The organism is Arthrobacter sp. G.S.26 (assembly GCF_050847375.1).
Classification (GTDB): Bacteria; Actinomycetota; Actinomycetes; order Actinomycetales; family Micrococcaceae; genus Arthrobacter.
Genome location: NZ_CP193752.1, coordinates 2,045,554 through 2,101,523, shown reverse-complemented (window position 1 = coordinate 2,101,523; position 55,970 = coordinate 2,045,554). Strand labels below are relative to the sequence as shown.

General features: G+C 67.2%; 53 protein-coding genes and 1 tRNA gene (2 of these 54 only partly in view). 25 read left to right on the top strand and 29 right to left on the bottom strand.

The window, feature by feature from the left end; translation table 11 throughout:
• Nucleotides 1-1,141, bottom strand: partial view of a M20/M25/M40 family metallo-hydrolase gene (locus tag ACRB8A_RS09490; protein WP_432244559.1) — the 5' portion only. 164 nt of this gene lie to the left of the window's left edge; only the first 1,141 of its 1,305 coding nucleotides appear in the window; its start codon is at nt 1,139-1,141; its stop codon lies off the left edge, out of view.
• Between the two features lie 179 nt (nt 1,142-1,320).
• Between ACRB8A_RS09490 and ACRB8A_RS09485 the strand changes: the two genes are divergently transcribed.
• Nucleotides 1,321-1,403, top strand: a tRNA-Leu gene (locus tag ACRB8A_RS09485).
• A gap of 158 nt (nt 1,404-1,561) precedes the next feature.
• Here the strand turns inward: ACRB8A_RS09485 and ACRB8A_RS09480 are convergent.
• From ACRB8A_RS09480 to ACRB8A_RS09470, 3 genes are all read right to left on the bottom strand, one after another.
• The gene (locus ACRB8A_RS09480; protein WP_432244558.1) at nt 1,562-2,056 is read right to left on the bottom strand and encodes a DUF805 domain-containing protein; all 495 of its coding nucleotides are present in this window, start codon (nt 2,054-2,056) and stop codon (nt 1,562-1,564) included.
• Between the two features lie 111 nt (nt 2,057-2,167).
• Nucleotides 2,168-3,133: a glycosyltransferase family 9 protein gene (locus tag ACRB8A_RS09475; RefSeq protein WP_432244557.1), complete on the bottom strand. Its 966-nt coding sequence runs from the start codon at nt 3,131-3,133 to the stop codon at nt 2,168-2,170.
• Nucleotides 3,130-4,275 carry a glycosyltransferase family 9 protein gene (locus ACRB8A_RS09470; RefSeq protein WP_432244556.1) on the bottom strand — a complete coding sequence of 382 codons (1,146 nt, stop codon included), beginning with the start codon at nt 4,273-4,275 and terminating at the stop codon, nt 3,130-3,132. The genes ACRB8A_RS09475 and ACRB8A_RS09470 overlap by 4 nt, the downstream gene beginning before the upstream one ends.
• A gap of 209 nt (nt 4,276-4,484) precedes the next feature.
• On the opposite strand from ACRB8A_RS09470, the gene ACRB8A_RS09465 reads away from it, so the two are divergent.
• The 5 genes from ACRB8A_RS09465 (at nt 4,485) to ACRB8A_RS09445 (ending at nt 9,054) form a co-directional block, all read left to right on the top strand.
• Entirely contained in the window at nt 4,485-4,787 is a 303-nt protein-coding gene (locus ACRB8A_RS09465; protein WP_050687344.1) for a DUF4193 domain-containing protein, read from the top strand.
• A 120-nt stretch (nt 4,788-4,907) separates the two neighbouring features.
• Nucleotides 4,908-5,648, top strand: coding sequence for a M50 family metallopeptidase (locus ACRB8A_RS09460; RefSeq protein ID WP_432244555.1), 741 nt, complete (start codon nt 4,908-4,910; stop codon nt 5,646-5,648).
• A gap of 9 nt (nt 5,649-5,657) precedes the next feature.
• Entirely contained in the window at nt 5,658-6,764 is a 1,107-nt protein-coding gene (locus ACRB8A_RS09455; RefSeq protein ID WP_432244554.1) for a glutathione S-transferase family protein, read from the top strand.
• 13 nt (nt 6,765-6,777) lie between these two features.
• Nucleotides 6,778-7,893 (top strand): serine hydrolase domain-containing protein, encoded by a 1,116-nt coding sequence (locus ACRB8A_RS09450; RefSeq protein ID WP_050687349.1) that lies wholly within the window; start codon nt 6,778-6,780, stop codon nt 7,891-7,893.
• A 27-nt stretch (nt 7,894-7,920) separates the two neighbouring features.
• Entirely contained in the window at nt 7,921-9,054 is a 1,134-nt protein-coding gene (locus tag ACRB8A_RS09445; RefSeq protein WP_231686115.1) for an FUSC family protein, read from the top strand.
• Here the strand turns inward: ACRB8A_RS09445 and ACRB8A_RS09440 are convergent.
• The 3 genes from ACRB8A_RS09440 to ACRB8A_RS09430 are packed head-to-tail and all read right to left on the bottom strand — an operon-like array spanning nt 9,051 to nt 12,663.
• Entirely contained in the window at nt 9,051-9,962 is a 912-nt protein-coding gene (locus ACRB8A_RS09440; RefSeq protein ID WP_056600364.1) for a MaoC family dehydratase, read from the bottom strand. The two genes, ACRB8A_RS09445 and ACRB8A_RS09440, sit on opposite strands and share 4 nt — an antisense overlap.
• Entirely contained in the window at nt 9,959-11,299 is a 1,341-nt protein-coding gene (locus tag ACRB8A_RS09435) for a 3-oxoacyl-ACP reductase (protein ID WP_056600367.1), read from the bottom strand. Before ACRB8A_RS09435 ends, ACRB8A_RS09440 begins: the two co-directional genes overlap by 4 nt.
• 8 nt (nt 11,300-11,307) lie before the next feature.
• Nucleotides 11,308-12,663, bottom strand: coding sequence for an acetyl-CoA C-acetyltransferase (locus ACRB8A_RS09430; RefSeq protein ID WP_050687355.1), 1,356 nt, complete (start codon nt 12,661-12,663; stop codon nt 11,308-11,310).
• Between the two features lie 61 nt (nt 12,664-12,724).
• Here ACRB8A_RS09430 and ACRB8A_RS09425 point away from each other — a divergent pair, with 61 nt between their 5' ends.
• Together ACRB8A_RS09425 and ACRB8A_RS09420 are read left to right on the top strand one after the other, a co-directional pair.
• The gene (locus ACRB8A_RS09425) at nt 12,725-13,444 is read left to right on the top strand and encodes a TetR/AcrR family transcriptional regulator (protein ID WP_231686116.1); all 720 of its coding nucleotides are present in this window, start codon (nt 12,725-12,727) and stop codon (nt 13,442-13,444) included.
• Nucleotide 13,445: 1 nt separating this feature from the next.
• A complete protein-coding gene (locus ACRB8A_RS09420) occupies nt 13,446-15,548 on the top strand; it encodes an acyl-CoA dehydrogenase (protein WP_056600370.1) in 2,103 nt (700 codons plus the stop codon).
• Between the two features lie 83 nt (nt 15,549-15,631).
• On the opposite strand, the gene glgA is transcribed toward ACRB8A_RS09420, so the two are convergent.
• A complete protein-coding gene (gene glgA / locus ACRB8A_RS09415) occupies nt 15,632-16,840 on the bottom strand; it encodes a glycogen synthase (protein ID WP_050687359.1) in 1,209 nt (402 codons plus the stop codon).
• A gap of 101 nt (nt 16,841-16,941) precedes the next feature.
• Between glgA and glgC the strand changes: the two genes are divergently transcribed.
• Both glgC and ACRB8A_RS09405 read left to right on the top strand, forming a co-directional pair.
• Entirely contained in the window at nt 16,942-18,339 is a 1,398-nt protein-coding gene (gene glgC, locus ACRB8A_RS09410) for a glucose-1-phosphate adenylyltransferase (protein ID WP_050687360.1), read from the top strand.
• Between the two features lie 84 nt (nt 18,340-18,423).
• On the top strand, nt 18,424-19,875 hold the full coding sequence (locus ACRB8A_RS09405; protein WP_050687363.1) for an SDR family NAD(P)-dependent oxidoreductase: 1,452 nt from the start codon (nt 18,424-18,426) through the stop codon (nt 19,873-19,875).
• A 45-nt stretch (nt 19,876-19,920) separates the two neighbouring features.
• Here the strand turns inward: ACRB8A_RS09405 and ACRB8A_RS09400 are convergent, their stop codons facing one another.
• Genes ACRB8A_RS09400 through ACRB8A_RS09390 form a run of 3 tightly spaced genes read right to left on the bottom strand, consistent with a single transcriptional unit; the run spans nt 19,921 to nt 23,312 of the window.
• Nucleotides 19,921-20,772, bottom strand: a complete 852-nt coding sequence (locus ACRB8A_RS09400) for a transglutaminase family protein (protein WP_050687365.1) — start codon at nt 20,770-20,772, stop codon at nt 19,921-19,923.
• Complete coding sequence (locus tag ACRB8A_RS09395; protein WP_018761308.1) at nt 20,769-21,695, bottom strand: alpha-E domain-containing protein; 927 nt, start codon at nt 21,693-21,695, stop codon at nt 20,769-20,771. The genes ACRB8A_RS09400 and ACRB8A_RS09395 overlap by 4 nt, the downstream gene beginning before the upstream one ends.
• Before the next feature lie 60 nt (nt 21,696-21,755).
• Nucleotides 21,756-23,312 (bottom strand): circularly permuted type 2 ATP-grasp protein, encoded by a 1,557-nt coding sequence (locus ACRB8A_RS09390; protein WP_050687367.1) that lies wholly within the window; start codon nt 23,310-23,312, stop codon nt 21,756-21,758.
• 113 nt (nt 23,313-23,425) lie between these two features.
• Between ACRB8A_RS09390 and ACRB8A_RS09385 the strand changes: the two genes are divergently transcribed.
• Together ACRB8A_RS09385 and pepN are read left to right on the top strand one after the other, a co-directional pair.
• Nucleotides 23,426-24,478 carry a YeiH family protein gene (locus ACRB8A_RS09385; protein ID WP_432246002.1) on the top strand — a complete coding sequence of 351 codons (1,053 nt, stop codon included), beginning with the start codon at nt 23,426-23,428 and terminating at the stop codon, nt 24,476-24,478.
• Between the two features lie 33 nt (nt 24,479-24,511).
• Nucleotides 24,512-27,112, top strand: a complete 2,601-nt coding sequence (gene pepN / locus ACRB8A_RS09380) for an aminopeptidase N (RefSeq protein WP_432246001.1) — start codon at nt 24,512-24,514, stop codon at nt 27,110-27,112.
• Nucleotides 27,113-27,187: 75 nt separating this feature from the next.
• Here the strand turns inward: pepN and ACRB8A_RS09375 are convergent, their stop codons facing one another.
• The 5 genes from ACRB8A_RS09375 to ACRB8A_RS09355 form a co-directional block, all read right to left on the bottom strand.
• Nucleotides 27,188-28,285 carry a lipoate--protein ligase family protein gene (locus ACRB8A_RS09375; protein ID WP_432246000.1) on the bottom strand — a complete coding sequence of 366 codons (1,098 nt, stop codon included), beginning with the start codon at nt 28,283-28,285 and terminating at the stop codon, nt 27,188-27,190.
• Between the two features lie 95 nt (nt 28,286-28,380).
• A complete protein-coding gene (locus tag ACRB8A_RS09370) occupies nt 28,381-28,638 on the bottom strand; it encodes a type B 50S ribosomal protein L31 (RefSeq protein ID WP_050687374.1) in 258 nt (85 codons plus the stop codon).
• 153 nt (nt 28,639-28,791) lie between these two features.
• On the bottom strand, nt 28,792-29,601 hold the full coding sequence (locus tag ACRB8A_RS09365; protein ID WP_432245999.1) for a TrmH family RNA methyltransferase: 810 nt from the start codon (nt 29,599-29,601) through the stop codon (nt 28,792-28,794).
• A 7-nt stretch (nt 29,602-29,608) separates the two neighbouring features.
• Nucleotides 29,609-30,394, bottom strand: coding sequence for a sulfite exporter TauE/SafE family protein (locus tag ACRB8A_RS09360; protein WP_050687378.1), 786 nt, complete (start codon nt 30,392-30,394; stop codon nt 29,609-29,611).
• A gap of 16 nt (nt 30,395-30,410) precedes the next feature.
• Complete coding sequence (locus tag ACRB8A_RS09355) at nt 30,411-31,196, bottom strand: ABC transporter ATP-binding protein (protein WP_050687379.1); 786 nt, start codon at nt 31,194-31,196, stop codon at nt 30,411-30,413.
• 89 nt (nt 31,197-31,285) lie between these two features.
• On the opposite strand from ACRB8A_RS09355, the gene serB reads away from it, so the two are divergent.
• Nucleotides 31,286-32,179 carry a phosphoserine phosphatase SerB gene (gene serB / locus ACRB8A_RS09350; RefSeq protein ID WP_050687381.1) on the top strand — a complete coding sequence of 298 codons (894 nt, stop codon included), beginning with the start codon at nt 31,286-31,288 and terminating at the stop codon, nt 32,177-32,179.
• An 84-nt stretch (nt 32,180-32,263) separates the two neighbouring features.
• Here serB and ACRB8A_RS09345 read toward each other — a convergent pair whose 3' ends face one another.
• Both ACRB8A_RS09345 and fabG read right to left on the bottom strand, forming a co-directional pair.
• On the bottom strand, nt 32,264-33,022 hold the full coding sequence (locus tag ACRB8A_RS09345) for an SDR family oxidoreductase (protein ID WP_050687383.1): 759 nt from the start codon (nt 33,020-33,022) through the stop codon (nt 32,264-32,266).
• 119 nt (nt 33,023-33,141) lie between these two features.
• A complete protein-coding gene (gene fabG / locus ACRB8A_RS09340; RefSeq protein WP_056600393.1) occupies nt 33,142-33,867 on the bottom strand; it encodes a 3-oxoacyl-ACP reductase FabG in 726 nt (241 codons plus the stop codon).
• 150 nt (nt 33,868-34,017) lie between these two features.
• Between fabG and ACRB8A_RS09335 the strand changes: the two genes are divergently transcribed.
• Genes ACRB8A_RS09335 through ACRB8A_RS09325 form a run of 3 tightly spaced genes read left to right on the top strand, consistent with a single transcriptional unit; the run spans nt 34,018 to nt 35,612 of the window.
• Nucleotides 34,018-34,449, top strand: coding sequence for a DUF3099 domain-containing protein (locus tag ACRB8A_RS09335; protein ID WP_050687388.1), 432 nt, complete (start codon nt 34,018-34,020; stop codon nt 34,447-34,449).
• Nucleotides 34,446-34,715: a hypothetical protein gene (locus ACRB8A_RS09330; RefSeq protein WP_050687390.1), complete on the top strand. Its 270-nt coding sequence runs from the start codon at nt 34,446-34,448 to the stop codon at nt 34,713-34,715. The genes ACRB8A_RS09335 and ACRB8A_RS09330 overlap by 4 nt, the downstream gene beginning before the upstream one ends.
• The gene (locus tag ACRB8A_RS09325) at nt 34,716-35,612 is read left to right on the top strand and encodes an SURF1 family cytochrome oxidase biogenesis protein (RefSeq protein ID WP_056600396.1); all 897 of its coding nucleotides are present in this window, start codon (nt 34,716-34,718) and stop codon (nt 35,610-35,612) included.
• 58 nt (nt 35,613-35,670) lie between these two features.
• Here ACRB8A_RS09325 and ACRB8A_RS09320 read toward each other — a convergent pair whose 3' ends face one another.
• Nucleotides 35,671-37,269, bottom strand: a complete 1,599-nt coding sequence (locus ACRB8A_RS09320; protein WP_050687394.1) for an ABC-F family ATP-binding cassette domain-containing protein — start codon at nt 37,267-37,269, stop codon at nt 35,671-35,673.
• Between the two features lie 291 nt (nt 37,270-37,560).
• Between ACRB8A_RS09320 and ACRB8A_RS09315 the strand changes: the two genes are divergently transcribed.
• From ACRB8A_RS09315 to ACRB8A_RS09305, 3 genes are read left to right on the top strand one after another with little or no spacing between them, the layout of a single operon-like run.
• Nucleotides 37,561-38,202: a biotin transporter BioY gene (locus ACRB8A_RS09315; protein WP_050687396.1), complete on the top strand. Its 642-nt coding sequence runs from the start codon at nt 37,561-37,563 to the stop codon at nt 38,200-38,202.
• Nucleotides 38,203-38,211: 9 nt separating this feature from the next.
• Nucleotides 38,212-38,943: an energy-coupling factor ABC transporter ATP-binding protein gene (locus ACRB8A_RS09310; protein ID WP_056600398.1), complete on the top strand. Its 732-nt coding sequence runs from the start codon at nt 38,212-38,214 to the stop codon at nt 38,941-38,943.
• Nucleotides 38,940-39,563 (top strand): energy-coupling factor transporter transmembrane component T family protein, encoded by a 624-nt coding sequence (locus tag ACRB8A_RS09305; protein WP_056600399.1) that lies wholly within the window; start codon nt 38,940-38,942, stop codon nt 39,561-39,563. The genes ACRB8A_RS09310 and ACRB8A_RS09305 overlap by 4 nt, the downstream gene beginning before the upstream one ends.
• An 11-nt stretch (nt 39,564-39,574) precedes the next feature.
• Here the strand turns inward: ACRB8A_RS09305 and ACRB8A_RS09300 are convergent, their stop codons facing one another.
• Together ACRB8A_RS09300 and ACRB8A_RS09295 are read right to left on the bottom strand one after the other, a co-directional pair.
• Nucleotides 39,575-40,762 (bottom strand): thiolase family protein, encoded by a 1,188-nt coding sequence (locus tag ACRB8A_RS09300; RefSeq protein ID WP_432245998.1) that lies wholly within the window; start codon nt 40,760-40,762, stop codon nt 39,575-39,577.
• Entirely contained in the window at nt 40,752-42,164 is a 1,413-nt protein-coding gene (locus tag ACRB8A_RS09295) for a class I adenylate-forming enzyme family protein (RefSeq protein WP_056600404.1), read from the bottom strand. The genes ACRB8A_RS09300 and ACRB8A_RS09295 overlap by 11 nt, the downstream gene beginning before the upstream one ends.
• 60 nt (nt 42,165-42,224) lie before the next feature.
• Here ACRB8A_RS09295 and ypfJ point away from each other — a divergent pair, with 60 nt between their 5' ends.
• A complete protein-coding gene (gene ypfJ, locus ACRB8A_RS09290) occupies nt 42,225-43,109 on the top strand; it encodes a KPN_02809 family neutral zinc metallopeptidase (RefSeq protein ID WP_056600407.1) in 885 nt (294 codons plus the stop codon).
• 61 nt (nt 43,110-43,170) lie between these two features.
• Here the strand turns inward: ypfJ and ACRB8A_RS09285 are convergent, their stop codons facing one another.
• From ACRB8A_RS09285 to ACRB8A_RS09260, 6 genes are all read right to left on the bottom strand, one after another.
• The gene (locus ACRB8A_RS09285) at nt 43,171-43,503 is read right to left on the bottom strand and encodes a metal-sulfur cluster assembly factor (RefSeq protein ID WP_050684829.1); all 333 of its coding nucleotides are present in this window, start codon (nt 43,501-43,503) and stop codon (nt 43,171-43,173) included.
• 10 nt (nt 43,504-43,513) lie between these two features.
• The gene (gene sufC, locus ACRB8A_RS09280) at nt 43,514-44,302 is read right to left on the bottom strand and encodes a Fe-S cluster assembly ATPase SufC (protein WP_432245997.1); all 789 of its coding nucleotides are present in this window, start codon (nt 44,300-44,302) and stop codon (nt 43,514-43,516) included.
• 78 nt (nt 44,303-44,380) lie between these two features.
• Complete coding sequence (locus tag ACRB8A_RS09275; protein WP_050684827.1) at nt 44,381-44,740, bottom strand: non-heme iron oxygenase ferredoxin subunit; 360 nt, start codon at nt 44,738-44,740, stop codon at nt 44,381-44,383.
• A gap of 20 nt (nt 44,741-44,760) precedes the next feature.
• Nucleotides 44,761-46,047, bottom strand: a complete 1,287-nt coding sequence (sufD, locus tag ACRB8A_RS09270; RefSeq protein WP_432245996.1) for a Fe-S cluster assembly protein SufD — start codon at nt 46,045-46,047, stop codon at nt 44,761-44,763.
• Nucleotides 46,048-46,049: 2 nt separating this feature from the next.
• The gene (gene sufB, locus ACRB8A_RS09265; protein WP_050684825.1) at nt 46,050-47,513 is read right to left on the bottom strand and encodes a Fe-S cluster assembly protein SufB; all 1,464 of its coding nucleotides are present in this window, start codon (nt 47,511-47,513) and stop codon (nt 46,050-46,052) included.
• A complete protein-coding gene (locus ACRB8A_RS09260) occupies nt 47,513-48,355 on the bottom strand; it encodes a helix-turn-helix domain-containing protein (RefSeq protein ID WP_082178215.1) in 843 nt (280 codons plus the stop codon). Before ACRB8A_RS09260 ends, sufB begins: the two co-directional genes overlap by 1 nt.
• A 107-nt stretch (nt 48,356-48,462) precedes the next feature.
• On the opposite strand from ACRB8A_RS09260, the gene ACRB8A_RS09255 reads away from it, so the two are divergent.
• Genes ACRB8A_RS09255 through ACRB8A_RS09245 form a run of 3 tightly spaced genes read left to right on the top strand, consistent with a single transcriptional unit; the run spans nt 48,463 to nt 51,201 of the window.
• A complete protein-coding gene (locus ACRB8A_RS09255; RefSeq protein WP_432245995.1) occupies nt 48,463-49,431 on the top strand; it encodes an ABC transporter ATP-binding protein in 969 nt (322 codons plus the stop codon).
• Entirely contained in the window at nt 49,428-50,243 is an 816-nt protein-coding gene (locus tag ACRB8A_RS09250) for an ABC transporter permease (RefSeq protein WP_432245994.1), read from the top strand. Before ACRB8A_RS09255 ends, ACRB8A_RS09250 begins: the two co-directional genes overlap by 4 nt.
• Nucleotides 50,244-50,250: 7 nt before the next feature.
• A complete protein-coding gene (locus ACRB8A_RS09245; protein ID WP_050684822.1) occupies nt 50,251-51,201 on the top strand; it encodes a COX15/CtaA family protein in 951 nt (316 codons plus the stop codon).
• A gap of 72 nt (nt 51,202-51,273) precedes the next feature.
• On the opposite strand, the gene ACRB8A_RS09240 is transcribed toward ACRB8A_RS09245, so the two are convergent.
• Nucleotides 51,274-53,622: a SulP family inorganic anion transporter gene (locus ACRB8A_RS09240; protein ID WP_050684821.1), complete on the bottom strand. Its 2,349-nt coding sequence runs from the start codon at nt 53,620-53,622 to the stop codon at nt 51,274-51,276.
• A 142-nt stretch (nt 53,623-53,764) separates the two neighbouring features.
• Here ACRB8A_RS09240 and ACRB8A_RS09235 point away from each other — a divergent pair, with 142 nt between their 5' ends.
• The gene (locus ACRB8A_RS09235; RefSeq protein ID WP_050684820.1) at nt 53,765-54,448 is read left to right on the top strand and encodes an SDR family NAD(P)-dependent oxidoreductase; all 684 of its coding nucleotides are present in this window, start codon (nt 53,765-53,767) and stop codon (nt 54,446-54,448) included.
• Between the two features lie 22 nt (nt 54,449-54,470).
• Here ACRB8A_RS09235 and ACRB8A_RS09230 read toward each other — a convergent pair whose 3' ends face one another.
• Nucleotides 54,471-55,430, bottom strand: a complete 960-nt coding sequence (locus ACRB8A_RS09230; protein ID WP_050684819.1) for a heme o synthase — start codon at nt 55,428-55,430, stop codon at nt 54,471-54,473.
• 510 nt (nt 55,431-55,940) lie between these two features.
• Between ACRB8A_RS09230 and tkt the strand changes: the two genes are divergently transcribed.
• Nucleotides 55,941-55,970 carry the start of a transketolase gene (gene tkt / locus ACRB8A_RS09225; RefSeq protein WP_056600412.1) on the top strand. It continues 2,088 nt past the right edge of the window, so 30 of the gene's 2,118 nt are visible here — the first part of the coding sequence; the start codon lies at nt 55,941-55,943; its stop codon lies beyond the right edge, outside the window.

The window sequence follows — 55,970 nt, the reverse complement described above, 5'->3', positions numbered from 1 at the left end:
TGTTGTCCGTGCCGCCCGAAAGGGTATACGGCAGGACCTTGGCGCCGGGGTCCTCGGAATGGAGCGCATCGATCATGGAGTCAACCAGGTTGCCGGCGAAGGGCACCTCGAGGGAGACGTCCTGGTGGACGTAGCTGACGTCGACGCCGGCCCCGGCGAGGTCGCGGACAATCTCCAGGACGCGGTCCTGCTGGCCGGGCAGCGTGCGGCAGTCGATCAGGGCTTCGGCGGATTCGGGGATGACGTTGTGCTTGTAGCCGCCCTTGAGGAGGGTGGGGTTGGTGGTGTTCTGCAGCGTTGCGCCCACAAAGCGGGCCACGGTGCCCAACTGGTCCAGCAGCAGGTCCGGGTTGTCCGCATCAAATTCGACGCCGGTCAGTTCCGTGACGCCATCCAGGAACTGGCGCGTGGTGGGCGTCAATTCGATGGGCCACTTGTAGTCGCCGATGCGGGTGACGGCGGCGGCGAGCCTGGTGACCGCATTGTCGGTGTTGATCTGCGAGCCGTGGCCGGCCCGGCCGTGCGCCACGAGGCGCAGCCAGGAGATGCCTTTTTCGGCGGTCTGCAGGAGATAGGTGCGCTGCCCGCCGATGGTGGCCGAGAAGCCGCCCACCTCGGAGATCGCTTCGGTGGCGCCTTCGAAGAGTTCGGGGCGTTTATCCACCGCGTAGCGGGCGCCGTACTCGCCACCGGCTTCCTCGTCGGCGAAAAACGCAAAGATGATGTCGCGCTTGGGCTTTTTGCCGGACCGGGCGAAGCCGCGCAGTACGGACAGGATCATGGCGTCCATGTCCTTCATGTCCACCGCGCCGCGGCCCCAGATCAGTCCATCCTTGAGCTCGGCGCCAAACGGGTCCACTGACCACTGCTCGCGCAGGGCGGGGACCACGTCCAGGTGGCCGTGGACCACCAGGGCACTGGCGGCCGGGTCTTCGCCGGCCATCCTGGTGACAACGTTGGCCCGGCCGGGTGCGGACTCGAAGATCTCAGCGGAGAGGCCCACCTCTTCAATCAGGCCTGCCGCGTATTCGGCGGCCGCACGCTCCCCCGGACCCGATCCATCGCCGTAGTTCGAAGTGTCGATCCGGATGAGGTCCTGGCAGATCCGGACAACTTCATCCTCAGGCAGGACGTCAGGCATGGAAAACTCCTCGGGTTTGGTGGCTGGTGGGGTGTTCCCAACTGCTGCCCTCAGCCTACCCACACGCCCCCCACAGGCGCCGATTCCATGTTTCGGGAAAGTTCATGTTAGAGTTTTTCTCGCTGCTTCCGAGAGATGCGAAACGCCGAAAGGCGGGAAACGTCGTCGGGAAACACCCTGCGCGGGTGGCGGAATGGCAGACGCGCTAGCTTGAGGTGCTAGTCCTCGAAAGGGGGTGGGGGTTCAAGTCCCCCTCCGCGCACAAACGAAAAACCCCGGAAAATCAATGATTTTCCGGGGTTTTTCTGCGTTCCCGGTGTTATGCCATCCGGTGACTCCGCGGCGCCCGGGGATCCGTTACCGCTAAGCAAAGCAGGGAGCCCACCGTGAGCGGTGGACTCCCTGCCTATGTTGCGGTGGTTAGTTGCCTGTGGGCTGGTCGTAGACCTGCCCGGCCGGGTTGGCCGGCATGAGTGTCAGGATGAAGACTGCCAGCGCGCCCAGGAACGGAACGAGGTTGAGCAGGATGAGCCAGCCGCTGAAGTTCCCGTCGTGGAGCCTGCGGACAGTCAACGCCAGGGACGGGACAAAAATGGCCAGGCCCCACAGCAGGATCAGGGACCCCACGATGAAGAACCCCGGGCCGGCCATGGGGCTGCCGTTAACGTCGGTGGTGGAGCTGGTGGCAGCGGCGATGCCGGTCACAATGTAAAGGACGGTGATGACGATGGCGTTGGCCAGCGTGAACCACCAGTACTCGCTGCGGCTTGCACGGCCGGAGAACGTGGCGTACTTCTTGAAGAAGCGGCGGACGGCCACCGGCAGCGAAGCGCCATAGTGCGGCGCCCACAGCGGAACCTCGCCTGTCGGAGCAAAAGCTGCCTGCTGTTGGTCTGGATATTGTGGATAGCTCAAGGGAACCCCCCGGTTGTTCGAGTGATGCGACGTGATAATAGTAGGGCCTGGCCAGCCTAAATCTGTTCGTTGGAGTAACTTTTGTTCCGGCTGCAGGGTCACCTGCGGGGTTCACGGCAGGTCCAGGGTCCTGACGGCCGCCAGCACGTCGGCCACCGTTACTCCGAGCAGTGCCGGATCCGGTTGCTGTGCGAACGTGTCTCCCCGGCGCAGCGCGGCCCGGGTGAGGACCACGTGTGGTCCCGGCGGTGGACCCCAGATCTCCGGCGGAGCAGGTCCGAACAGGACAACTGATGGCGTTCCGTAGGCTGAGGCGAGGTGGGCTGCGCCGGTGTCGGCGGAGACCACCAGCCGGGCAGCGGACACAGTGGCCGCGAACTGCGCAAGCGGCAGTTTTCCAGCGAGTACTGATTCCGCTGGCAGGCCTGCCAGGGTGCAGACCTGAAGTGCCCGGTCCCGTTCGGAACTGCTGCCAGTGAACACCACGGCGTGCCCTGCCCGGTCCAGGGCCGATGCCACTGCCGCAAACCGCTCCGCCGGCCACAACCGGCTTCCGTAGGCGGCACCGACATGGAGGACCGTGGCGCCAGGTGCGCTGCTGGGAACCCTGGGTGCCTGCAGCCGGACATCAAGGGGGTCGGCGGCGACGCCATGCCAGGCCAGCAGCCTGACCCAGCGTTCGCGCTCATGCAGGTCCGCGTCCCACGCAGGACCGTCCCGGTGCAGGCCGCGGTGGCCCATGGTGGTCCGTGCCTGCAGGGCATCGATGCGGCCCTGGCTTTCCGGGCCGCTGCCGTGAAGGTTGACTGCCACGTCCACCACGCCAGGCGCCAGTGCCAGGGGTTCATCCAATCCGTGGGTGGGCAGGAGTTCGTAGCCGCCCACCAGGTCCAGTGCTTCCGTCAGCCACCCCTGGGCCGCATACCGCAGGCGGTGGCCCGGGAAGGCACGGCGGAGCCCTTTCAAGGCAGGGACGGCCACCAGTAAATCGCCAAGTTTCAAGGCCCGAAGCACCAGCAGTTCCGGCTTGGCCTCCCGGATGCCGGCTGCTTCCGGGTGCGCCGTTCCGACGATCATCCTTGCCGTCCGGGGCGTGGCGTGGACACCAGGCTGCGCACGTCTTCATACACTCCCTGGACAGGCACTCCCGCCACCACAGAATCATCGTGGCCGCACCGGGGCGCAGTCCAGCCCACCTGGGTCACGTCGATTCCGCACGCCGGACAGACGGTGGTCCAGCCCAGCTGGACGCGGTGCAGGCTGCGGCCCAGGGGGCCGGCGTTGATCATGTTGCCTACCCAGAAGATGCCCACTGTGGGGGTACCCAGTGCCTGGGCCAGGTGCCTCGGTCCGCTGTCGTTCCCCACCACCACATCCGCTGCCGCCAGGACGTCCACCAGCCCGGCCAGGTCCAGTTCGCCCGCCAGGGAAACTACTGGCGCAGGCGCGGCAAGGGCGAGGATCCGTTGGGCCAGTGGGCGGTCGCTTTCATCCCCCACCAGCACCACGGCGCAGCCATCGGCGGCACATGCCGCTGCAAGTTCCGCGAAGTGCGCCACCGGCCAGCGGCGGCTGGGATCTGTGGCTCCCGGGTGGACGACCACCAAAGGCCGGCTGCCGGCGTCGTCCGGAAGGACTGCAGCGGCACCGGCCGAAGGCGCGGCGGCAAGCCGGGCCTCGAGGTCCACCGGGGCTGCCCCCGCCAGTCCTGCCACTTCCAGCGCCCGCAGGGGTTCGTGCTGGTAATACAGATAGGGAACGGTGCGCTCAAGGCCCGCGGCATCGGCCGTCCTGGTCCCCACGGTGTGCCGTGCACCCAACCGCAGCAAAAAAGGATTCGAATAGCGGCCGCCGCCATGCAGTTGGACTGCGAGGTCGAATTGGCGGCGCTGCATATCCGCAAAAAAGGCGTCCACGGCAGCAGGGTCCTCTGTCCCGGGACGGACCCCCTCAGCGAAGGGCAGGATCTGCACCTCATCCACCGCGGACTGCACTGCAGCCAGCAGGCTCCGGTGGACGGGCGTGCCCAGCAAGGTAATGACCGCGCCCGGATATGCGCTCCTGAGGGCAGTGATTGCCGGCAGTGCAAAAATCAGGTCGCCCAGGCCACCGCCGCGAAGCACCGCGATCCGGCGTACGCCGCTGAACCTTTGCAGGACCGGACCGACGGCGGTATCCATCTGTTCGGCGCCGCCGAATTCAGCTGTGAGGTGATCCACCGATCTCCCCTTCCGGTGTGGCGGGTGCCGCCATTGCCGTGGGCAAGCCGCCGTCAGTGCTGCCACAATAGGGCCAAACCGGGCTCTCCGCCAGTCCGTTCCGGCACCGGGGCGGGCGCCGCGCCGGTCACCACCTCTTGGGGAATACCGGGTTGATGCTGTACGTTTCATACGCGACAGGCGAACCAAAGAAAAGAGAAGCACCCAAAGTGGCAACCGATTACGATGAACTGCGTTCCGACGTCAAGGAATCGCAGGACAACTCACTCGAGCAGCTCCAGTCTGCCAATGCTCCCGACGCGCGCAGCGTTGTCCTGGAGCTGGATGAGGCTGACGGGCTGGACGGCGCCGGAGTTCCCGGAGGCGAATTTGTCGCCGAAGAACTTGTGGTGCAGGTCATTCCGCAGGCTGACGACGAGTTTACCTGCTACTCCTGCTTCCTGGTCCGTCACCGGTCCCAGATCGCGAAGCAGAAGGACGGCCACAGCTATTGCACGGAGTGCGAAGGCTAATCCGTCCACCCCGTTCGGGGCGGCGGGATGACCCGCGGCCCCGTTGCCTTGAGGGCACGCCCCGATTCCGGCGTGCCTTTTGGCTTTTAACCCGGACCCTACACGGAGACAACGGTACCCATGGACTTCGCCGGCAACGCCGGGCAGTGGCTTGCTGCCCTTTTCAGCCGGGCAGAGCTGCCTGCCATCACCGCGGTGGAGCTCCTGTTGGCGCTGCTGGCGGCCATTACGCTTTCCATTCCGCAGGCCTCGTGGCGATATTTCGGCCTGCTGACCACTGCAACGCATGAGCTGGGCCACGCGTTCGCGGCGGTGCTGAGCGGCCAGCGGCTCTCGGGAATCACGCTGCGGCTGGACCACTCCGGGACCACCACCAGCTACAGCAGGAGCCGGGCGGCCGCCGCCTGGTCGTGTTTCTGGGGTTATCCTGTACCCGCCCTGGCGGGAGCCGCCTTCGTCTGGTGCGGCTTCAGCGGGTGGGGGCCGGCGGCCCTGGCCACGGGAACCATCATCCTGGCCGTCTCGCTGGTGTTCCTGCGCAACCCGGCAGGCTTCCTCATCACCTTCAGCGCGATCGGCGCTTCGGCTGGCCTGCTGCTGCTGGTCCCCCACGCGTTTGCGGGGCACGTTGCAGTCGTCCTGGGACTGGCCCTCCTGGTGGGGGCGGTCCGGGACATCTTCAAACTCGTCCACCTGCACCTCAAGCGGCGGAACCGGCTGTCGAGCTCGGACGCCTATATCCTCTACCGCGCCACGAGGGTGCCGTCGGGGCTGTGGATCGCCGCGTTTGCCGTGGTGGTTGCAGCCGCCTGGCTGCTGGCCTGGCAGCCGATCGCGCGGATTCCGTTGCCGGGCGCATAGGCTGGAGCGATGAGCCAGGACACGGACAGCAAGCAGAAGGCCTCCGACAGCGGGGCGGACCACAGCACGCGCGGGGCTTACGTTACGGGCGGCGCGGAATTCACCCGGGACACCAACTACATCGAAGACCGGATCACCAGCGACGGCAAACCCGGTGCCAATGGGGAACCCGGCTGGCCGGTGGAAACCGGACGCTACCGGCTCATCGCCGCCCGGGCCTGCCCCTGGGCCAACCGCACGGTGATTGCGCGCCGCCTGCTGGGCCTCGAGGACGCAATCTCCCTGGGCCAACCAGGCCCCACCCACGACTCCCGCTCCTGGACCTTCGACCTGGATCCCGGCGGTGTGGACCCGGTGCTGGGGATTGAGCGGATCCAGGACGCCTACTTCACCCGCTTCCCCGGCTATCCGCGGGGCATCACTGTCCCGGCACTGGTGGACGTGCCATCCGGGGCCGTGGTGACCAATAACTTCCCGCAGATCACCCTGGACTTCTCAACCGAGTGGAAGGCATTCCACCGGTCCGGGGCACCGGATCTCTACCCCGAACACCTGCGCGCCGAAATCGACCACGTCAACAAGCGGGTGTTCACCGAAGTCAACAACGGTGTGTACCGCTGCGGGTTTGCCGGCTCCCAGGACGCCTACAACGCGGCTTACGACCGGCTGTGGACAGCCCTGGACTGGCTGGAGGAGCGGCTTTCCGGCCAGCGGTTCCTGGTGGGTGAGACCATCACGGAGGCGGACGTACGGCTGTTCACCACCCTGGCCCGCTTTGACGCCGTCTACCACGGCCATTTCAAATGTAACCGGCAAAAACTGACAGAGATGCCCGCGCTCTGGGGTTACGCCCGTGACCTGTTCCAGACGCCCGGCTTCGGCGACACCACCGATTTTGTGCAGATCAAGCAGCACTATTACATCGTCCACGAGGACATCAACCCCACCGGAATCGTCCCCGCCGGACCTGACCTTTCCGGGTGGTTGGAAGCCCACGGCCGCGAGGCCCTGGGCGGGCGCCCGTTTGGCGATGGGACTCCCCCGGGACCTGTCCGCGCCGGCGAGGAAGTCCTGCCCGGGCACGGTGCGGCCCCTCGAGTGGAAAGCGCTTTCTGACTAGACTGGCAGGATGCAGATTTCGTCAGGCTTTGCCGCTCCCGGTTATGAAAGCGTCCGGGACCTCTTTGACTCCTTCCTGGCAGCGGACCCGGACTACAGCGCCCAGGTGGCGGCCTACCACCACGGAAAAGTTGTGGTCCGCCTCACCGGCGGCCCGGACATGGCCCCGGACACGGTGACCGGGGCCTATTCCTGCTCCAAGGGGGTTGCCGCCATGGTGATTGCACTCCTGGTGCAGGACGGGCTGCTTAACCTGGATGCCGCCGTCGCGCACTACTGGCCGGAATTTGCAGTGCACGGCAAGGACCGGCTGCTGGTCCGCGAGGCGCTGTCGCACCAGGCCGGGCTGATGGGCTTGGCGGGCGGAATTGCCCTCGAGGATTTCACCACAGCCGCCGGAGCCGCACGGCTGGCCGCCGCCCGTCCCACCTGGCGGCCCGGCAGCCAGTTCGGCTACCACGCCCTTACCATCGGAATCATCATGGAGGAACTGTGCCGGCGCACCGCGGGCCGGTCCCTGCAGGAGCTGTACAACCAGCTGATCCGTACCCCGCACGGTGTGGACTTCTTCCTGGGCCTTCCCGGGGACCACGAACACCGGTACCGCGACGTGCTGTACGCAGCTGCCCCGGAGGACCAGATCTGGCTGGACCCCCTGAGCCTGGAAGGCCTGAACGGCAACGCTCCGGTAAGCACCATCATGGAGTTGCCCAACCTCCGGATTGTCCGTGCGGCAGGCATGTCGGCTGCCGGTGGTGTTGGCTCAGCCGAAGGGCTGGCGCGGCTCTACGCTGCCGCCGCCACGGGGGTGGACGGCGGTGCTGCTTTCCTGCAGCCCGGGACCATCGAGGCGATGGCCCAGGAGCAGGTCTGGGGATTGGACCGGTCCTCCGGACAGGACAACGCCTTCGCGGTTGTTTTTATGAAACCGCACCCCACGCGGAATTTCGGCAGCCACCGTGCGTTTGGTCACGAAGGCGCCAACGCGGCCCTGGGTTTCGCGGACCCCGCCTACGCCCTGTCCTATGGCTACATTCCGCGGCGTGCGGAGGAAGGCCGCACGCCGGGCAAAGCCCACCGGCTGGCCGCGGAGGTCCGCCGGTCAGCTGCCGCCACCTTGTCGTAGGCCGCCCCCGGCCCTACTGTGGGGCTGATGCATAAAGCTCCAGCACGTAACAACGTCAGGTGGGCACGGGGAACCCAGCTTCTGAAACAGGCAGTCACCGGCTTGTCGGCCGCCTTCGCGGCCCAGCGCCTCCAGCTGGCGGCCAAAGCCGCCCTCGCGGCGGGGCTGGCGTTCCTGATAGCGCCCCTGATGCCTGGGGCCGCAGCGCAGTACCCCTACTACGCACCCCTCGGCGCCCTCGTGGCGATGTACCACAACGTGGCCGGCTCGGTGCGGCAGGGACTGCAGGCACTGATCGGCCTGTCGCTTGGCATCGGCCTCGCATTCATCCTGGTCAACGTCACAGACCCCTCCCCGCTGACAGTTGCCGTTTTTATGGGCATCGGGGTCCTGCTCGGCGGGCTGCCGCTGATCGGCTCAGGCAGCGACTGGATTCCGACGGCGGCCCTGCTGGTGTTGCTGGTGGGCGGAAGCAATCCGGACGACTTCTCGTTTGGCTACCTGGTGCAGATGGGCGCCGGCGTGGCGGTGGGCATTGGCGTCAATTTCCTGATCTTTCCACCGCTGCACCTGAACGCCGCCGCCTCGAGCCTGGCCGACCTGCGCCGCGCCCTGGGCCGGCAGCTCACGGACATGGGCTCGGCCCTGAAGGAGCAGTGGCCGCCCGAACACGAGGAGTGGTCCAGCCGTTCGGAGGAGCTTGCGGCGGCTGCGAGGTCCGTGCGGCACCTGGTCAAGGAAGCGGATGCCAGCCGCCGGGCCAATCCGCGGCGGAAGCTGCATCCCCGCGACGTGGAGGGCGACTACCGCGACCTGCGGAACCTGGAACGGGTCACCTTCCACATCCAGGACATGACGGACGTCCTCACCGACGTGATCTGGGACAGCGACGTGCCATACGACGTTCCGGTGCAGGACAGCGGTCCCTTGGCGGACGCGATGACCGCGACGGGCAGCTATCTCACCGCCTCAGCCGACGTAAAAGCCGACGGCAAGGCTGTGGGCTTCGACTCGGAAGGCTTCGATGCAGCGCGGACGGCGGTGGAAGCCTGCATGGCCTCCACCGCCGGCCGTGAGGCGGAACCGGAGATGGTTCCGGCCTCGGAATCAATCCTCCTCAGCCTGCACCGGATCCTCCGGGCCCTGCGGCCCCCCAACTAAAGCGCAGTCACCGACCCCGCGAAATGGCGGCGCCCGGACCTCGGGCTCCAGGCCACAAAGTCGGACCTGCCCGGTTCGGCACCCCCGCCGTGGGTGGACCTGATTTCCAACGCCACCCGGCAGGGCAGGAATACCGGTGCGTCGAAGCTGACGTCCCAGGTGAAGGCATCCCCGCGGGCCGGGCCCACATCCGCAAGTGCCCTTGAGGCCAGGTACATGCCGTGCGCGATGGACCGCCGCATGCCCAGGGCCTTGGCGGACAGCACGCTCAGGTGGATCGGGTTGAAGTCACCGGACACGGCCGCGTAGGCCCGGCCTGTGTCGACTCCCAGCTGCCAGGACGCCGTGGGATCCGGGGCGGTGAAGTCCGGGCGTGCCGGGGCAGTGGATGGCTTGTCGATGCCGGGCAGGAACACACCCTTGGCGAGGTACGTGGAGACGCCCCGCCAGCAGGGAAGCGCACGTCCGGCCTGCCGCACTTCAGTCACCACGTCCACCTGGGTTCCGGCCCGGTGTCCACGCAGGTTTTCCACCCGGGACGTCATATCCAGGGTGTCGGTGAAGACCAGGGGCCGCAGGTTCTCCACGGTGTTGCTGAGGTGGATCATCCCCAGCAACGGGAGCGGGAAGTCGTCCCGGTTCAGCACACTCATGGCCAGCGGAAAGGAGAGTGCGTGGATGAACCCGGCGGGAAGCACGTCACTGGCAGTCTCCCCCACCAGGTGCTGGTAGGCGGTGAGGTTGCCTACATCCACCGCCACACCGCGGACTTCATGGCTGTCCCCGGGAAGGGCGGGAAGGTCGTGCGCACCCAGGATCCTTCGGCGCGCAGCCTGGGCTGCGGCGTTGACATAAAGCTTGGACAACGACGGCATCTCGCCCAGGATCACCGGCTGGCCGGTGCTCATGCTCCCACCAGGTTCTGCCCGCAGACCCGGAGTACCTGGCCATTGATGCCGCCGGCGGCACCGCTGGCCAGGAAAGCGATCGCTTCGGCCACATCGATGGGCTGGCCGCCCTGCTGGAGCGAGTTGGCCCGGCGGCCCAGTTCACGCAGGGCCACCGGAATCCGGGCCGTCATGTCCGTTTCGATGAAGCCCGGTGCCACGGCGTTGATGGTGCCGCCGTAAGCTGCGATGAGCGGCGCGGTGGCACGCACCATGCCCATCACGCCGCCTTTGGATGCCGCGTAATTGGTTTGGCCCCTGTTGCCTGCGATGCCACTGGTCGAGGCCAGGGAGACGATCCGCGGTGCAGTACGGAAATGCTCCGATGCCAGCAGCGCCTCGTTGATCCGCAATTGCGCCGCGATGTTGATGTTGATGACGGAGTTCCACTTCGCCTCGTCCATGTTGGCGAGCAGTTTGTCCCTGGTGATGCCAGCGTTGTGGATGACGACGTCCAGGCTGCCATGGCGTTGCACGGCGTGGTCGATGATGAGCTGGCCGGCACCGGGCGTGGTGATGTCCAGCTGCAGGGCGGTGCCGCGGACCTCATTGGCGACGGCGGCCAGCCGGTCACCGGCGGCCGGGACGTCCACCAGGACCAGGGTGGCGCCGTCACGGTGGAGGGTCCTGGCGATCTCGGCGCCGATGCCGCGCGCGGCGCCGGTCACGACGGCGGTCCTGCCTGCCAGCGGCCGGTCAGGGGTGTCCTGGGGATCGCCGCCCGTGCCCGTCACGGTGATGAACTGGCCATCGACGAAGGCAGAGCGGCCGGACAGGAAAAACCGCACGGCAGCCAGCGCGCTGGGACTGGTGGGTGCCACGTCCGGGGCCAGGAGCACGCCGTTTCCGGTTGCCCCGCGGCGCAGTTCCTTCGCCAGCGAGCGGAGGAACCCGTCCACGCCCTGCCGGGCGGCAGCCGCGGCGGGATCGGCGGTGTCCGACGCCGGCCGTGACACGGTGATGACCCGCCCGCCGGGTCCGAGGTCACGGAGGGAAGCGGCCACCACCAGGACCGGGCCGGCAAGGTCCTCCGGCGTCACCACGTCGTCCAGGACCAGGATGATGGCGCCGAGCCGTTCGCGGGGCACCGCGTGCCGGCGGACGTCCAGGTCCCAGGTGAGGAGCTCGGAAGCGAGGCTGTCGGCGCCCGGGGTGCTGCCCTGCACCAGGACAGGCCCGGTGATCAGCGGCTGCCCCGGCTGGTACCGGCGCAGGAAAGCAGGCTGCGGCAGGCCAAGTTTTTTGGCCAGGTTCCTGCCGAGGCCCTGATTGACCAGTTGGGTGTACTTGTCGGTCATGGTGTCCCCTACAGAGATTCGAGAATGGCGACGACGCCCTGGCCGCCGGCAGCGCAGACGGACACCAGGCCCCGCGCGGGGCGGCCTTCGGTGCTGCCCTTCTGGTGCAGCATCTTGGCCAGTGAGGCCACAATGCGGCCACCGGTGGCCGCGAACGGGTGCCCTGCGGCCAGCGAGGAACCGTGGACGTTCAACCGGCTCCTGTCGATGCTGCCCAACGCGCCGGGCAGGCCCAGCCGGGTCCGGCAGAACTCCTCGTCCTCCCAGGCCGCCAGGGTGCTGAGCACGGTGGCGGCAAAGGCTTCGTGGATTTCGAAGAAGTCGATGTCGTCGAGGGTGAGCCCCTGCCGGGCCAAGAGGCGCGGAACGGCGAAAACAGGTGCCATCAGGAGGCCGTCCTTGCCATGCACAAAGTCAACGGCTGCGGCCTCGGCGTCCACCACTGCGGCGAGCTTGGGCAGGTCGTGGGCGTCAGCCCATTCGTCGGAGGCCAGCAGGACGGTGGCGGCACCATCCGTCAGGGGTGTCGAGTTCCCCGCCGTCATGGTGGCGTCCGCGCCAAGGCCCTTGCCGAACACGGGCTTCAGGGTGCCCAGCTTTTCCAGCGATGTATCTGCGCGCAGGTTGCCGTCGCGGGCCAGGCCGCGGTAGGGGGTGACGAGGTCGTCGAAGAAGCCTGCGTCGTAGGCAGCCGCCAGGTTGCGGTGGCTGTTGAACGCAAGCTCGTCCTGGGCCGCGCGGGAAATCTTCCACTGCGCCGTGGTGAGGGCCTGGTGTTCGCCCATGGACAGGCCGGTCCGTGGCTCGGCGGTGCCGGGCGCCAAGGGTGCCAGGTCCTTGGGCCGGAGCCGGCTGAGGATCTGGAGGCGCTGCGGGATGGTCCTGGCCCGGTTCAGGTCCAGGATGACGGCGCGCAGGCCTTCGCTGACCACCACAGGGGCGTCCGAGGCGGAATCCACTCCTGCGGCGATCGCAGACTCGATCTGGCCCAGCTTGATCTTGTTGGCCAGTCCCACCACGGTTTCAAGCCCTGTGGCGCAGGCCTGCTGCAGATCGTAGGCGGGGGTTTCGGCGGACAACGCGGATCCCAGCACAGCCTCGCGGGTCAGGTTGAAGTCGCGGGAGTGCTTGAGGACGGCACCTGCCGCCACCTCGCCCAGCCGCTCGTCCTGCAGGCCAAACCTGGCGATCAGTCCGTCCAGCGCTGCCGTGAGCATGTCCTGGTTGGAGGACTTTGCGTACGCTCCCCCGGACCTGGCGAACGGGATCCTGTTGCCGCCCACGATCACTGCGCGACGGACGGCTGCTGCACCTGCGGAGCCGGTTTTGGCGGGGCCTGCTGTGGGTTGTCCAACACTGGACATGGGGTCTCCTTTGGTCACGGGGCGGTTACCGATACCCAGCGTACCTGATACGCTGGGTATCGTGAACATCCAGGAACCCGGCGCCGGCGATACCGCGGCCGGCAGCCCCGACGGACGCTCCTCCCGCTGGCAGAACCACCGGGACGAACGGCGCCGTGAACTGATCAAGGCCGCACGCCGCGCCGTGCACACCCTGGGCAGTGATGCCTCCATGGAGGACATCGCGACGGCGGCCGGAACGTCGAAGTCCGTGTTCTACCGTTACTTCGGGGACAAGGCCGGGCTCCAGCAGGCGGTGGGCGAAGTGGTTCTCCGGCAGATGCAGCGCCGCATCCAGGAAGCAGCACAAGGCGCCCAGGTGCCGCGGGAGGGACTGCTGGCCATGGTGTCCGCCTACCTGCAAATGGCGGAGACCAGCCCCAACGTGTACTCGTTTGTGACCCGCTACGGCGTGGGCGAGCCGGACGCCACCCCCGGGTCTGCGGCAGCCCCGGGCGCGCTGGGCCATTTCTTCGATGCGATCGCCGACATGATCGCCGTGCCCATGCGTTCCCACCTGGGTGAAGGCAAGGAAGCGGTCATCGGCTACTGGCCGAAGGCTGCGATCGGGCTGGTCCGCAATGCCGGCGAACAGTGGCTTGGCACTCCTGACTCTCCCGCCAAACCGGGCCAGGAAGCCATGGCCCGCCAAATCACCACCTGGCTCTGCGTGGGCGTCGCCTCAGACCTGCCCGCCCCGCCAGCCATCCACAACTCCCTGTCACTACCAACGAAGGACTGACATGACTGACGTAGTTGACCGTTCCGCCACCTTAGGCGCCGGCACCCCCACGGCGCAGCCGGCCGTGGACACCGCAGCGCTCGGGGAACAGCTGCTGGGCAAATGGGCCGCGATCCGGCACCAGGCCCGCGACCTGGCCGGCCGGCCGGAACTGCACAAGACCGAAGGCCTGACGCACACCGAACACCGGACCCGCGTGACGGGCCAACTGCAGTTCCTGGTGGACAACGGCGCCGTGCACCGGGCCTTCCCGGCCCACCTGGGCGGGGCGGACAACCACGGGGGGAACATTGCCGGGTTCGAGGAACTTGTGGTGGCCGACCCGTCGCTGCAGATCAAGGCAGGCGTCCAATGGGGTCTGTTCGGTTCCGCCGTGATGCACCTGGGCACCGAAACCCACCACACAAACTGGCTGCCCGGCATCATGAACCTGGACATCCCCGGATGCTTCGCCATGACCGAAACGGGTCACGGCTCGGACGTGGCCAGCATCGCCACCACCGCAACGTATAACAACGCCGCCGGGGAATTTGTGCTCAACACCCCGTTCCGTGCCGCGTGGAAGGACTACATCGGCAACGCCGCCATCGACGGCCTGGCAGCGGTGGTGTTTGCACAGCTCATCACTAACGGCGTGAACCACGGCGTCCACGCCTTTTACGTGGAGCTCCGGGACCCGAAGACAGGTGCGTTCCGGCCAGGCGTCGGCGGCGAGGACGACGGCATCAAGGGCGGCCTCAACGGGATCGATAACGGCCGGCTGCACTTCACCAACGTCAGGGTCCCCCGCACCAACCTCCTCAACCGTTACGGCGACGTCGCAGCGGATGGAACCTACACGTCCCCCATCGCCAGCCCAGGCCGCCGCTTCTTCACCATGCTCGGAACCCTGGTCCAGGGCCGGGTGTCCCTGGACGGGGCAGCAGTCGCAGCCTCCAAGGTGGCCCTGACGGCCGCCATCCGCTACGCCACCGAACGCCGCCAGTTCAACGCCTCGTCGCACACGGACGAGGAAGTGCTGCTGGACTACCAGCGCCACCAGAAGCGGCTCTTTACCCGGCTCGCCGGAACCTATGCCGCCAGCTTCGCGCACGAACAGCTGCTGCAGAAGTTCGACGACGTCTTCTCCGGCGCCCACGACACCGATGAGGACCGGCAGGACCTGGAAACCCTCGCCGCCGCCTTGAAGCCCCTCAGCACCTGGCACGCCCTCGACACCCTGCAGGAATGCCGCGAGGCCTGCGGCGGCGCCGGGTTCCTCGCCGAAAACCGGTTCGCCTCGCTCCGGGCGGACCTGGATGTCTACGCCACCTTTGAAGGCGACAACACCGTGCTGCTGCAGCTGGTGGCCAAGCGCCTCCTGGCCGACTACGCCAAGGAATTCCGGAACGTCGACTTCGGCGTCCTGGCGCGGTACGTGGTGGGACAGGCCACCGGCGCCGCGATCCACCGCACCGGACTGCGGCAGGTGGCCCAGTTCATGGCCGACACCGGCTCCGTGCAGCGGGCCGCCATCGCCCTCCGGGACGAGGAAGGCCAACGCGCCCTGCTTACAGACCGGGTGCAGACAATGGTGGCAGGGATGGGCGCAGCCCTGAAGGGAAGCAACAAACTTCCGCAGGAGCAGGGCGCGGCTTTGTTCAACCAGCACCAGAATGAACTCATCGACGCCGCCCAGGCGCACGCCGAACTCCTGCAGTGGGAAGCCTTCACCGACGCACTGGCGGATGTCGAGGACCCGGGCACCAAAAAGGTGCTGACCTGGCTGCGTGACCTGTTCGGGCTGTCCCTGATCGAGAAGAACCTGTCCTGGTACCTCATGAACGGCAGGCTCTCCATGCAGCGCGGCCGCACCGTGGGTGACTACATCAACAGGCTGCTGGTGAAAATCCGGCCGCACGCCCTGGACCTCGTGGCTGCCTTCGGATACGGCGACGAGCACATCAGGGCTGCCATCGCCACGGGCGCAGAGAAGGAACGCCAGGACGAAGCCCGGGCCTACTTCCGGGCCAGCCGCGCCAGCGGCCGGTCCCCGATGGACGAAAAGGTCCTGATCGCCCGCGCCGCCGGGCAGCGCAGGGCAGACGCCCGGCACCCGGCCTGACCGGACGCCCGCAACAGCAACGGCCGCAAACAACGACGGCGCCGCTCCCACCCAAGGGGAACGGCGCCGTCGTCGTCAGGACGTTACTGGCCTTGGGCCGGGAGGACTGAGCGGTAGACCTCCAGGGTGGTTTCCGTGATGGATTCCCACGAGAAGTGCTGTTCCGCACGCAACCGGCCGGCTTTGCCCATGGCCCGGGCACGCTCCGGATCGGACACCACCTCGGTGAGCGCTGCAGCGAACTCGGTGACGAACTTCTCCGGGTCCAGCGGGGTGCCGGTTCCGTCCGTGACCTGCTCAAGGTCAACCAGCAGGCCCGTCTCACCATGCTGGACCACCTCGGGAATGCCGCCGGTAGCGCTGGCCACCACGGCAGCTCCGCAGGCCATGGCCTCAAGGTTGACGATGCCCAACGGCTCGTAGATGGAGGGGCAGGCGAAGGCGGTGGCATGGCTGAGGACCTGGATCAGCTCATGCCGGGGAAGCATCCGCTCGATCAGTACCACGCCGGTGCGCTGCTCCTGCAGCTCTTCGATCAGGCGGGCGGTTTCAGCGGCCAGCTCTGGAGTGTCCGCGGCGCCAAGGCAAAGAACCAGCTGGACTTCCGCCGGCAGCTTCGCCGCTGCCCGCAGGAGGTACGGAACCCCCTTCTGGCGGGTGTTGCGGCCCACGAAGACCACGCTGGGCCTGGCGGGGTCGATGCCCAGGGCGCGGACGGCGTCGTCGTTTTCGTCCCGGGTCCACAGTTCAACGTCGATGCCGTTGTGTACCACCCGCACCTTGGCGGGGTCCACCTCCGGGTAGCTGCGCAGGATGTCCTGCCGCATGCCCTCCGAGACGGCGATGATGGCGGCCGCGGCTTCGTAGGCGGTTTTCTCCACCCAGGAAGACAGGGCGTAGCCGCCGCCGAGCTGCTCGGCCTTCCACGGCCGCAGGGGCTCGAGGCTGTGCGCGCTGAGGACGTGCGGGATGCCGTGCAGCAGACCCGCCAGGTGCCCTGCCATGTTGGCGTACCAGGTGTGCGAGTGCACCAGGTCCGCCCCGGCGATATCGGGTACTATCCGCAGGTCCACCCCGAGCGTCTGCACAGCGGCGTTGGCACTGCCCAGGTCTTCAGGGACCGCATAGGACGTCACCGCCGCCCCATGGTAGTCGGCGTCGCGCGGTGCCCCGAAGGCACGAACCTGCAGGTCAACGTGCTTACTAAGCACCCTGCTCAGTTCTGCCACGTGGACTCCGGCGCCTCCGTAGATCTCCGGCGGAAACTCTTTAGTCACAATGTCTATTCGCACAACACCCAAGGTAGTCGTTCACGCTTAACTGTTCTAGTGTGAAGGAGTCCGGGCCAACCGGACTGTCTTGGGAGTTACGAAGGCGTACAGGAGCGACCACCATGCCGTTGAACAAAAAAGTCCTGGCCATTGTCCTCGCAGGCGGCGAGGGCAACAGGCTGATGCCGCTGACGGCGGACCGCGCCAAACCGGCCGTCCCCTTCGCGGGAAGCTACCGCCTGATCGACTTCGCCCTTTCCAACCTGGTGAATTCGCGCTACCTGCAGATTGTGGTCCTCACGCAGTACAAATCGCACAGCCTTGACCGACATATCTCGGAGACCTGGCGGATGTCCACGCAGCTGGGCAACTATGTTGCCTCCGTCCCCGCGCAGCAGCGCGTGGGCAAGAGCTGGTTCCTGGGCAGCGCCAACGCCATTTACCAGTCCCTGAACCTGATCCACGACTCCAACCCCGACATCGTTGTTGTGGTGGGCGCGGACCACGTGTACCGGATGGACTTCTCCCAGATGGTGGCCCAGCACGTCAACAGCGGGGCCAAGGCCACGGTCGCGGCCGTCCGCCAGCCCCTGCACATGGCGGACCAGTTCGGGGTCATCGAAGTGGACCCCAACGACCCGCAGAAGATCTCCGCCTTTGTGGAGAAGCCGGCCAGCACCCCCGGCCTCGCCGCTGATCCGTCCCAGTTCCTGGCCTCCATGGGCAACTACGTTTTCGACGCCGACGCGCTGGTCGCGGCCCTCCACGTGGACGCCGAACGGCTGGACACCAAGCACGACATGGGCGGGGACATCATTCCCTACTTCGTGAACCAGGGCGAAGCCGGCGTGTACGACTTCACCCTCAACGACATCCCGGGTTCCACGGAACGGGACCGCACCTACTGGCGCGACGTCGGCACCATCGACTCGTTCTACGACGCCCACATGGACCTCATCTCCCCGCTGCCGGTGTTTAACCTGTACAACTCCGAATGGCCCATTTACACCCGGCAGAGCATCTCCCCGCCGGCCAAGTTTGTCCGCGGCCGGGACGACACCGTGGGCACCGCACTCGACTCCATCGTCTCCAGCGGCGCGGTCATCTCCGGCGGCGTGGTGGAAGGCTCCGTCCTCTCCAACGACGTCAAGGTGGGAACCAGTGCCCGGGTCATCGATTCCGTCCTGATGGACAAGGTCACGATCGGCGAAGGCGCCGTGATCAACCGTGCCATCCTCGACAAAAACGTGAAGGTACCCGCGGGGGCAGCCATCGGCCTGGACGCCGACCTGGACCGTGCCCGCGGCTACAAGGTCACCGATTCCGGGATCACCGTCCTGGCCAAAGGCCAGTTGGTCCCGGAGCCCGGCGACGACGAGCGCCGGCTTGCCGCGGAGCACCTGGACAGGATCCCGAAGTCCGTGATGGCCGCCGCTGACAGATACCCGGATGTCCGCGGCGCCGTGGGCCGGGTGGGCGAAAACCATGCTGCCGCGGCGGCAAACGCCGCCCAGCGGTAGCGTTTTTCCCTGCCTTGCACCGGGTCCGGCAGCGCGGCACCAGCCGTGCGGCCGGCCCGGGGGCCAGGCTGTAAAATTGATCGAATGAGCTCCCCCGATCTGTCGCCCGAGGAAATCCAGGCCTGCCTGAAGGTCCTGAACACCATCCACGCCTACGACGAGGAGCACCCGGACTACATCTCGGTGCGCCGGGCCACGGGGAAAATGTTCAAGGCCGTGAAGCGGCACCGCCGTGTTTCCAAGCGGGACCTGATCTCCGAGGCCGACCGGGCCGTCATCGCATTGACCGCCACTGCCGCGCCGGACCGCATCGACGACGAAACCCGGGGCAACAAGCTGGCGCCCTCGGCCACCGGAGACGTGGCCGGCCACCTCATCAGGTCCAGGCCCTGCTACATCTGCAAAAACCACTACACCCAGGTGGACGCCTTCTACCACCAGCTGTGCCCCGAGTGCGCGGCGTTCAGTCACGGCAAGCGGGACGCGCGGACCGACCTCACCGGCAGGCGCGCCCTCCTCACCGGCGGCCGCGCCAAGATCGGCATGTACATCGCCCTGCGGCTGCTCCGCGACGGCGCCCACACCACCATCACCACCCGGTTCCCCAAGGACGCCGCCCGCCGGTTCGCTGCCATGGAGGACAGCGGCGAATGGCTGCACCGGCTGCGGATCGTGGGCATCGACCTCCGCGACCCGTCACAGGTGATGGCCCTGACCGATTCCCTCAACGAGGCCGGTCCGCTGGACATCATCATCAACAACGCGGCCCAGACCGTCCGCCGTTCAGGCAATGCCTACAAGCCCCTGGTGGACGCCGAGGACGAGCCGTTGCCTGCTGCCCTGGAGCCCGCCAACGGTGGCCCGGAACTGCTGACCTTCGGGCACGCCCACGACAAGCACCCGCTGGCCCTTGCCGGCAGCGTGATGGAGCACCCTGTCCTGGCAGGGGACGCCATCACGTCGCTGGCGCTGTCCACGGGGTCCGCGTCGCTGGAACGCATCGCGGCAGGAACAGCCATCGACGCCGGCGGCCTGGTCCCGGACCTGGCCGGGATCAACAGCTGGACCCAGGTGGTGGACGAGGTGGATCCGCTGGAAATGCTCGAAGTCCAACTCTGCAACGTCACAGCACCGTTCCTGCTGGTCAGCAGGTTGCGGGACGCCATGCGCCGGTCCACTGCACACCGCAAATACATCGTGAACGTCTCCGCCATGGAAGGCCAGTTCTCCCGCGCCTACAAGGGTCCGGGGCACCCGCACACCAACATGGCCAAGGCGGCCCTGAACATGATGACCCGCACCAGCGCCCAGGAGCTGCTGGACTCGGACGGCATCCTGATGACCGCCGTGGACACCGGCTGGATCACGGACGAGCGGCCGCACTACACCAAGGTCCGGCTGATGGAGGAAGGCTTCCACGCTCCCCTGGACCTGGTGGACGGCGCAGCGCGGGTCTACGACCCCATCGTGATGGGCGAGGACGGCGAAGACCAGTACGGTGTTTTCCTGAAGGACTACAAGCCCAGCCCCTGGTAAGCGAACGGTCCGGCGCCCCACACGGGGGGCGCCGGACCGGTATCCCTAAGCTACCTGCGTGATCTCGACCGTGACGCTCAGCGCCGAGCCGCCGCCACCGGACAGGATGCCCTTCAGTGGCGGGACGTCGCGGTAGTCCCGGCCCCTGGCCACGGTGACGTGGAAGTCCCCGGCGGGCTTATGGTTGGTGGGGTCCCAGCTCCGCCAGGCCCCGTCCCACCATTCCAGCCAGGCGTGCGACTGCCCGGCCACTGTCTCGCCGATTCCGGCGCTGGAGCGCGGGTGCAGGTATCCGGAGACGTACCGGGCCGGGATCCCGCAGCTGCGCAGGGCACCGATGGCCAGGTGCGCCAGGTCCTGGCAGACCCCCTGGCGCTGACCCCAGGCTTCCTCCGCGTTGGTGGTCACCGCCGTCGAGCCTGACATGTACGTCATCTCGCCGCGCATCCACGCAAAAATGGCCAGCGCCGCCTCGTGCGGGTTCTTCCCCGCCACCACTGCCGGCACAATGCCCAGCACCTCGGAACCGGGCCCACTGAGCCTGGACTGCGGGAGCCAGTCGCTGTGGACGTCAAGGGTTTCCGGAGCGGACAGGACATCCCAACCCACAATGTCCGACTCGGACGGGATCTTCTCAGCGCGGTGGACCTCCACTGTGATGTTGGAGACCACCTCAAGGTGCTCGTGCGGCATCTGCATGTCGAACGCGGTGACCCGGGTGCCCCAGTAGTCGCGGTACGTGCTGACCGCGGCCTGGGTGGGCGAAACCTTGACGGTGGATTCCAGGACCACCTGCTGGGCGTCGGTGAGCGGCGTCATCCGGGCCTCGTTGTAGGACAGGGTGACGCGTTTGTTGTATTTGTAGGCCGTCCTGTGGACGATGCTGAGCCGGGTCATGAAACTTCTCCCACCCAGGCCAGTTCGTCCGCCTGATTGAAGTACTTACGGGAAATGGCGTCGGACGCCTGCGAAACGGCCTTCTGCACGCGCTCCATGTGTTCTGGCAGTTCGGACATCAGGTCATCGGTGCGGTGGAACTCGAGGAACGTGCGCGCCTGGCCCACAATGCGGCGGGCGTCGTTGATGAAGCCCACCCGCTGCGCTGACGGGTCCAGCTTCGCCAGGCATTCGTCGGCGTCCCGCAGGGCGTACACGATGGACCGTGGGAACAGCCGGTCCAGCAGCAGGAACTCGGCGGCGTGCTGGTCCCCGAACGCAGCCCGCCGGGTCCGCAGGAAGGACTCGTACGCTCCTGCACACCGGAGCATGTTCACCCAGGACATGCCCGCGGACAGGACGTCGCGGGTGGACAGCATGCGGGCGGTCATGTCGGCGCGTTCCAGGGAGCGGCCCAGGACCAGGAACAGCCAGCTCTCGTCGTGGCTGACAGTGGTGTCAGCGAGCCCGCTGACCATTGCCGTGCGCTCCAGGGTCCAGTTGCAGAACCTGTAGGTGCCCACCACGTCCTTGCGGTGCTGGCTCAGCCCGTAATAGGTGGTGTTCAGGCTTTCCCACAGCCCGGAAGACACTGTTTCCCGGGCACGCCGGGCGTTCTCACGGGCGGCCCCGAGGGACCCTGCGATGGACGTGGCGCTGGTTTTGTCGTACGCCAGCGCGTGCAGGAGTTCAGGCAGGCCGAAGTCCTCACTCTGTGGCCGGGCGCCCATCACGGCCAGAAGCTCCTGGGCCACGCTGCGGCGCTCCTCCATGGGCAGGTGGTTCAACCGCTCCAGGTGCACGTCGAGGATGCGGGCGGTACCGTCGGCCCGCTCAACATAACGGCCGATCCAGAAAAGTGACTCGGCAATACGGCTAAGCATTCGTTGCAACCTCCTGCAGGCCCTGCATGGAAAAAGACGGGAAACTTCCGAAGAGCCGGTTCACTGCTGCTGCTCCGACTGGCGGTCGCGCCAGTTGCTCTCCACGGGCCACACGGACACGCGTTCGCGGACGGTGATGGCCTGCCGCGGCAGGGTTTCCACCGGGACCTGCGGCGAATCGGCAAGGACCCAGGTGTCCTTGGAGCCGCCGCCCTGGCTGGAGTTGACGATCAGGGAGCCCTCCTTGAGCGCCACCCGGGTCAGGCCGCCCGGCAAAACCCAGACGTTGTCGCCGTCGTTCACTGCGAAAGGCCTGAGGTCCACGTGCCGGGGACCGAACTTGTCCCCGCTCAGGGTAGGGACTGTCGAAAGCTGCAGGACCGGCTGGGCGATCCAGCCGCGCGGGTCGCCGATGATCCTCTGCCGCAGGGCATCCAGTTCATCCTTGGAGGCATCGGGGCCGATCACCAGGCCCTTGCCGCCCGAGCCATCCACCGGCTTCACCACAAGTTCTGCGAGGTTGTCCAGGGTGTACTCCCGGGCTTCCTTCTCCTCGAGGCGGAACGTGTCCACGTTCGCGATGATGGGCTCCTCGCTGAGGTAGTAGCGGATCAGGTCAGGAACGTAACTGTAGACCAGTTTGTCGTCCGCGACGCCGTTGCCCACGGCGTTGGCGATGGTCACCCCGCCGGCGCGTGCGGCGTTGACCAGTCCGGGGCAGCCAAGCATGGAATCGGCCCGGAACTGCAGCGGGTCCAGGAAGTCGTCGTCGATGCGTTTGTAGATGACGTCCACGCGCTGCTCACCGGCAGTGGTGCGCATGTACACGCGGTTGCCGCGGCAGATCAGGTCGCGGCCTTCCACCAGTTCCACACCCATCAACCCGGCCAGCAGGGTGTGCTCGAAGTAGGCACTGTTGAAGACGCCGGGCGTCAGGACAACAACGGTGGGATCGTCCACACCGGACGGCGCCGTTTTGCGCAGCGCGGAGAGCAGCCGGCGTGGGTATTCCTCGACGGGCCGGATCAGCTGCTGGCCGAAAGCCTCGGGCAGGCCCTTGGCCATGGCGCGGCGGTTTTCGAGGACGTAGCTGACGCCGGACGGGACGCGGACGTTGTCCTCCAGCACCCGGAACGTACCGGCGGCGTCGCGGACCACGTCAATGCCGGAAATGTGCACCCGGACGCCGCCGGCGGGTTCGAAGCCCTGGACCTGGCGGTGGAAGTGGGCGCTGGTGGTGACCAGCTGGCGGGGAATGACACCGTCCGCCACAACAGTCATCTTGTCGTAGACGTCGTTGAGGAAAGCCTCCAGGGCGCGCACACGCTGCGCGACGCCCCGCTCCAGGACGTCCCACTCGGCGGCGGGAATGACGCGGGGAACGATGTCGAGCGGGAAGGGCCGCTCCTCCCCCGCGAAATCGAACGTGACTCCGCGGTCCAGGAACGTGCGCGCCATCGAGTCCGCGCGGGCGCTGACATCAGCCAGGGAAAGTTTCCGCAGGGCGTCCGCCACCTGCCCGTAGGAGTCCCGTGCCTGCTGCCCGGGGGCGAACATCTCGTCGTAGGCTCCGGACCGGCCTGCGGCCTGGGAGTAATCCTGGAATAGGTCTGACATGTCCAATAGCCAACCACCTTTTTGTTTCGAATTCATTACTGTGGCCCATTCTGGCGTGTTGGCGGGGCTGTGTGGGTTCGTGGATTCCGGAGGTTTTCCGGCACAGTAGGTGAGTGCCAGCGAGCAGAAGCCGTTTTCGACCCCCACCGGGGAGCCCCCGTCGTGCCCGCCGGCTGCTTCCCGGGCTCGCCGCCGCTGCCGTAGCCCTGGCGGTGGCCTTCCTGGTCCACAGGCTGGTCCCGGTCCTGCCCGCAATGACCCTGGCCGTGGTGCTGGGCGTCCTCACCGCCAACCTTCCGTGGGCGGGCGCCTTTACTGCCGGGCGCGGCAGGCCGGGACTCGACTTCGCCGGCAAGCACCTGATGCGTGGCGGGATTGTGGTCCTGGGCCTGAAGGTCAGCGTGATGGACGTGCTGGGACTCGGCTGGCTGGCGCTGGTCCTGATCACCGGCGTTGTGGCTGCCAGCTTCGGCGGCACGTACCTGATCTCGCGCCTGTTCCGGCTGCCGCCGGTCACGGCCCTGCTGGTGGCCACCGGATTCTCGATCTGCGGTGCCTCCGCAATTGGTGCCATGGCCGCCGTGCGCCGCATCAAGCACGTGGACACCGTCCTGCCGGTGGCCCTGGTGACCCTCTGCGGCACCCTTGCCATCGGCGCCCTCCCCCTGCTGATCCATCCGCTCCAGCTCACCGCCCCGGTCTTCGGCGCCTGGACCGGCGCCTCCGTCCACGACGTCGGACAAGTGGTGGCCACGGCGCAAACGGCCGGCACGGCGGCACTCGGGATCGCCGTCGTCGTAAAACTCACCCGCGTGCTGCTGCTGGCCCCGGTGGTGGCCATCGCCGGCGCCCACCAGCGGCTGGCGCGGCAGCCTGACGACAGCCCGGAAAGCGGGCAGGCGCGTCCTCCTGTGATCCCGCTGTTTGTCCTCGGTTTCATCGCCATGGTGGGGCTGCGGTCCACCGGCTGGCTGTCCGACGGCTGGCTGGAGGCAGGGGCGGTGCTGCAGGACATCCTGCTCGGGGCCGCACTGTTCGGCCTCGGCTCTGCTGTCCGCATCCGGGCGCTGCTCCTGACCGGCGGCCGGGCGCTCCTGGCCGCCCTCGCGTCGTGGCTGCTGATTGCCGTGCTGGGCCTGGGCGCCGCCGTCCTGATTGCCGGCTGATCCGGACCGACGGCCCCATGATTAGATAGCTGGGTGTCACATGAGAATCTGCAGCGCGATGAAGCCGCCCACCGTTCAGCCCTGATCAGCACCACCAGCTACGACGTCGCACTGGACGTCAGGCAGGCGGCGGATCCGGATGTTGCCGGCTACCGCACCCAAAGCACCATCACCTTCTCCGCCGCAGAGCCGGGCAGTTCAACGTTCCTGGACTTCATCGGCGAGGTGCACAGCGTCCTGCTCAACGGCGTGGAACTTCCCGCCGGGGTGGCGGACGGCGCCCGCATCAGGCTGGAGAACCTCCAGGCGGAAAACCAGGTGGTGGTCACGGCCACGGCGCTGTACAGCAGGTCCGGCGAGGGAATGCACCGCTTTGTGGACCCGGCAGACGGCCAGTGCTACCTCTACACGCAGTACGAACCGGCCGACGCGCGCCGGGTGTTTGCCAACTTCGAACAGCCGGACCTCAAAGCGGCGTTTACGTTCCACGTCACGGCGCCTGCGGGCTGGCAGGTGGCCTCGAATGGCGTCGAAACGGCCCGCACCGTACTTGGCGATGACCCGGCTGCTGCCCGCTGGGACTTTGCCACCACCGAACGGATGTCCACCTACATCACCACCGTGCTGGCCGGACCCTATTTCAAGGCTGAGGACCGCTGGCAGGCCACGCTGGCGGACGGCACGGCCATGGACGTCCCGCTGGCCCTGTACTGCCGGGCCTCGATGGCGGCGTCGTTCGATGCTGATGCGCTCTTTACGCTGACCAAAAGCGGCCTGGACTTCTTCAACCCGCTCTTCGACTTCCCTTACCCGTGGGGTAAGTACGACCAGGCCTTTGTGCCCGAATACAACCTCGGCGCCATGGAAAACCCGGGCCTGGTGACGTTCACGGAAAGCTATGTCTTCACGTCGCGGGCCACGGACTCGCAGTACCAGGCCCGGGCCAACACGCTGATGCATGAGATGGCGCACATGTGGTTCGGGGACCTGGTGACCATGCTGTGGTGGAACGACCTGTGGCTCAAGGAGTCCTTTGCCGACTACATGGGCACCCTCGGTGTTGACCGGGCCACCGACTGGGACTCCGCCTGGGTCAACTTCGCCAACAAGCGCAAGGCGTGGGCTTATGTGCAGGACCAGCTGCCCACTACGCACCCGATCGTGGCGGACATCCCGGACCTCGAAGCCGCCAAGCAGAACTTCGACGGCATCACTTACGCCAAAGGCGCTTCGGTCCTGAAGCAACTGGTGGCGTACGTGGGCTTTGACGCCTTTATTGCGGGTTCCCGTGCCTACTTCCGCGAGCACGCCTACGGCAACACCACGTTGGCTGACCTCCTGGCGGCGCTCAGCGCAGCCTCCGGCCGTGACCTGGCCGGCTGGGCACAGCAGTGGTTGCAGACCTCCGGGATCTCCACCCTGGAGCTGGAGATGTCCGCTGCGACAACGGATCAGGTGCTCGGGGCCGTCAGCGTGCGCCAGGACGCCACGGATCCCGTCACGGGCGTGTCCGTCCCCCGTCCGCACCGGCTCCGGCTGGGGCTCTACAACTTCAACGGTGACGCCCTGGTGCGTACCGGAAGTGTGGAAACCGACATCGCCGGTGACCTGACGGCCGTTCCCGAACTCAGCGGCCAGGCACGGCCCGCCCTGCTGCTGCCCAATGACGACGACCTGACCTACGCCAAGGTCCGCCTGGACCCGCAGTCGCTCGCCACGGTCCTGGCGTCCCTGGACCGGATCGCTGATCCCATGGCCCGGGCGCTGTGCTGGACGGCGTTGTGGAACTCGGCCCGGGACGGCGAAAGCCCGGCGCTCCGCTACATCGACGCGGTGGCGTCGTTCGGCCCCACGGAGACGGGGATCGGCGTCCTGCTGAACATCCTCGACAACGCCAGTGCCGCCGTCGAACGCTACACACCCGCCGCTGAAAGGGACGCTGCCCGGTCCTCGTTCCTGGCCACCGCCGCTGCGGAGCTGGACCGGGCTGCTCCCGGCTCGGACCAGCAGCTGGCCTGGGCACGCACGGTGGGGACCCTCAGCCGGACCGACGACGCCCTGCGGGGCCGGCTCGCCGGACTCCTGGCCGGCACCTCACCGGTGCCCGGCCTGGCCGTGGACCCCGAACTGCGCTGGCATCTGTGGCTGGCCCTGGCCGCGCAGGGCCACGCCACGGAGGCGGAGCTGGCCGCCGAACTGGCCCGGGACACCACCGCGTCCGGGCGCGCGGGCCACGCCGCGGCCATGGCGGCCCGCCCGGATGCCGCCGTAAAGGCCGCAGCCTGGGCCGCGGCAGTGGAAGGCGAGGAGCTGTCCAACCAACTCCTCAGCGCCACCATCAGCGGCTTCACCACGGCGCCGGCCCACCTGCTGGCTCCTTATGTGGAGCGGTACTTCGACTGCCTGCGGGGCGTGTGGGCCGGCCGCAGCATCGAGATTGCCAGCCGGATTGTAAGGGGCCTGTATCCGTCCGCGCAGGACCTGGCGCCTGGTACGGAGCCGGCGGAGCACCCGGTGCTGCGCCGCACCGACAGCTGGCTCGAAGCCAACGCCGATGCGCCCCGCGCCCTGCGCCGGATCATCATCGAACAGCGCAGCCACCTGCTGCGGGCCCTCACGGCGCAGGCGGCCTGAACCAACCTGCGCAGCGGGTGGAGTGTTCGCTGCGCAGGGACAGTCCCTGCGCAGCGAACCCGTGCCTGGGGGCGCTCAGGGGACCCGGTGGAGCCATTCGTCGGTGCCAAAGCGCTGCTCGACCCGCTCGCGGGCCGTGGTGAGCTCCGCTGGGGTGAGCGCCGTCGGGGTGGCGCCGTACCTTTCGGCGAACACCTCCGTCATGGCCGCGATGATGGCGGTACGGGACAGGCCCGTCTGGCGGCGGAGCGGGTCCACGCGCTTCTTGGCGCTGCGGGTTCCCTTGTCGGACAGCTTTTCCTTGCCGATCCGCAGGACCTCCACCATTTTGTCCGCGTCGATGTCATAGCTCATGGTCACGTGGTGGAGCATGCCGCCGTTGGCCAGCCGCTTCTGGGCCGCGCCGCCGATCTTGCCCTGGTCGGTGGTGATGTCATTCAGCGGCACGTAGTAGGCGCTGATGCCGATCTTCTCCAGGGCCGCCATGACCCAGGCATCCAGGAAGGGGTAGGAGTCGGCGAAGCTCAGGCCGTCCACCAGGGTCTGCGGGACGTACAGCGAGTAGGTGATGCAGTTGCCGGCCTCCATAAACATCGCTCCCCCGCCGCTGATCCGCCGGACCACCTTGATGCCGTGCCGCGCCACGCCGTCCGGGTCCACTTCATTCCGGACCGACTGGAAGCTGCCGATCACCACAGAGGGTTCCTCCCAGTCCCAGAAACGCAGGGTGGGGTTGCGGCGGCCGGCGCCTACTTCCTCGGTGAGGACATCGTCCAGGGCAACGTTGATCTCGGTGGGCAGCACGGTGGGGGCAATAACGTCCCAGTGGTGGTCCTGCCAGGACGTGGCTTTCGCGAGGGCCCGGCGGACGGTGATGGCCACGGCGTCCGCGGAGAAGCCGAACAGGACTGCGGCGGCGGGAAGCGCGGCCGTCACGGCCGCGGCGAGGTCAGCGGCCGGCGTCGTCTCCGGCAGTCCGGTGAGTGCCCTGTTGATGTCCAGGAGGGCCTCATCCGGCTCCAGGAAAAAGTCGCCGCTGACGGAGACGTCGGCCAGCGCACCGTCAACCACGGCCAGGTCAACCACCACGAGTTTGCCGCCCGGCACTTTGTACTCGCCGTGCCTGCTCCGGGCGTCGGCAGGGTCGTTGGCTGAAAGCTGTTCGGAGGTCATGGTTCCATCCTGCCCCAGGGAAGAGGTGGCCCGCCAACGCAGAACGCCCGCACCGTTTCCGGTGCGGGCGTTCTGGGAACTGCTGGGGCGAAGGGTTACTTCTTGCCGCCGAAGCCCTTGAAGCGTGCGTTGAAGCGCTCGACGCGGCCGGCCGAGTCCATGATGCGCTGCTTGCCCGTGTAGAACGGGTGGGACTCGGAGGAGATTTCGACGTCGATGACCGGGTAGGTGTTGCCGTCTTCCCACTCGATGGTCTTCTTGGAGCCAACGGTGGACTTGGTCAGGAACTTAACGCCGGAAGCCAGGTCGTTGAAAACAACTGCTTCGTACTTCGGGTGGGTGTTCGACTTCATAATGGGGCCTTTGTTCAACGCAACTGGATTTTGCCAGATGCCAGGTATGAATGGGATGGCTGGCCGTTGCTGCAGCAGAAAGCTGGCATGGCAGGACAACCAGCTACCCATCATAGCGGAAGGCGCCGCGTACTGACGAACGCGCCGCGGCGGTCAGGGCCGCGCCCGGAGCTCCCAGAAAGCCACCGCGGACGCCGCCGCCACGTTCAACGAATCAACGCCCCGCCGCATCGGGATCTTCACGGCAAGATCCACGGCTGCCAGGGTTTCCGGGCTCATGCCGGCACCCTCCGTTCCCAGGACCAGCGCCAGCTTGTCCGGGTTCCGGACCGCCACCGCGTCCACGTCCTCGGCGTCCGCCGTCAGTTCCAGGGCCGCCACGGTGAAACCGTGCTCCTTGAGCACTGCCAGGTCGCCGGGCCAGTCCGTCAGCCGCGCCCAGGGCACCTGGAAGACGGTACCCATGCTGACCCGGACGCTGCGGCGGTACAGGGGGTCCCCGCACCGTGGCGAAACGAGGACGGCGTCCAGGTCCAGGGCCGCCGCTGAACGGAAGATGGCGCCGACGTTGGTGTGGTCCACGATGTCTTCCAGGACCGCCACCCGGCGGGCGCCGGCGAGGATGGTGGCCAACGGCACCGGCGCGGGCCGCTGCATGGCGGCCATGGCCCCCCGGTGCAGGTGGAATCCGGTGATCTCCTCCAGCACAGCGGCAGTGCCGACGAAGGCCGGCACGTCCGGGTGGGCGGCCAGGACGTCCTGGAGATCCGCCAGCCACTTTTCGGCCAGGAAAAAGGACCTCGGCCGGTGGCCTGCTGCCAACGCGCGGCGCAGCACCCGGGAGGACTCGGCGATGTACATGCCTTCTGCGGGCTCCCGGAGCTTGCGCAGGTGCACGTCGGTGAGCTGGGTGTAGTCGGAGACGCGCGGGTCTTCGGCGGTCTCGAGGTAGTGGAGGGTCACGGGGTGATTATTTCAGCAGGTTGGCGACCATAAAGCCCAGGGCCACCAGGCCCAGGACGAAGATCACACCGCGGAGCACTGCGGGCTTCAGTTTCCGGCCCACTTTCGCGCCCACCAGTCCACCCACCGTGGAGGTGACGGCGATCAGAAGGACCACCAGCCAGTGGATCCGGTCAAAGGCGAAGAGCAGGTAGGACAGGGCAGCCACCAGGTTCACGCCGAGCACCAGGACATTTTTCATGGCGTTGGCGTTCTGGATGGTGCCCTTGAGGAAGACCCCCAGGATGCCCACCAGGAGGATGCCCTGGGCGGCCACAAAGTAGCCGCCGTACACCCCGGCCAGGAACACCAGCACCACCAGGAGCAGGCCGTGCCGTTTGTCCCGGACCGCCTGTTCCGGATCGGACTCGCGGTTGCGGACCCATGCCTGCAGCCGGGGCTGGAACACCACCATCAGGAGCGCGAGGACCAGCAGCACCGGCGCGACGTAGTGGAACACCTGTTCGGGGAGGTGCAGCAGCAGCCACGCGCCGGAGATGCCGCCCAGCAGGGACGCCGGCAGGAGCTTAAGCAGCTGCCGGCCGCGGCCCCTGAGTTCGCGGCGGTAGCCGAACGCACCGGCCGCCGTGCCGAACACCAGGCCCATGGCATTGGACATCGACGCCACCACCGGGGTCACGCCCAGTGCAATAAGCACCGGGAACGTCACCAGCGTGCCGGAGCCCACCACCGCGTTGATGGTGCCGGCCCAGAGCCCGGCGATGGACACAAAGATGCTGCTGAGGAGGTCCACGCCGCAGGCTCCGGGGTCAGCGGCGGGCGACGGCGGCGTACCGGCCGGCGTTGACGCTTACGTCGAGGTCCAGGCCGAAGGTCCGGCTCAGGTTCGCACCGGTCAGTACCTCTTCGATGGGGCCTGAGGCCACCACTCCCGCATCGCGGAGCAGCATGGCGTGCGTGAAGCCGGGCGGGACTTCCTCGAGGTGGTGTGTGACCAGGATCATGGCCGGGGCCGCCTCATCGCGGGCCAGTTGGCTGAGCCGGTGGACCAGGTCCTCGCGGCCGCCGAGGTCCAGGCCGGCTCCTGGCTCATCCAGGAGCAGCAGTTCGGGATCCGTCATGAGGGCGCGGGCGATCTGGACCCGCTTCCGTTCACCCTCGGACAGGGACACGAAACGGCGGTTGAGCATCGGGCCCATGCCCCATTCGTTCAGGAGCCGGAAGGCCCGCCGTTCGTCGTCCTTCTCGTAGCCTTCACGCCAGCGACCGGTCACGCCATAGGCGGCGGTGACCACCACGTTCAGGACGGTTTCATCCCCGGGGATCTGGTTGGCCAGCGCGGCTGAGGAAAGGCCGATGCGGGGCCGGAGTTCAAAGACGTCCACAGCGCCCAGGACCTCGTCCAGAATGCCGGCGGTGCCGCTGCTGGGGTGCAGCCTGGCCGCGGCGATCTGGAGCAGCGTGGTCTTGCCGGCGCCGTTGGGTCCCAGGATGACCCACCGCTCACCCTCCTTGACCTGCCAGTCCACCTTGTCCAGGAGCGTCTTGGCTCCACGCACAACGCTGACGGCGGCCAATTCAAGAACATCACTCATAGGAATAGACACTAGGACAAATAAGAGGCGGACTGCTAACCGGTGCGCACCGGCGCAGCGGGCCGCTGCCGCTCGCTAAGATTGCAGGCATGACTTCGAACGTAACCGCCGTCAGCTATGGCCGGAATATGACCGCTGAAGCACTGGACCGGCTGGGGTCCGTCCTTACCGCCGCCGGTGTTTCCCCGCAGCCCGGAACCACGTCCGGGGACGCCCGTTACCAGGTCCACATTGCCGATCTTTCCCTGCCGGACGCCACCGCCGCCGGGCTGGCCGGCCTGCGCCGGGCCGTGGCGGATGCGGCCATCCCGGGAGTTGACACCGCACTGGTTCCGGCCGGCCTCCGGGCCGCCGGCCGGAAGCTGCTGATCATGGATGTTGACTCCACCCTCATCCAGCAGGAAGTCATCGAACTCCTGGCAGCGTACGCCGGCAAGCGCGAGGAGGTGGCTGCCGTGACGGAAGCCGCCATGCGCGGCGAGCTCGACTTCGCCCAAAGCCTGCATGCCCGGGTGGCGGTCCTCGCCGGGCTGCCGGCCGACGTCGTCACTTCCGTCCGGCATGAGGTGAAACTCAGTGAGGGGGCCGCGGAACTCGTTGCAGCGTTCAAGGCCGCAGGCCATGTGGTGGCGGTGGTCTCCGGCGGCTTCAACCAGATCCTGGCGCCGATCGCGGCCGACCTGGGCCTGGACTACTGGCAGGCCAACGAGCTGGAAATTGTGGACGGCGCGCTGACCGGGAAGGTCCTGGGCGCCGTGGTGGACCGGGCGGCCAAGGAGAAGTACCTGCGGGAGTGGGCTGCTGCCGAGGGCATCGCCCTGGAGCACACGGTGGCGGTGGGTGACGGCGCCAACGACCTGGACATGCTGGGTGCGGCCGGAATCGGGGTGGCGTTCAACGCCAAGCCGGCCGTCCGCGCCGTGGCCGACGCCGCCGTCAACATGCCGTACCTGGACGCCGTCCGCCACGTCGCGGGCGTCTGACCCTTAACCGCGAGATGGCACTTCGCGGCAATGTCCGGGAGGATCATTGCCGCGAAGTGCCATCTCGCGGAGGGGCAGGAAAGGCTAGCTTGCAGGCCCGCTCTTGCCGAAGTAGTCGGCGCCGCCGGCGTATTCGGTGTGGCCGGGTTCGACGTCGGCCGTGGCCATGCCCGCAACGACCTCGGCGAACTCCTCGACGGAGTACAGCTTTCCGGCTTCCGCCCGGCGTGCCTCGATGGCACCCGGGGTGGAGCGGTCCAGCAGTGTGGCCGTGACTGTTCCCTCGATCATGTCGCCGGAGACCACCACCAGGGTGATGCCCTTCTCAGCCAGTCCGGGGACCAGTTCGCGCAGTGCGTCCTCGCCGGCACGCTTGCTGCGGGCCACCCCTTCGTAAGCGGGCATGGTGGGGACAGTGTTGATGAAGTGGGCCTGGTGGCTGGTGACAAACACCACGCGGGAGCCTTCGTTCATCAGCGGCACTGCCGCGTTGAGCATGTTCACCTGCGCGTCGCGGTTCAGCCGCAGCGCGTAATCCTCGCCCATGCCGGCCTCCATGCCGCCGGAAGCGTTCAGCACCAGGATGTCCAGGGTGCCGAAGTTTTCCATTGCGGCGCTGGCCAGCGCGTGCACACCCTCCTCGGTGGTGAGGTCGGCGCCAACGGCCACGGCACGGCCGCCGGCTGCTTCGATGCCTGCAACCACCTTGTTGGCGCGCGGCGCCTTCTGGCGGTAGTTGACCACAACGGCGGCGCCCTCGCCGGCGAGTATTTTGGCGACGTCAGCGCCGATGCCGCGGGAAGATCCGGTGACGATCGCGGTTTTGTTGTCCAGCAGTCCCATGGGGCTCCTTTTGTTTGAAACGTCTAAATTGCTCTCGGCCTGCCATCCATCATGCCAGCGGTCAGGACCGATTCCCTTGTCCGACCCCTCCAAAGAAGGCCAGTACGGCTAGTTGCCCGTCAGTGCCCCATGCCCAGGCCGCCATCAACGGGGATAACGGCACCGGAGATGTAGGCGGCCTCATCGCTGGAGATCCAGCGGACCACGTTGGCCACCTCTGAGGCCTCGGCGAAGCGGCGGGCAGGGATGCTGGCCAGGTAATCCTTCTGGGTCGCCTCGGGCAGTTCGGCGGTCATGTCCGTGTTGATGAAGCCGGGGGCCACCACGTTGGCGGTGATGCCGCGGGAGCCCAGCTCGCGGGTCAGCGACCGGGCGATGCCCACCAGTCCTGCCTTGGACGCGGAGTAGTTGATCTGGCCCGGAGCGCCGTAGAGGCCGGACACCGAGGAAATCAGCACCACGCGGCCCTTGCGGAGCCGGATCATGCCCTTGGAGGCGCGTTTGATGACCCGGAACGCGCCCGTGAGGTTGGTGTCGATGACGGACGTGAAATCGTCTTCGCTCATCCGCAGCAACAGGGTGTCCTTGGTGATCCCGGCGTTGGCCACCAGGACCTCAACGGGGCCATGCGCTGCCTCGACCTCGGCGAAGGCCGCGTCCACGGAGGCTTCGTCGGTGACGTCGGCCTTCACGCCCAGGATCCCTGCGGGCAGCGTGGATTCGCTGCGGTAGGTCACGGCAACCTTGTCGCCGTTGGCCAGGAAGGATTCCGCGATAGCCAGGCCGATCCCCCGGTTGCCGCCGGTGATCAGGACGCTGCGGGGGGCGGGAACTGCTTCAGTCATGAAGGATCTCCAGGAATTCTGCGGCGCTCCGCCGCTGTAGGAAGGGTGATTTGGCTGAAACCGATCTTAGCGCCCGGCCCGGCCGGCGTTTGGGTGCCACTGCCGATGGTGAGAGAATTGAGGGAAGCCTTTGGAGCGTGATCTGCCACCATGACCCTTGAAAACCATGCGGGACAACCCGTGCCCGGAGAACCGGGCCGGTTTTCCGGCGATGCGGAAGTGCACAGCATCACAGAGGCAGGCGGCGCCCACTCCGAGGCCATCCGGCAACGCATGATCAAGTACGCGGTGGCCATGGGCATCCGCATGGTCTGCCTGGTCCTGATCTTTGTGGTGGATGGCTGGTTCAAGATCATTCCCATCGCGGGCGCGGTCTTCCTTCCCTGGTTCGCCGTGATCATCGCCAACGGTGATGACACCGCCGCAGGCCACAGCGATTCGCTGATCGACGCGGCGCCGCTGGCCGAACTGGACAGCCCGTTGGCCGGACCCGCGGAACCGCCGGCAGGCAGCGAAGTCCTGCAGGGAGAACTGGTGGAAGACACCGACGACGACAACCCGGAAGAGGGCCGCCGACCTTGAGTATCTTCGACCTGGCAGCGGGGCTGCCACCAGCTTCCGCCGGCCCCGGCGCGGTCTGTTCCCGCAAGGCCTGCCGTGCGCAGGCGTCGTGGCAACTGCTGTGGAACAACCCGAAAATACACCCGCCGGAGCGCCGCAAGACCTGGCTGGCCTGCGCCGAGCACCGCGGCTGGCTGGAGGACTACCTCCAGACCCGCGGGCTGTGGAAGGAAACCATCCCGATGCCGGCCGCACCCACCACCGGCCCCATGGAGCATGAGCGCTGAATGTACCGTTTCCTTTTTTCCAGCAAATGGCTGGGCTACCTTCTGCTGGCTGCGGTCTTCGCCACCGCCTGCGTGTTCCTTGGCCGCTGGCAGATGGACCGTCGCGCCGAGACCCTCGCGGAAATCAACCGGGTGGTGACCAACTACTCCGCCACACCCGTCCCCTTTGCTGACGTCCGGGACCAGTTCACCAGCCTCGATCCCGCCCGGGAATGGACGCAGGTGACGCTCACCGGGACCTACGACGTGGCCGGGCAGCGGATTGTCCGGAACCGGCCGCTCAACGGCCAGCCCGGCTACGAAGTGGTGGTCCCGCTCCGGCTGTCAACAGGTGAAACGGTGGTGGTTGACCGGGGCTGGCTGCCCATCGGCAACAAAAACCCCGGCAGCCCCGATTCGATCCCGGCGCCCCCGTCCGGTGAGGTAAGCGCCGTCGTGCGCCTGAAGCATCCCGAACCCGAACTCCAGCGGGGCGCTCCCGCCGGGCAGTTGGCGTCCATTGACCTGAACGCCTACGGGGGGCAGCTGGATTACCCGCTGCTGACGGGCGCGTACGGCCAGCTCGCCACGGAGACGCCGGCCAGCGCCGAGATGCCGTTCCCGTTCCCCAAACCGGCCACGGAAGAGGGCACGCACCTTTCCTACTCGCTGCAGTGGTTCGCCTTCGGCGTCCTGATGTTTGTGGGGTTCGGGTACGCCGCCCGCCAGCAGGCCCGCAACGCGGCCATCGATGCCGAGGCGGACGCCGCGGCGGAAGCTGACGGGCCGGTCGATTCCGGCAGCCCCGTACACTCCGCCGCAGCTGCAGCCCGGCGCCGGCCCCCGGCGGCGCGGAAGCGGAAGCACCCCACCGCGGAGGAAGCGGAAGACGCACTCCTGGACGCGCAAGGATACTGAAAAGGTCCGCCACAATTGTGGCGGACCTTCTCAACCGGCAGTGTTCACACCGGGCGGATCACGCCAGGGTGATCAGGTCCAGGTAGTCTTCGTTCCAGTGGTCCTCGACGCCGTCCGGCAGCAGGACAACACGCTCCGGATTGAGGGCCTCGACGGCCCCCTCATCGTGGCTGACCAGGACGACGGCGCCGCTGTAGTTCTTGAGGGCCCCCAGGATCTCGGCGCGGCTGGCCGGGTCCAGGTTGTTGGTGGGCTCGTCCAGGAGCAGTACGTTGGCGCTGGAAGCCACGATGGTGGCCAGCGCCAGGCGGGTCTTCTCGCCGCCGGACAGCACACCGGCGGGCTTGTCCACGTCATCTCCGGAGAACAGGAACGAACCGAGGATGCCGCGCACCTCCGCATCCTTCATGTCCGGGGCCGAGGAACGCATGTTTTCAAGGACCGTACGGTCCACGTCCAGGGTTTCGTGTTCCTGGGCGTAGTAGCCCACCTTGAGGCCGTGGCCGGCGATCACATCACCGGTGTCCGGCTTGTCGACACCGGCGAGCATCCGCAGCAGGGTGGTTTTGCCGGCACCGTTGAGGCCCAGGATGACCACCTTGGAGCCGCGGTCGATCGCCAGGTCCACGTCAGTGAAGATTTCCAATGACCCGTAAGACTTGCTGAGGCCCTCCGCGGTGAGCGGGGTACGGCCGCAGGGTGAGGGGTCCGGGAACCGGAGCGCTGCCACGCGGTCGTTCTCGCGGACTGCTTCCAGGCCGCTGAGCAGCCGTTCGGCTCGTTTGGCCATGTTCTGGGCAGCGACGGCCTTGGTGGCCTTTGCGCGCATCTTGTTGGCCTGGTCAAAGAGGACCTGGGCCTTCTTTTCGGCGTTGGCACGCTCGCGCTTGCGTGCCCGCTCGTCGGTTTCGCGCTGGGTGAGGTACCGCTTCCAGTCCATGTTGTAGAAGTCGATCTGAGCCCGGTTGGCATCCAGCAGGAACACCTTGTTAACCGTGGCTTCAAGCAGTTCGGTGTCGTGGCTGATCACGATCAGGCCGCCCTGGTGGTTCTTCAGGAAGTCACGCAGCCAGGCGATGGAGTCGGCGTCCAGGTGGTTGGTGGGTTCGTCAAGGAGCATGGTTTCGGCATCCGAGTAGAGGATGCGGGCCAACTCCACACGGCGGCGCTGGCCACCGGACAAGGTCTTAAGGGGCTGGTTCAGGAGCCGGTCCGGCAGGGCAAGGTTGGAGCAGATCGCTGCGGCCTCGGCTTCGGCGGCGTACCCGCCGGCGGCCAGGAACTCGGATTCGAGCCGGTCGTAGCGGTTCATGGCCTTGCGCTGGACCGCGGCGTCGTCGCTGGCCATTTCCTCGTGGGCGAGGCGGAGCTTGCTGACGGCGATATCCAGGCCGCGGACGGACAGGATCCGGTCCCGTGCCAGCTGTTCCATGTCCGGGGTGCGCGGGTCCTGCGGCAGGTAGCCGATCTCCCCCGTGCGGGTGACTTTGCCGGCAGCAGGCAGGCCCTCGCCGGCCAGGACCCGGGTCAGCGTGGTTTTGCCGGCACCGTTGCGGCCCACCAGGCCGATTTTGTCGCCCTTGTCGATCCGGAAGCTCACCTGGTCCATGAGGAGCCGTGCACCGGCACGCAGTTCAAGATCCTGGACAGTAATCACAGCAGGTAAGGCCTTTCACAACAGGGGAACGCCGCAGCCCGCTTCATCGGATCCGGAGCGGGCGGGGCAGAGTGGCCGGAGAACGGCCCACCCAAGTCTACCGTCCATGGCTTCAGCGCATAACCGCCGGGGACGGTGCCGTCCATCACCGCACCCGCTGACGGCCTTTGTTTCCACTCTCAGGTTGCCGGCTCCGGCTTTAGTAGGACCCCTACAAAATCCGGCCACCGCCGCCCCGGTAGCGTCGGCGGTACGAATTGACCTGCTTGTACAACCCCGACAGGACCCCCCATGAGCAACACCGCACCCTCCCCCACCAAGACCCACACCCCGGGCCGGACCCGCTGGAACGCCACAGACCTGGGCCTGATCGCCGTCTTCGCCGCGCTGGTGGCCGCCGCGGCGCTCGCGCCCGCCCTGGCCATTACGGGAATCGGCGTCCCCATCACTTTCCAAACCCTGGCGGTGATGCTGACCGGCCTGGTGCTGGGCCCGGCCCGGGCGTTTGCCGCCGTCGGCCTTTACGTCCTCCTGGGCCTTGCCGGCCTGCCCATTTTCAGCCTGGGCCGCAGCGGCCTGGCGGTCCTGGCGGGCCCCTCCGCCGGGTACATCATCGCCTTCCCCATCGCCGCGGCTGTTGTTGGCTGGCTGGCCACCTTGGTGATCCGCAGGACCACCAAGGCCCGCACGCTGTGGTTCTTCGCCTCCGCCTTGCTGACCAGCGCCGTGGTGGTCCACTCGCTGGGTGTGGCCGGCATTGCCATCACCACCAAGGCCACCCTGGGCCAGGCATTCCTCAGTGACGCCGTGTTTTACCCGGGAGACATTGTCAAGAACATCCTTGCCGCCGGTATCGCCGTCGCCCTGCACCGCGCCTTCCCGGACATCCTGGTGCGGCGTGCCAAGCGCACCGCCCGGCCCGTTGCCGCGTAGCCGCGCCGGATGCCCAAGGTAACGTTCGACGGCGTCTCCGTAGCCGTCGCGGTGGATCACCTGCCGGAGCCCAAGATGCTGCTGCAGGATGTCAGCCTGGAGCTCACCGAGGCGCGCGTTGGCGTGATCGGTGCGAACGGCTCGGGAAAGTCCACGCTCCTGCGCCTGGTCAACGGGCTGGTGCAGCCCAGCGAAGGCCACGTCGCGGTGGACGGGCAGGACACCGTCCGTGCTGTCCGGTCCGTCCGGCGGGCCGTGGGTTTTGTTTTTACCGACCCGCTGTCCCAACTGGTGATGCCCACGGGACGCGAGGACGTGGAACTGTCCCTGCGGCGGACAGCCCGCAACGGTGCCGAACGGCGCCGCCTGGCCGACGCGGCACTGGACCGGTTCGGGTTGCTGCCCCTGGCAGACCAAAGCATCTACGAGCTTTCGGGCGGCGAACGGCAGCTCCTGGCCCTGGCGGCAGTGCTGGCAGTGGACCCCGCCGTGTTGGTGCTGGATGAACCGTCAACGCTGCTTGACCTGCGGAACAGGGAACTGCTGCGCCGGACCCTGACCGGGCTGGACCAGCAGATCATTATGTCCACCCATGACCTGGACCTGGTCCTCGGGATGGACAGGGTGCTGGTCATCGACCAGGGCGCAGTGGTGTTTGACGGCCAGGCCGCAACCGCTGTCGCCTTCTACCGGGAACTGTGCCTGGCCGGCCTCGAGACTCCAGGGCCAGGTCCGCGGTGAAGGACCACGGTTTCCTTCTGGCCACCTACGCGCCAGGCACCTCACTGGTCCACCGCACGCCGCTGGCCGTGAAATTCCTGCTGGTCTTCGCCTGCGGCGTTGCCTCCTTCGTGGTGGCGGACTGGCGCTGGTCTGCGGTCGCCCTGGCGGCCCTGGCCGCATTGTTCCTGCTGTCCGGCGCCGGTTTCCGGCGGTTATGGCGCGCGGTCCGGGCCCTGGTGCCGGTGCTGCTGGTGATCGGGTTGTTCCAGGGTTGGCAGCTGGGTGCGCCAACGGCCGCCCGGATTGTCCTGAACATCCTGGTCTGCGTGGTGGCCGCGTCCATCCTCACCGTGTCCACGCCGGTCCAGCGCCTGTTGGACGGGGTGGTGGCGGCTGTCCGTCCGCTGCAGCGGTTCGGCGCCGACCCGGAACGGTTCGCCCTGACCATCGGCATTATGCTCCGCAGCATTCCGTATATCGCGGGCACCTTCGCCGATGTCCGCGATTCCGCCAAAGCACGCGGCCTGGAACGCAATCCCCGCGCCCTGGTCCTGCCCGTCTTCATCAGCTCGGTGGCTTACGCGCGCCGGACCGGCGAGGCGCTGGCCGCCCGCGGGCTGGGCGACGCGGAAGACTGACTTGGCCCGGCTCAGTCGCGGCTGATCCGCTCGTAGCGGAGGAGCGCGGCCGTGCCCATCCCCCCGGCCATGCTGATCAGGGCCAGCGCCAGGGTGCCGGCCACCCCCTGCGCGCGCGCCTGTGCCAGCAACCGGGTGACCAGGACGGCCCCGGACGCTCCATAGGCATGCCCCAGGGCCAGGGCGCCGCCGTCGGCATTAGCCAGCTCCGGGGCAATGCCCAGCAGGTCCAGGCAGGCCAGCGTCTGAGCGGCGAAGGCCTCATTGAACTCCACCAGGTCCACCTCTGCTGCTGCCAGGCCGGCCGCCGCCAGGACGCTGCGTGCCGCCGGAACGGCGCCAATGCCGAGGACCGCGGGGTCCACGCCGGCCGTGGCGGTGCCAAGCACCAGCAGCCCGTCCGCGGCGTTCAGTTCCCTGGCCCGCGCCAGCGAGGTCACCACCACGGCGGACGCCGCGTCCGCGTCAAAGCAGGAGTTTCCGGCGGTGACAGTGCCGCCGGGGACAAAAGCGGCCGGGAAACGCGCCATAACGGCGTTGTTCAGGCCTCGGCGGGGGCCGTCGTCGACTGAAACCTCCGTGGCGCCTACGGCCACGGAGACAATTTCGCCGGAAAAGGTTCCGGCTGCTGCGGCAGCGAGGGCCCGGCCGTGGCTGGCCAGGGCCAGCGCGTCCTGGCGTTCCCGGCCAACAGCGTACTCCCGGGCCACGTTTTCCGCCGCGACGCCCATGTCCGGATCACCGAAACCCGCCGGTACAAACTGGGCCCGCGAATAGAACCGGGGCGTCCCGTCGGCATCCGGGCGGGCCCGGAGCGGTGCGGTGCTGGTGCTCTCCACTCCCCCGGCCAGGTACACGGGGTTTCCGCCGGCTGCCACCAGCCGGGCCGCCAGGGCGATGGCGTCCAGGCCGGAACCGCACTGGCGGTCAACGGTCATGCCGGGTACCCCCACGGGAAGGCCTGCCGCCAGCAGGGCGAGGCGGGCCACGTTGCCACCGGCGCCCACGGCGTTGCCGATCACCACATCCGCAACGGCGGCTGGGTCCAGCCCGGTGGTGCTGACCAGCCGGCGAAGCACAGGCGCCAGGAGTTCATGGGCCGGCACTGTGCGCAGCGGACCGTTGACCCGGCACACCGGGGTGCGCAGCGCCGCGATGATGACCGGTTGGCGGTCCGGGGGCAGCAGGTCAGGCGCCAAGGTTCTTCACCCGGGGATCGTGTCCGGCAATCCAGTCCAGCAGCAGGGTGCGGCTGACCTTGCCGCGGTCCGTGGCGGGCAGCTCGGTGAGCAGGAAGTACTGCAGCGGACGTTTGTCCCGCGGCAGGATGGCCTCCAGGCCGGCCCGCAGCGAGGTGGCCGTCAGCCCGCCATGGGCCGGGACCACCCCCGCCACCACCCGCTGGCCGCGGATGTCGTCAGGCATTCCGGCGGCCACGGCTGCGCACACGCCGGGGAGGGCGGAGAGGGCCAGCTCCACCTCATGCGGGTAGACGTTTTTCCCGGCGGTCAGGATCATGTCGGCGCGGCGGCCCAGGATGTGCAGTTCACCGTCACGCAGGAACCCCTGGTCCCCCACCGTGTACCAGTCGCCGAAAGAACGCAGTGCCTCGCCGTCGTCCCCCCAGAGGTAGCCGTTGCTGACCAGGCCGCTCCGGACGCAGATGTTTCCGGCGCCGTCGTCGGGTACCTGGGCCCCGGCGTCGTCAAGGATGCGGACCTCCACGCCAGGGAACGGCCGCCCGATGCCTGTGCCGCCAACCTCCGGAGGCCGGCCGGCAGGCAGCCCGGCACCCGAGACGAAGCTCAGCTCGGAGGCGCCGTAGTACTCGAAAATCGTGGCGTTGGGGGCCCACCGGCGGGCCGCCTGGAGCGTGCGCGCATCAAGCTTGGACCCGGCGCAGATGATGGTCCGGATGCCTGCTGCGTCCACCCCGCCGGCCAGGCCGCGTTCGCTGAGCATCCGGAGCATGGTGGGAACCAGGACCAGCCGGGTGACCCGGTCATAGGTGATGGCCGCGTGGATGTCCCCCACATCAAAGGAGGCCAGGGTCTGGAACTCGGAGCCGGCGTACAGGCATTCGGAGAGGGCGTACAGGTTGAGGCTGGCAGCCAGGGGGCCCGGGGCCAGTGTCACGTCATCCGCGCGGAGGCCGAAGAACTCGATCGACGCCTCAAACGATTCCTGCCAGGAACGCCGGGACCTGGTGAAGGCCTTGGGCAGGGACGTGGTTCCGGACGTCAGCCCGATCAGGAAGGTGGAGCCCGGCGGCCCGTCAGCCAGCAGGTCCGCGGCAGCGTCCGGAACCTGGCCGGGGACGGCGTGCGCGCGTACCGCCGCCACGATGTCCGCCTGCAGGCCGGCTGGCCAGGAGGGGTCCAGCACGGCGCACTGCCGCTCCCCCGCCACGGCTGCCGCGTACTGCAGGGCGAAATCCACGGAATTCTCCTGGCAGAGGGCCGTGATCGGTCCCGTGGCACCCAGCCGGGCCTCGGCGCCGTCGCGCAACTGCGCCCACGTGAGCCGGCGGCCGGCGATCACGACGGCGGGATGGTGCGGACGTTCGTCGGCCCAGCGCTGGAGTCGGTCAAGAAAAGGCATCGGATCAACTTTACCGGCAGGCTCCGGTCCGGCGCCGTGGCCGCGGGCTATTGTGACCCTATGAGTTTCAATGACAATGTGCAGCTGGACCCTTCGCAGGTCCAGGACCGCCGCGGCATGGGCCGCGGCGTAAAAGTGGGCGGCGGCATCGGCGGCGGACTTGTCCTCCTGGTGGCGCTGCTCCTGGGCATCAACCCGGACCTCCTGGGCGGCCTGGCAGGCACCCAGGCACCGCAAACCCAGCAGCAGGGCACGGCGCCGGCCTGCTCCACAGGTGCGGACGCCGATGCGCGCGAGGACTGCCGCATCACGGGCACGGTCAACAGCCTCAACGCTTTCTGGCCGGCCTACCTGCAGCAGTACAACGTGCAGTACCCGCAGCCCGAGACCGTCATTTTCGAGGGCGGCACCGACACCGGCTGCGGTTCGGCCACCAGCGCCGTGGGTCCGTTCTACTGCCCCACGGACACCACCGCTTACTTCGACCCGGGTTTCTTCCAGGAACTGGTGGACCGGTTTGGGTCCTCCGGCGGTCCACTGGCCCAGGAATACGTGGTGGCCCATGAGTTTGGCCATCACGTCCAGAACATCCTGGGCGACCTGGACCGCGCGCAACAGGATCCGCAGGGGCCGGAGTCCGGCGCCGTCCGTACGGAACTGCAGGCCGACTGCTACGCGGGGCTCTGGGCCCGCCACGCCACCACCGTTGCGGACCCGGCTACCGGCCAGCCGTACCTGGAACCGTTGACCCAGCAGGACCTGAACGATGCCTTGTCGGCCGCGTCCGCCGTGGGCGATGACCGCATCCAGGCGTCCGCCACCGGCCAGGTCAACCCGGAAGCCTGGACCCACGGTTCCAGCGAGCAGCGCCAGGCCTGGTTCAGCAAAGGCTACGAAACCGGCGACATCAAACAGTGCGACACCTTCGCCGCCGCCAACCTTTAAGGCACGTACGACGACGGCCGGTTACCTTTTGCGAAAAAGGTAACCGGCCGTCGTCGTACTTTCAGATGTTGAAGCCGAGGGCCCGCATCTGGTCCTTGCCGTCGTCCGTGATCCGCTCGGGACCCCACGGCGGCATCCAGACCCAGTTCAGGCGCCACTCGTCCACAACGCCGTCGAGGGACTTGCCCACCTGCTCCTCGAGGACGTCGGTGAGCGGGCATGCTGCGGTGGTCAGCGTCATGTCGATCAGCAGCGCGCCGTCGTCGTCGGAGTACTTGAGCCCGTAGAGCAGGCCCAGGTCCACGATGTTGACGCCGAGCTCGGGATCGATGACATCCTTCAACGCCTCTTCGACGTCCTCCAGGGCCGTCTGGCCCGGCTTGATATCAGTCATGGCGGGTTCCTTACAGGGCCGGTGCCGCAGCGATGGCGGCAGCGCCGGCGCCCTTGGCGTAACGGTCGTAGCCTTCGTCTTCCAGGCGGTCGGCGAGCTCCGGGCCGCCCTCTTCAACAACCTGGCCGTCAACGAAGACGTGGACGAAGTCAGGCTTGATGTAGCGCAGGATCCGGGTGTAGTGCGTGATGAGCAGCGTGCCCATGTTGCCCTCGGAGTGGGCGCGGTTGACGCCTTCGGAGACGACCTTGAGCGCGTCGACGTCCAGGCCTGAGTCGGTTTCGTCCAGGATGGCGAACTTGGGCTTGAAGAGCTCAAGCTGAAGGATCTCGACCCGCTTCTTTTCGCCGCCGGAGAAGCCTTCGTTGACGTTGCGCTGGGCGAAGTCGGCGTCGATGCGCAGCTGCTCCATGGCAGCCTTGACGTCCTTGGTCCAGGTGCGCAGCTTGGGGGCTTCGCCGTCGATGGCGGTCTTGGCGGTGCGCAGGAAGTTGGTCATGCTCACGCCGGGAACCTCGACAGGGTACTGCATGGCGAGGAAAACGCCGGCGCGGGCACGCTGGTCAACGCTCATTTCCAGGACGTCTTCGCCGTCCAGCGTGATGGTGCCGCTGGTGACGTTGTAGCGGGGGTGTCCGGCGATGGTGGAGGCCAGCGTGGACTTGCCGGACCCGTTGGGGCCCATGATGGCGTGGGTTTCGCCGGTCCGGATGGTCAGGCTGACGCCCTTCAGGATTTCCTTGGTGCCCTGCTCCGTCTCAATGCTGACGTGCAGGTCCTTGATCTCAAGAGTAGACATATGTCTTGTTCTCCTCTGCACCGGCCTGGCGGCTGCGGTGCGGTCTTTGTCTGGAAGTTGGTTCGTGAATCTGTGGTGCTAGCTGAAGGTTGGTGCCTCGGCGCCGTTGAGGACGTTGCTGAAGTCCACGTAGACCTCGTCGGCCCGGATTTCAACAGCGAACACAGGAACGGGATCGTAGGCGGGCAGCTGCAGGGGCTGGCCACTGCGCAGGTCGAACTGGGAGCCGTGGCCCCAGCACTCGATGGCGCACCCTTCCACTTCGCCCTCGGACAGGGAAATGTCCGCGTGCGAGCAGGTGTCGCCGATCGCATGGATCTCCCCCATGGAGTCCTTGACGATGGCCACCGGGTAGTCCTCGATCAGGATCCGCAGGGCCTGCTTCGGCGAAATGTCATCGACTTTGCAGACGAGTTCGCCTTTTGGCTGGTCAGTCATGTGTTCCCGTGCCCCGTGCCTTAGTTTTCCGTCAGCGCGAGTTCGCGCTCCACGGCGTCCGTGAGGCGTTCCTCAAGGGCGGGTACCTTGATCTGCTGGATGATCTCGTTCAGGAAGCCACGGACCACGAGGCGGCGGGCCACGTTTTCCGGGATGCCGCGGGCCATCAGGTAGAACAGGTGCTCGTCATCCAGCCGGCCGGTGGCGCTGGCGTGGCCGGCACCCTCGATCAGGCCCGTCTCGATTTCGAGGTTCGGGACGGAATCGGCGCGGGCGCCTTCCGTGAGCAGCAGGTTGCGGTTGGCCTCGTAGGTGTCGGTGCCTTCTGCTTCCTTGCGGATCAGGACATCGCCCACCCAGACGGCGTGCGCGTTGCGGCCCTGCAGGGCACCCTTGTACAGCACGTTGGACTTGCAGTTGGCCACGGCGTGGTCAACAAACAGGCGCTGCTCAAGGTGCTGGCCGGCGTCAGCGAAGTACAGGCCGAACAGTTCGGCTTCGCCGCCGGGGGCGGTGAAACGCGCGGACGGCGTGACCCGGACCAGGTCACCGCCCAGGCTGACCATAACGTGCTTGAGCTTCGCGTCGCGGCCGATCTTTGCCTGCTGCGAGGAGGCGTGCACTGCTGCGTCGTCCCATTCCTGCAGGGACACCACCGTGAGGTTGGCGCTGTCCTCAACAACGATTTCGACGTTTTCGGCCACCACGGCGTTGCCGGTGTGGTTGAGCACAACAACGGCCTTGGAGAACTTCTTCGCCACGATCACCAGGTGCTGGGCGGCGGCGTCGGCCGAACTGCCCGTGATGTTGACGGTGATTTCCGAATCGGCTTCGAACTCTTCGGGGATGGTCACCACGGTGGCCTCGGCGAAGTTCTCCCAGGCGTTGGCGGAGACCCGGTCCTCCGGGATCCCGGCGTTGCCGATCCGCTGGTCGTCGCGGCCAACCGATTCCACGATGACAGCGTCAGGACCGCTGACGGACACGGCGGGGGCCGCGCCGGAGAGGACCTCGCTGTGCAGGCCGCGGAGCCGTTTGAGCGGGGTGAAGCGCCAGTCCTCTTCCAGGCCGGTCAGCGGCTTGAAGTCCGCCAGCTTGTAGGAGGTCAGGCGGCCGGCGCGTGAGCTGTCCGGAATGCCTTCGCCGCCGCCGTGGGAGTGGCTCTTGGCAGAGGCTCCCGCCAGCGGGGACTTGGCGCCCGCAGCGTTGATGGGCGAAAGGCTTTCGCCCTCTTCAGTGAAACCGTCGATGAACGGCTGGGCTGAGGGCGCGCCGATGCGCGCTTTTTCGGTAGTGATTTCAGTCATCGTTATCCGACGGACCCTTCCATCTGCAGTTCAATCAGGCGGTTCAGCTCAAGTGCGTATTCCATGGGGAGTTCCCGGGCGATCGGCTCGATGAAGCCGCGCACGATCATCGCCATGGCCTCGTCTTCGCGCATGCCGCGGGACATCAGGTAGAACAGCTGCTCTTCGCTGACGCGTGACACGGTGGCCTCGTGTCCCATCACAACGTCGTCCTCGCGGATGTCGATGTACGGGTACGTGTCCGAGCGGCTGATGGTGTCCACCAGCAGCGCGTCACAGCGGACGGTGTTGGCGGAGTGCTTGGCGCCTTCACGGACCTGGACCAGGCCGCGGTAGGCGGCTCGGCCGCCGCCGCGTGCCACCGACTTGGAGATGATGGAGCTCTTGGTGTTCGGTGCGATGTGGACCATCTTGGAACCCGTGTCCTGGTGCTGGCCTTCGCCGGCGAAGGCGATGGACAGCGTCTCGCCCTTGGCGTGCTCGCCAACGAGGTAGACGGCCGGGTACTTCATGGTGACCTTGGAGCCGATGTTGCCATCGACCCACTCCATGGTGGCGCTTTCTTCGCAGATGGCGCGCTTGGTCACCAGGTTGTAGACGTTGTTCGACCAGTTCTGGATGGTGGTGTAGCGGACGCGGGCGCCCTTCTTCACCACGATCTCCACAACGGCGGAGTGCAGGGAGTCCGAGGTGTAGATCGGCGCCGTGCAGCCCTCGATGTAGTGGACGTAGGAGTCCTCGTCCGCGATGATCAGCGTCCGCTCGAACTGGCCCATGTTTTCCGTGTTAATGCGGAAGTAGGCCTGGAGGGGGATGTCCACGTGGACGCCCTTGGGGACGTACACAAAGGAACCGCCGGACCAGACGGAGGTGTTCAGCGACGCGAATTTGTTATCGCCCACGGGGATGACGGTGCCGAAGTACTCCTGGAAGATCTCCGGGTGTTCCTTCAACGCGGTGTCGGTGTCGAGGAAGATGACGCCCTGCTGTTCCAGGTCCTCGCGGATCTGGTGGTACACCACTTCCGACTCGTACTGGGCTGCCACGCCGGAAACCAGGCGGCTGCGCTCGGCTTCGGGGATGCCAAGCTTCTCGTACGTGTTCCGGATGTCCTCGGGCAGGTCCTCCCAGGTGGCAGCCTGCTTCTCGGTGGAGCGCACAAAATACTTGATGTTGTCGAAGTCGATGCCGGAGAGGTCTGCACCCCAGGTGGGCATGGGCTTGCGGTCGAAGTACTTCAGGCCCTTCAGGCGCAGGTCAAGCATCCACTGGGGTTCGCTCTTTTTGGCCGAAATGTCCCGGACGACCTCTTCGCTGAGCCCACGTCGGGCGTTGGCGCCGACGTCGTTTTTGTCAGCCCAGCCATACTCGTAGTTACCGATGCCGTGGAGCTCGGGATTCTTTTCGAGAATCTCCGAGATCACAGTGCTTTCGGCTACCGCTTTCTCTGATAGTTGGTCCGTCATCACGGCCTTTCTTGCTGATGGTTGTTTACTTCAACCAGGCTGGCGGGGGCTGCCGGGGAGCCTGCGGGCTCCGGGGCAGACAGCCTGCCTGTAGGAATGTGGGTGGTGCAGACGTGGCCGCCGCGGGCCAGCGTGGACAGCCGGCGGACGTCGACGCCCACCAGCCGGGAGAAAACTTCGGTCTCAACGTCGCAGAATACGGGGAAACGGGACGCGAGTTCCTGGATGGGGCAGTGTCCCTGGCACAGCTGGACGCTGGACAGGGCGGCCGGCAGCGGGGCCTTGGCTTCGATGGAGGCTGCGGAGGACACAAAGTTGTCCCGGCTCAGGGCATCGGAGAGCGCCTTGGCACGGTCGGCGATGTCCGGGCCTGCCTTGTCGATTTCCGGGGCGTAGCGGCGTTCCATGTCGGCGAAGCGTTCGACGGCGAACGCCCGGACAGCGTCCGGGCCGGCGGCTTTCTGGAGCTGCTGGAGCGCCAGGGCGGCGATGTCCAGGTAATCGTTCCCCAGGCTCGACTGGCCCTGCGAGCTCAGGACGTACCGCCGGGCGGGGCGGCCTGCGCCACCGCCGGAGCGGGCAGCACGCTTGACTTCGATGACGCCCGCGCGCGAAAGGTTATCCAGGTGGCGCCGGACGGCGGCAGGGGTGAAGCCCAGAAGGTCGCCGAGTTCGGCGGCGCTCACGGGCCCGTGCTCCAGGACGGCGGACAGGACGCGGTCCCGGGTTCGGTCATCCGCGTCGGCCACCGCACCGGCGGCCACAGGGCTGCGGTGGGTGGGGGCCTGTGCGGCCCCGCGCCCGGTGACGGGCGCAACAGTAGCGTTACTCACGGAATACACAACACAATCATGTCGTAATTTAGTCCCGTCCTCCAGTAAGGACAGGCTGGCCTCGGCCTGTCGGCCGGCGCGGCGGCCGTAAGTACTACGTCCCGTAGAATACGTGGGTGCGATCCCCATCTTCCCCGGTCCTGTCCATTGACGGGCTTATCAAGGACGTCGGCCCCCTTTCCAGCCTCGACGGCCGGATGCTCCGCGTGGTCAGCGGTGTGTCGCTGACCGCGGAACGCGGCCAGGTCACCGCCCTCCTCGGCGCCAACGGAGCCGGTAAAACCACCACGCTCGAGTGCGCGCAGGGCCTGCAGAAGCGTACCGGGGGAACCATCACCCTGCTGGGCCGGGACCCCGCTGCGGCAGGGGCTGACCTGCGGTCCCGCGTTGGCGTGATGCTGCAGGACGGCGGCCTCCCGCCGTCGGCCAAGCCCATCCCGCTGCTGCGGCACGTCGCAGGCCTTTACGCCAACCCCTGGCCGGTGCCCGAACTCGTGGAACGGCTGGGCATCGACGCCTTCAGCCGAACCACTGTGCGCCGGCTCTCCGGCGGCCAGAAACAGCGCCTGGCCCTGGCTGCGGCGCTGATCGGCCGCCCCGAAGTGCTCTTCCTGGATGAGCCAAGCGCCGGCCTGGACCCGCAGTCACGCCAGGTGGTGTTCGAGCTCATCGCAGAACTCCGCGATGCAGGCATGGGAATCATCCTCACCACGCACCTGATGGATGACGCCCAGCGGCTTGCCGATTATGTCTACATCATCGACGGCGGCCGCAACGTAGCCGAGGGCACGGTCCAGGAACTGCTGCAGCGGGACCATGGCGTAACACCCGGCGCGGAGCAGGTGCGCACCCTGGTCTTTGATGCGGACCCCGGACTGGAGTTCGACGGCGTCCTGCCGCCCGGTGCGGAAATCCTCGAGGTCCGGGCCGGCAGCTACACGGTGACCGGCGCCCTGGCCCCGGCGCACCTGGCCGCTCTGGCCACCTGGTGGGAAGCACGCAACATCATGCCGACCGCCATGAGCCTGCAGGCGCGCAGCCTTGAAGACGTCTTTTTGGATATTTCGGGAAAGGACGTCCGATGAACGGGACCCCCGCAAGCACCGGCCCTGCGCCGTCCCCCGGCGCTGCCGGAAACCCGGGCGGCAGCACGCTTTCCGGTCCGGCGACGCTGTTCCGGCGGGTGCTGCTGCAGGGCAAATACGAGGCGCTGGCGATGCTGCGGAACGGTGAGCAGCTGATCCTTGCCATCATCCTTCCGCTGCTGGCACTGGTGGGACTCACAGTCACGCCTTTCCTGGACGGCATGGGTGCCAGCCGGATCAACGTCGCCGTACCGGGCATCCTGGCCCTGTGCGCCATGTCCACGGCCTTCACCGGCCAAGGGATCGCCACGGGGTTTGACCGCCGCTACGGTGTGCTCCGCTTCCTGTCCACCACTCCCCTGGGCCGCGGTGGACTGATCGCCGGCAAGGCCCTCTCCGTCCTGGTGGTCCTGTGCCTGCAGGTGGTGGTGGTGACCCTGGTGGCGCTGCTGCTTGGCTGGCAGCCGCCCGCCGCGGGGTGGCTGCCCGGCCTGCTGCTGCTGGTCCTTGGTGCAGGCGCCTTCACGGCGCTGGGCCTGCTGGTTGCCGGAACCGTCCGGCCGGAAGCCACCCTGGCCATCACCAACCTGCTGTGGATCCTGCTGGGCGCCCTCGGCGGGATTGTCATCCCGGGCGAACGGCTCCCGGGTGCCGCGCAGGCAGTGGTGCACTACCTGCCCTCAGGTGCGCTGGGCGAGTCCCTGCGTGAGGCATTCCTTGGCGGCACCCTGAACGGCGCCGCTGCCCTTGTCCTGCTGCTGTGGACGGTTATCGCCGGTGCAGCAGCCATCCGCTGGTTCAAATGGAATTGAGTTTTTCGTGAGCACGGTTTCCCGCCTTCCTCAACTAGCCGGCCGCCTTGCCGCGCGGCTGCCCCGCACGGTGGACAAGAGTGTCCGCCGCCTGGCCGTGGCCTCCCTGATCGGGCAGACCCTGCTGGTGGTGACCGGCGGCGCTGTCCGGCTGACCGCTTCCGGACTGGGCTGCCCCACCTGGCCGCGCTGTACCGAAACGTCCCTGGTGAACACGCCGGAGATGGGAATCCACGGCTTCATCGAATTCGGCAACCGGCTGCTTACTTTTGCGCTGGCCGCCGTCGCCGCCCTCCTGCTGGTGTACCTGTGGAACCTCCGCAAGGAACGCCGGGACCTGTTCCTGCTGGCCCTGGGCCTGCTCGCCAGCATTCCGGCGCAGGCTGTGATCGGTGGCATCACCGTCCTGACCCAACTCAACCCCTGGGTGGTGGGCCTACACTTCCTGGTCTCCATGGCCCTGGTGGTCTTCGCCACCCTGCTGGTGAACCGGGCCTACGGGCGGACCGGCAGGTTCCCCGCCCTTCGGCTTCCCGCTGTTCCGGGCGTTATGCGCCCGCTGACCGCCGCCGTCGCCATCTTTTCCATCCTGGCCGTGATGCTGGGCGTGGTGGTCACCGGAGCCGGGCCCCACGCCGGCGACGCCGACGCCCCCCGCAACAACCTTGACTGGGACCTGTTCTCACACATCCATGCCGTACCGGCTTACCTGATTACAGCAGGAACCCTGGTGGCGGTGGCAGTGGTCCTGTTGCGCCGGATCAAGGGTCCGTTCCGTGCAGCCGTGCTGGGCCTGCTGGCCGTGACGCTGCTGCAGGGCGTCATCGGCTTCACGCAGTACTACAACGGCATTCCTGAACTGCTGGTTGCGGCGCACATGCTCGGAGCCGCGCTCTTGATGTCAGCCGCTACCAACGCCTGGGATGTTGCCCGCAGCAGCCCCGTGGCTGCCGGGTAGCAGCGCGGACTCCAGTCCCTGCGCAAGGCGCCCCGGTCCACCTGGACCGGGGCGCCTTCCATTTTTAAGACGTCAGGATGCCGCTGCAGGCACAGGAGTGTTGCCGGCAGCGGCATGCGCGGGATCGAGGACCTCGATCCCGCCGGGCGTCACCAGCACCACCCGCGCGGAGGCGATGTCGTAAAACAGCCCGGTCGCCTGGACGGTGCCGGCCGCCAGGGCCGGGCCCACCAGGGGGTGGCTTTCCAGTTTGGCCAGTTGAACGGCCACGTTGACCATTCCCAGCTGGTCGAGGCGGCAGTAGCCTGCCCCGGCTGCCGCCAGCGCCACGGGATGCCCGGCCACCAGTTCGCGGTAGCTGGGCCGGGCGTGGTCCAGCCAGGCCTCGAAACCGGTGCCCAGCGCAGCGTTTCCCGTTCCGCCGGCATCGTCGAAGAGGGCCTTCATGGCGCCGCAGTTCGAATGCCCGCAGATGACAATCGAATCCACGTCCAGGCCCTTGACCGCGAAGGAAAGCGCAGAATCGATGGAGGCATCCTGGCCGTCGTGGCACACCACGTTGCCGATGTTCCGGAGCGTCAGCAGGTCACCCGGTCCGCTGCTGGTGATGAGGTTCGGGTTGACCCTGGAGTCCACGCAGGCAACAAAGAGGGTGTCCGGGTTCTGGCTGTCCGCCAGGTCCTGCACCAGTGGCTTGACCTGGTCCGCAAAGCGGCGGTGGTACTTGTTGATCCCCAGCAGGATGGAGCGCAGCGGCCTGGCTGCGGCGGAACCGCCCTCAGCTGCCGCGTGGCCGGTGACAGCGGCAGCCGGCTCCTGCCACGTGGTCCGCGGCGGCAGCGGCAGCTCACGGGCTTCCTGCCGCTTGGGGGTATTGTCTGCCGCGTCCTGGAACAGGGTGTTGCCGTGTTCCTCGAGGCTGACGCTGCCGCCGGTTGCCTGGTACTGGTTCTGCCAGGCGATCAACGCCTCGCGGAATGCATGGTCCAGGTAGTCGGCGTTCATCTCCACCACCATCTGATGGCCTTCCGGGACTGCCTGCAGGACCCGGTTGAGGCGGGGCAACGCGAAGAAGCTGCAGGAGCCGGCAATGGTGATCCGCCAGGCGGCGTCTGGGCCGGCAGGCTGGTGGGCCTTGATCTCGGCCCGGAGCACCCGCCACAGTACGCTTGCCGCGGCAAGGGCCAGGCCGATGATCACACCCTCGAGCAGGTTGAGGAACACCACGCACAGCAACGTCACGGCGTAGACCAGCAGGTCACCGGTGCGCAGGCTGGTCCGGATGTCCGCCACCTTGATCAGCCGCGCCCCGATCACCACCAGGAGTCCGGCGAGGACCGACAACGGAATCAGTTGGATCAGTCCGGCGAAGAGGGCCGAGAAAGCCAGGATCCAGATGCCGTGCAGCACGGCCGAGGAACGGGTCCGGGCGCCGGCCTCGACGTTGGTGGCGCTCCGGACGATCACGCCCGTTACGGGCAGGCCGCCAAGCGATCCGGAAACAATGTTGGCTGCGCCCTGGCCCACCAGTTCCCTGTTGAGGTTGGTGCGGGGCCCGTTCTGCATCTTGTCGACGGCGACGGCGGACAGCAGGGATTCGATGCTGGCGATCAGGGCCATGGAGAGCACGGCAAACGCAATGGTCCGCCAGTTGCCGTCCGGAAGTTCCGGCAGCGCCACGGCGTCGAAAATTGATCCGTTAAAGGAAATCCGTTCCAGGCCTGGCGCCAGTGCCACGGAGAGGGCGGTGCCGGCGGTGACTGCGGCAAGCGGACCGGGAATGCGGCGGATGGCAGGCGGAAGGTATTTCCAGCCCAGCAGGATGCCGATGACAGCAAGGCCCAGCAGTGCGGCATGGATTTCGAGTCCGGTGATGGCGGCCGGAAGTGATGCGAGGTTTTCCAGGGCCGAGCCGGCCGGCTGGGCGCCCAGCAGGACCTGGAGCTGCTGCAGGATGATGGTGATGCCGATCCCCGCCAGCATCGCCTTGACCACTACGGGGGACACCGCCAGCGCTGCCCGGCCCACCCGGCTGATGCCCAGCAGGAGCTGGACGATGCCTGCAGCTGCGGTGATGGCGCAGGTGGCCTGCCAGCCGAACTGGTCCACCAGGCCCGCCACGATCACTGTCAGTCCGGCGGCAGGCCCGCTGACCTGCAGCGGCGAGCCGCCCAGGCTGCCGGCCACGAGGCCGCCGACGGCAGCGGCGATGAGTCCGGCCATGATGGGGGCGCCGGAGGCGGCCGCGATGCCGAGGGAGAGCGGCAAGGCCACCAGGAAGACCACCAGGGACGCTGGAATGTCGGCACCCAGGTGACGCAGGAAAGCCGGCCTGCGGAGCCCGGGACGCTTGCTGCCCGGCTGGCCTGGGTTCGGCGGGCTGTGGCTGGTGGACGGGAGGTTCGAGTGACCGGGGGCCATGGATATTCCTTTGCTTGCGGGAAGGATCCATTCCACCGTAACCAGTCAGTAACGCCGAGTGACCAAAAAAGTGATCAATATGACAAGCCTGTCATATCTAGGTTGCCGAAGTAAGTTCCACGTGCCGCAGTAGGGTTTTTCCATGGGACAACTGATGGTGGTAACGGGTGCCGGACGGGGATTCGGCCGTGCCTGCGCCGAAGAATTCAGCGCACAGGGCTGGGACGTGGTGGCGGTGGTCAGGTCGGCCCAGGGGCTGGAACCGTTCGACGGCGGCATCACCGTCGTCGAGCACAACGTCACGGCCGATCCCGCAGGCGTTTTCCGGGAGGCGCTGGGTGGGCGTGGCGTGGACCTGCTGGTCAACAACGCCGCGCAGGGTGCCCCGCGCGGCGGGGTCCGCGATGTGGATCCGGACCTGCTGCTGGCAAGCCTCGATACCAACGTGGCGGGGCCGCTCCGGCTGGTGCAGGAACTGCTGCCGGCCCTGCAGTTGACTCCCGCGCCTCTCATTATCAACGTCAGCTCGCGGCTGGGCTCCCTGTCCCGGCAGGCCGCCGGGCACTACGTCCACCTGGGCACCAGCTATGCGTACCGCGTCTCGAAGGCCGGGCAGAACATGCTGACCATCTCCCTGGCCAATGAACTCGGTGGCTCAGTCCGATGCTGGGCAGTTCACCCGGGCCAACTTGCCACGGCCATGGGTGTTCCCGGGGCGTCGAAGCTGCCGGCAACGGCCGCCGTCGAACTTCTCAAGCTGGTGGAAAGCGGCGACCCGGCTCCCCTGCGGTTCTGCGCGCTGGGCGGAGCCGACCTCGAATGGTGATGCCGGGCCGTAAAGTTGCCGGCTAACCTGCCATCACGGCGGGGCCGACGAACGGGTCAACGGCCAGGGCGATAAACAGCAGGGTGAGGTAGCTGATGGAGCCGTGGAACACCTTCATGGCGCGCTTGTCCGAGATCTCCTCGTGCTGGGCGCGGTTATACAGCGAGTGCGACTCGTAGAGGAACCATGCGCCGGCCACCACGGCCGTGACGGTGTAGACCCAACCGGCCCCGCCGGCGGGAACCATCAGCAGGGAGCAGGCCACCATGGCCCAGGCATACAGCACCACCTGCACGGAGACCACCTTGGCGCCCGCGATGGCGCCAAGCATGGGGACGTTGGCGTTGCGGTAATCCTCGCCGTAGCGCATGGACAGCGGCCAGTAGTGGGGCGGCGTCCACAGGAAGATGACCATAAACAGGATGATGGCGGGCCATTCCACCGAGTTGGTCACTGCCGCCCAGGCGATGACAACGGGGAAACAGCCGGCGGCACCGCCCCAGACGATGTTCTGGGCCGTGCGCCGTTTCAGGATGATGGTGTAGATGACCACATAGAAGAAGATGGCCGCGAGCCCCAGCCAGGCGGACAGGGGGTTGGCGCCGAACCACAGGATGGCGATGGCCGCGGCGCCCAAAAGCCAGGCAAAAACCAAAGCCTCGCGCGGGGTCACCTCACCGGTGACCAGGGGCCGCTTTTCGGTCCGGTGCATCAGTTTGTCGATGTCGCGGTCGATGTAGCAGTTGAAGGCGCCGGCACTGCCCGCGGCGAAAGCGCCACCCACCAGGGTGGCAAGGATCAAACCGATGGAGGGAAAGCCGCGCTCGGCGTAGATCATGGTGGGAAGTGTGCTCACCAGGAGCAGCTCGATCACGCGGGGCTTGGTGAGGGCGAGATACGCCTTGGCCTTACGGGCAAACCCAGGGCCCGTGGTCCCGGATGCTTTCAGCGGCGTATCGGTTGTGCTCACGGTGGCAGTCACCCGTTCTGTGTGGCAGTTCTGTCTGGCAATGCAGCTCATGTCCGGCGGCCGGCCCGTCCGCGCACCCGCAGCTTCAACCGGCGATCCGCAAACAGCCGGATTCCGGCCCGGACGTTGACGTCCGCTGACTGGAATTGGCCTCCCCTCATCATAGCGTGCCGGAACCCGCCGCCAGTCCGGCTGATATGCGGTGATGATCGCTCACGTGCCAATTCGAGCAGATTAACTCAACCTCACAGCAGGGCCATTCATAAAAGGGGAAATAGCGTCCACAACGTGAGATTTTTCCGATTTCCGGCGCGCGGGCGGGCTAAGCTGTCACCAGATCAGCGCGCGGCAGGAATGCCTTGGAAAACGCATTCCATGCCGGTTCGCGGCTGAGTGATAGATAACGTTTCGATGGTGAACGGCTGGTACACACCGCAGCGGGCGCCACACGGCGTGCCCCTGACCGGATCCGGTGTACCACCTGCCATCAGCACAGAGAGGGGCCCGGTTTTCGTGCCACATTTGGAAGAGCAAGAACTGTCATGGACCAGC

Coding starts and splice junctions, on each gene's coding strand:
- fabG (WP_056600393.1), bottom strand. CDS start 33,867: ATGACTGAAGCAGTTCCCGCCCCCCGCAGCGTCCTGATCACCGGCGGC.
- ACRB8A_RS09455 (WP_432244554.1), top strand. CDS start 5,658: ATGAGCCAGGACACGGACAGCAAGCAGAAGGCCTCCGACAGCGGGGCG.
- ACRB8A_RS09240 (WP_050684821.1), bottom strand. CDS start 53,622: ATGGCCCCCGGTCACTCGAACCTCCCGTCCACCAGCCACAGCCCGCCG.
- ACRB8A_RS09335 (WP_050687388.1), top strand. CDS start 34,018: ATGACCCTTGAAAACCATGCGGGACAACCCGTGCCCGGAGAACCGGGC.
- ACRB8A_RS09250 (WP_432245994.1), top strand. CDS start 49,428: ATGAACGGGACCCCCGCAAGCACCGGCCCTGCGCCGTCCCCCGGCGCT.
- ACRB8A_RS09310 (WP_056600398.1), top strand. CDS start 38,212: ATGCCCAAGGTAACGTTCGACGGCGTCTCCGTAGCCGTCGCGGTGGAT.
- serB (WP_050687381.1), top strand. CDS start 31,286: ATGACTTCGAACGTAACCGCCGTCAGCTATGGCCGGAATATGACCGCT.
- ACRB8A_RS09375 (WP_432246000.1), bottom strand. CDS start 28,285: ATGACCTCCGAACAGCTTTCAGCCAACGACCCTGCCGACGCCCGGAGC.
- ACRB8A_RS09405 (WP_050687363.1), top strand. CDS start 18,424: ATGAGCTCCCCCGATCTGTCGCCCGAGGAAATCCAGGCCTGCCTGAAG.
- ACRB8A_RS09295 (WP_056600404.1), bottom strand. CDS start 42,164: ATGCCTTTTCTTGACCGACTCCAGCGCTGGGCCGACGAACGTCCGCAC.
- ACRB8A_RS09390 (WP_050687367.1), bottom strand. CDS start 23,312: ATGTCAGACCTATTCCAGGATTACTCCCAGGCCGCAGGCCGGTCCGGA.
- ACRB8A_RS09395 (WP_018761308.1), bottom strand. CDS start 21,695: ATGCTTAGCCGTATTGCCGAGTCACTTTTCTGGATCGGCCGTTATGTT.
- sufD (WP_432245996.1), bottom strand. CDS start 46,047: ATGACTGAAATCACTACCGAAAAAGCGCGCATCGGCGCGCCCTCAGCC.
- ACRB8A_RS09325 (WP_056600396.1), top strand. CDS start 34,716: ATGTACCGTTTCCTTTTTTCCAGCAAATGGCTGGGCTACCTTCTGCTG.
- ACRB8A_RS09370 (WP_050687374.1), bottom strand. CDS start 28,638: ATGAAGTCGAACACCCACCCGAAGTACGAAGCAGTTGTTTTCAACGAC.
- ypfJ (WP_056600407.1), top strand. CDS start 42,225: ATGAGTTTCAATGACAATGTGCAGCTGGACCCTTCGCAGGTCCAGGAC.
- ACRB8A_RS09420 (WP_056600370.1), top strand. CDS start 13,446: ATGACTGACGTAGTTGACCGTTCCGCCACCTTAGGCGCCGGCACCCCC.
- ACRB8A_RS09450 (WP_050687349.1), top strand. CDS start 6,778: ATGCAGATTTCGTCAGGCTTTGCCGCTCCCGGTTATGAAAGCGTCCGG.
- ACRB8A_RS09275 (WP_050684827.1), bottom strand. CDS start 44,740: ATGACTGACCAGCCAAAAGGCGAACTCGTCTGCAAAGTCGATGACATT.
- sufB (WP_050684825.1), bottom strand. CDS start 47,513: ATGACGGACCAACTATCAGAGAAAGCGGTAGCCGAAAGCACTGTGATC.
- ACRB8A_RS09285 (WP_050684829.1), bottom strand. CDS start 43,503: ATGACTGATATCAAGCCGGGCCAGACGGCCCTGGAGGACGTCGAAGAG.
- ACRB8A_RS09400 (WP_050687365.1), bottom strand. CDS start 20,772: ATGACCCGGCTCAGCATCGTCCACAGGACGGCCTACAAATACAACAAA.
- ACRB8A_RS09445 (WP_231686115.1), top strand. CDS start 7,921: ATGCATAAAGCTCCAGCACGTAACAACGTCAGGTGGGCACGGGGAACC.
- ACRB8A_RS09315 (WP_050687396.1), top strand. CDS start 37,561: ATGAGCAACACCGCACCCTCCCCCACCAAGACCCACACCCCGGGCCGG.
- ACRB8A_RS09430 (WP_050687355.1), bottom strand. CDS start 12,663: ATGTCCAGTGTTGGACAACCCACAGCAGGCCCCGCCAAAACCGGCTCC.
- ACRB8A_RS09345 (WP_050687383.1), bottom strand. CDS start 33,022: ATGGGACTGCTGGACAACAAAACCGCGATCGTCACCGGATCTTCCCGC.
- ACRB8A_RS09460 (WP_432244555.1), top strand. CDS start 4,908: ATGGACTTCGCCGGCAACGCCGGGCAGTGGCTTGCTGCCCTTTTCAGC.
- glgC (WP_050687360.1), top strand. CDS start 16,942: ATGCCGTTGAACAAAAAAGTCCTGGCCATTGTCCTCGCAGGCGGCGAG.
- ACRB8A_RS09435 (WP_056600367.1), bottom strand. CDS start 11,299: ATGACCGACAAGTACACCCAACTGGTCAATCAGGGCCTCGGCAGGAAC.
- ACRB8A_RS09475 (WP_432244557.1), bottom strand. CDS start 3,133: ATGATCGTCGGAACGGCGCACCCGGAAGCAGCCGGCATCCGGGAGGCC.
- ACRB8A_RS09440 (WP_056600364.1), bottom strand. CDS start 9,962: ATGAGCACCGGCCAGCCGGTGATCCTGGGCGAGATGCCGTCGTTGTCC.
- ACRB8A_RS09235 (WP_050684820.1), top strand. CDS start 53,765: ATGGGACAACTGATGGTGGTAACGGGTGCCGGACGGGGATTCGGCCGT.
- ACRB8A_RS09355 (WP_050687379.1), bottom strand. CDS start 31,196: ATGAGTGATGTTCTTGAATTGGCCGCCGTCAGCGTTGTGCGTGGAGCC.
- sufC (WP_432245997.1), bottom strand. CDS start 44,302: ATGTCTACTCTTGAGATCAAGGACCTGCACGTCAGCATTGAGACGGAG.